At 64.1% G+C, this 55101-nt stretch carries 56 protein-coding genes and 1 tRNA gene (1 of these 57 only partly in view); 34 read left to right on the top strand and 23 right to left on the bottom strand.

Annotation, left to right across the window (positions count from 1 at the left end; translation table 11 throughout):
* From thpR to IEY49_RS08500, 4 genes are all read right to left on the bottom strand, one after another.
* A protein-coding gene (gene thpR, locus IEY49_RS08515) for an RNA 2',3'-cyclic phosphodiesterase (protein ID WP_229780709.1) crosses the window boundary here: on the bottom strand, nt 1–29 show its beginning. The gene continues 706 nt to the left of window position 1, outside the view; only the first 29 of its 735 coding nucleotides appear in the window; the start codon lies at nt 27–29; its stop codon lies beyond the left edge, outside the window.
* On the bottom strand, nt 26–1231 hold the full coding sequence (locus IEY49_RS08510; RefSeq protein ID WP_189006768.1) for a CinA family nicotinamide mononucleotide deamidase-related protein: 1206 nt from the start codon (nt 1229–1231) through the stop codon (nt 26–28). The genes thpR and IEY49_RS08510 overlap by 4 nt, the downstream gene beginning before the upstream one ends.
* Before the next feature lie 167 nt (nt 1232–1398).
* Nucleotides 1399–1743: a four-helix bundle copper-binding protein gene (locus IEY49_RS08505; RefSeq protein ID WP_229780708.1), complete on the bottom strand. Its 345-nt coding sequence runs from the start codon at nt 1741–1743 to the stop codon at nt 1399–1401.
* Between the two features lie 282 nt (nt 1744–2025).
* Complete coding sequence (locus IEY49_RS08500) at nt 2026–2607, bottom strand: hypothetical protein (protein WP_189006765.1); 582 nt, start codon at nt 2605–2607, stop codon at nt 2026–2028.
* A gap of 204 nt (nt 2608–2811) precedes the next feature.
* Here IEY49_RS08500 and rraA point away from each other — a divergent pair, with 204 nt between their 5' ends.
* The 5 genes from rraA (at nt 2812) to rdgB (ending at nt 6966) form a co-directional block, all read left to right on the top strand.
* Nucleotides 2812–3279 carry a ribonuclease E activity regulator RraA gene (rraA, locus tag IEY49_RS08495; protein WP_229780707.1) on the top strand — a complete coding sequence of 156 codons (468 nt, stop codon included), beginning with the start codon at nt 2812–2814 and terminating at the stop codon, nt 3277–3279.
* A gap of 47 nt (nt 3280–3326) precedes the next feature.
* Nucleotides 3327–3740: a YbaN family protein gene (locus tag IEY49_RS08490; RefSeq protein WP_229780706.1), complete on the top strand. Its 414-nt coding sequence runs from the start codon at nt 3327–3329 to the stop codon at nt 3738–3740.
* A 10-nt stretch (nt 3741–3750) separates the two neighbouring features.
* The gene (locus IEY49_RS08485) at nt 3751–4776 is read left to right on the top strand and encodes an ATP-binding protein (RefSeq protein WP_189006762.1); all 1026 of its coding nucleotides are present in this window, start codon (nt 3751–3753) and stop codon (nt 4774–4776) included.
* A 57-nt stretch (nt 4777–4833) separates the two neighbouring features.
* Complete coding sequence (locus tag IEY49_RS08480; RefSeq protein WP_189006759.1) at nt 4834–6264, top strand: D-alanyl-D-alanine carboxypeptidase/D-alanyl-D-alanine-endopeptidase; 1431 nt, start codon at nt 4834–4836, stop codon at nt 6262–6264.
* 75 nt (nt 6265–6339) lie between these two features.
* Nucleotides 6340–6966: an RdgB/HAM1 family non-canonical purine NTP pyrophosphatase gene (rdgB, locus tag IEY49_RS08475; RefSeq protein WP_189006757.1), complete on the top strand. Its 627-nt coding sequence runs from the start codon at nt 6340–6342 to the stop codon at nt 6964–6966.
* A gap of 142 nt (nt 6967–7108) precedes the next feature.
* Here the strand turns inward: rdgB and IEY49_RS08470 are convergent, their stop codons facing one another.
* Nucleotides 7109–7558: a SufE family protein gene (locus tag IEY49_RS08470; RefSeq protein ID WP_189006755.1), complete on the bottom strand. Its 450-nt coding sequence runs from the start codon at nt 7556–7558 to the stop codon at nt 7109–7111.
* Nucleotides 7559–7691: 133 nt separating this feature from the next.
* On the opposite strand from IEY49_RS08470, the gene IEY49_RS08465 reads away from it, so the two are divergent.
* From IEY49_RS08465 to IEY49_RS21410, 3 genes are all read left to right on the top strand, one after another.
* On the top strand, nt 7692–8552 hold the full coding sequence (locus IEY49_RS08465; RefSeq protein ID WP_189006753.1) for a sulfurtransferase: 861 nt from the start codon (nt 7692–7694) through the stop codon (nt 8550–8552).
* Between the two features lie 91 nt (nt 8553–8643).
* Nucleotides 8644–8913, top strand: a complete 270-nt coding sequence (locus tag IEY49_RS08460) for a hypothetical protein (RefSeq protein WP_189006751.1) — start codon at nt 8644–8646, stop codon at nt 8911–8913.
* A gap of 191 nt (nt 8914–9104) precedes the next feature.
* Nucleotides 9105–9758, top strand: a complete 654-nt coding sequence (locus tag IEY49_RS21410) for a hypothetical protein (RefSeq protein ID WP_229780705.1) — start codon at nt 9105–9107, stop codon at nt 9756–9758.
* An 18-nt stretch (nt 9759–9776) separates the two neighbouring features.
* Here the strand turns inward: IEY49_RS21410 and IEY49_RS08450 are convergent, their stop codons facing one another.
* On the bottom strand, nt 9777–10733 hold the full coding sequence (locus IEY49_RS08450; protein WP_189006749.1) for a metallophosphoesterase family protein: 957 nt from the start codon (nt 10731–10733) through the stop codon (nt 9777–9779).
* Nucleotides 10734–10803: 70 nt separating this feature from the next.
* Here IEY49_RS08450 and IEY49_RS08445 point away from each other — a divergent pair, with 70 nt between their 5' ends.
* From IEY49_RS08445 to IEY49_RS08435, 3 genes are all read left to right on the top strand, one after another.
* The gene (locus IEY49_RS08445; protein ID WP_189006747.1) at nt 10804–11085 is read left to right on the top strand and encodes a hypothetical protein; all 282 of its coding nucleotides are present in this window, start codon (nt 10804–10806) and stop codon (nt 11083–11085) included.
* A 29-nt stretch (nt 11086–11114) separates the two neighbouring features.
* Complete coding sequence (locus IEY49_RS08440; RefSeq protein WP_189006745.1) at nt 11115–11471, top strand: MmcQ/YjbR family DNA-binding protein; 357 nt, start codon at nt 11115–11117, stop codon at nt 11469–11471.
* A gap of 388 nt (nt 11472–11859) precedes the next feature.
* On the top strand, nt 11860–12426 hold the full coding sequence (locus tag IEY49_RS08435) for a hypothetical protein (protein ID WP_189006742.1): 567 nt from the start codon (nt 11860–11862) through the stop codon (nt 12424–12426).
* A 40-nt stretch (nt 12427–12466) separates the two neighbouring features.
* Here IEY49_RS08435 and alaS read toward each other — a convergent pair whose 3' ends face one another.
* The 4 genes from alaS to IEY49_RS08415 all read right to left on the bottom strand — a co-directional run bounded on the left by alaS (nt 12467) and on the right by IEY49_RS08415 (nt 18822).
* The gene (gene alaS, locus IEY49_RS08430) at nt 12467–15142 is read right to left on the bottom strand and encodes an alanine--tRNA ligase (protein WP_189006739.1); all 2676 of its coding nucleotides are present in this window, start codon (nt 15140–15142) and stop codon (nt 12467–12469) included.
* 149 nt (nt 15143–15291) lie between these two features.
* On the bottom strand, nt 15292–15900 hold the full coding sequence (locus IEY49_RS08425; RefSeq protein ID WP_189006736.1) for a hypothetical protein: 609 nt from the start codon (nt 15898–15900) through the stop codon (nt 15292–15294).
* On the bottom strand, nt 15882–17672 hold the full coding sequence (locus IEY49_RS08420; protein ID WP_189006733.1) for a CHAP domain-containing protein: 1791 nt from the start codon (nt 17670–17672) through the stop codon (nt 15882–15884). The genes IEY49_RS08425 and IEY49_RS08420 overlap by 19 nt, the downstream gene beginning before the upstream one ends.
* A 115-nt stretch (nt 17673–17787) precedes the next feature.
* Nucleotides 17788–18822, bottom strand: coding sequence for an AfsR/SARP family transcriptional regulator (locus tag IEY49_RS08415; protein ID WP_189006717.1), 1035 nt, complete (start codon nt 18820–18822; stop codon nt 17788–17790).
* A 66-nt stretch (nt 18823–18888) separates the two neighbouring features.
* Between IEY49_RS08415 and IEY49_RS08410 the strand changes: the two genes are divergently transcribed.
* Nucleotides 18889–20388 (top strand): amidohydrolase, encoded by a 1500-nt coding sequence (locus IEY49_RS08410; protein WP_189006714.1) that lies wholly within the window; start codon nt 18889–18891, stop codon nt 20386–20388.
* A gap of 136 nt (nt 20389–20524) precedes the next feature.
* On the opposite strand, the gene IEY49_RS08405 is transcribed toward IEY49_RS08410, so the two are convergent.
* The 4 genes from IEY49_RS08405 to IEY49_RS08390 form a co-directional block, all read right to left on the bottom strand.
* Nucleotides 20525–21253 (bottom strand): YebC/PmpR family DNA-binding transcriptional regulator, encoded by a 729-nt coding sequence (locus IEY49_RS08405; RefSeq protein ID WP_189006712.1) that lies wholly within the window; start codon nt 21251–21253, stop codon nt 20525–20527.
* Nucleotides 21254–21366: 113 nt separating this feature from the next.
* Complete coding sequence (locus IEY49_RS08400; RefSeq protein WP_189006710.1) at nt 21367–21531, bottom strand: hypothetical protein; 165 nt, start codon at nt 21529–21531, stop codon at nt 21367–21369.
* A gap of 85 nt (nt 21532–21616) precedes the next feature.
* Nucleotides 21617–22654: a sugar phosphate nucleotidyltransferase gene (locus tag IEY49_RS08395; protein WP_189006707.1), complete on the bottom strand. Its 1038-nt coding sequence runs from the start codon at nt 22652–22654 to the stop codon at nt 21617–21619.
* 70 nt (nt 22655–22724) lie between these two features.
* Nucleotides 22725–23681, bottom strand: a complete 957-nt coding sequence (locus tag IEY49_RS08390) for an alpha/beta fold hydrolase (RefSeq protein ID WP_373291877.1) — start codon at nt 23679–23681, stop codon at nt 22725–22727.
* A 221-nt stretch (nt 23682–23902) separates the two neighbouring features.
* Here IEY49_RS08390 and IEY49_RS08385 point away from each other — a divergent pair, with 221 nt between their 5' ends.
* Together IEY49_RS08385 and IEY49_RS08380 are read left to right on the top strand one after the other, a co-directional pair.
* Nucleotides 23903–24571, top strand: a complete 669-nt coding sequence (locus tag IEY49_RS08385; protein ID WP_012694036.1) for a response regulator transcription factor — start codon at nt 23903–23905, stop codon at nt 24569–24571.
* A gap of 71 nt (nt 24572–24642) precedes the next feature.
* On the top strand, nt 24643–25560 hold the full coding sequence (locus IEY49_RS08380; protein ID WP_189006704.1) for a P1 family peptidase: 918 nt from the start codon (nt 24643–24645) through the stop codon (nt 25558–25560).
* A 151-nt stretch (nt 25561–25711) separates the two neighbouring features.
* Here the strand turns inward: IEY49_RS08380 and IEY49_RS08375 are convergent, their stop codons facing one another.
* On the bottom strand, nt 25712–26443 hold the full coding sequence (locus IEY49_RS08375; RefSeq protein WP_189006701.1) for a GNAT family N-acetyltransferase: 732 nt from the start codon (nt 26441–26443) through the stop codon (nt 25712–25714).
* Between the two features lie 49 nt (nt 26444–26492).
* Here IEY49_RS08375 and cobA point away from each other — a divergent pair, with 49 nt between their 5' ends.
* From cobA to IEY49_RS08345, 6 genes are all read left to right on the top strand, one after another.
* On the top strand, nt 26493–27995 hold the full coding sequence (gene cobA, locus IEY49_RS08370) for a uroporphyrinogen-III C-methyltransferase (protein ID WP_189006696.1): 1503 nt from the start codon (nt 26493–26495) through the stop codon (nt 27993–27995).
* A 95-nt stretch (nt 27996–28090) separates the two neighbouring features.
* Nucleotides 28091–29185: an HD-GYP domain-containing protein gene (locus IEY49_RS08365; RefSeq protein WP_189006693.1), complete on the top strand. Its 1095-nt coding sequence runs from the start codon at nt 28091–28093 to the stop codon at nt 29183–29185.
* Between the two features lie 101 nt (nt 29186–29286).
* The gene (locus IEY49_RS08360) at nt 29287–29847 is read left to right on the top strand and encodes a precorrin-2 dehydrogenase/sirohydrochlorin ferrochelatase family protein (RefSeq protein WP_229780704.1); all 561 of its coding nucleotides are present in this window, start codon (nt 29287–29289) and stop codon (nt 29845–29847) included.
* Nucleotides 29844–30941, top strand: a complete 1098-nt coding sequence (hemA, locus tag IEY49_RS08355; protein WP_189006661.1) for a glutamyl-tRNA reductase — start codon at nt 29844–29846, stop codon at nt 30939–30941. The genes IEY49_RS08360 and hemA overlap by 4 nt, the downstream gene beginning before the upstream one ends.
* A gap of 238 nt (nt 30942–31179) precedes the next feature.
* Nucleotides 31180–32052 (top strand): CAF17-like 4Fe-4S cluster assembly/insertion protein YgfZ, encoded by an 873-nt coding sequence (ygfZ, locus tag IEY49_RS08350; protein ID WP_189006658.1) that lies wholly within the window; start codon nt 31180–31182, stop codon nt 32050–32052.
* 8 nt (nt 32053–32060) lie between these two features.
* The gene (locus tag IEY49_RS08345; RefSeq protein ID WP_189006655.1) at nt 32061–32519 is read left to right on the top strand and encodes a hypothetical protein; all 459 of its coding nucleotides are present in this window, start codon (nt 32061–32063) and stop codon (nt 32517–32519) included.
* Between the two features lie 71 nt (nt 32520–32590).
* Here the strand turns inward: IEY49_RS08345 and IEY49_RS08340 are convergent, their stop codons facing one another.
* The 3 genes from IEY49_RS08340 to IEY49_RS08330 all read right to left on the bottom strand — a co-directional run bounded on the left by IEY49_RS08340 (nt 32591) and on the right by IEY49_RS08330 (nt 36502).
* Nucleotides 32591–33616 (bottom strand): ABC transporter permease, encoded by a 1026-nt coding sequence (locus IEY49_RS08340; RefSeq protein ID WP_189006652.1) that lies wholly within the window; start codon nt 33614–33616, stop codon nt 32591–32593.
* Between the two features lie 43 nt (nt 33617–33659).
* A complete protein-coding gene (locus IEY49_RS08335) occupies nt 33660–34682 on the bottom strand; it encodes an ABC transporter permease (protein WP_189006649.1) in 1023 nt (340 codons plus the stop codon).
* A 110-nt stretch (nt 34683–34792) separates the two neighbouring features.
* Nucleotides 34793–36502, bottom strand: a complete 1710-nt coding sequence (locus IEY49_RS08330; RefSeq protein ID WP_189006646.1) for an ABC transporter substrate-binding protein — start codon at nt 36500–36502, stop codon at nt 34793–34795.
* Nucleotides 36503–36753: 251 nt separating this feature from the next.
* Between IEY49_RS08330 and IEY49_RS08325 the strand changes: the two genes are divergently transcribed.
* The 6 genes from IEY49_RS08325 to IEY49_RS08300 all read left to right on the top strand — a co-directional run bounded on the left by IEY49_RS08325 (nt 36754) and on the right by IEY49_RS08300 (nt 43522).
* Complete coding sequence (locus IEY49_RS08325) at nt 36754–37773, top strand: D-alanine--D-alanine ligase family protein (protein WP_189006644.1); 1020 nt, start codon at nt 36754–36756, stop codon at nt 37771–37773.
* A gap of 78 nt (nt 37774–37851) precedes the next feature.
* Nucleotides 37852–38850, top strand: coding sequence for an extracellular solute-binding protein (locus tag IEY49_RS08320; RefSeq protein ID WP_189006641.1), 999 nt, complete (start codon nt 37852–37854; stop codon nt 38848–38850).
* Nucleotides 38851–38973: 123 nt separating this feature from the next.
* Nucleotides 38974–40578, top strand: coding sequence for an ABC transporter permease (locus tag IEY49_RS08315; protein ID WP_189006630.1), 1605 nt, complete (start codon nt 38974–38976; stop codon nt 40576–40578).
* Entirely contained in the window at nt 40575–41684 is a 1110-nt protein-coding gene (locus IEY49_RS08310) for an ABC transporter ATP-binding protein (protein WP_229780703.1), read from the top strand. The genes IEY49_RS08315 and IEY49_RS08310 overlap by 4 nt, the downstream gene beginning before the upstream one ends.
* A gap of 184 nt (nt 41685–41868) precedes the next feature.
* Nucleotides 41869–42774 carry a KPN_02809 family neutral zinc metallopeptidase gene (gene ypfJ / locus IEY49_RS08305; protein ID WP_189006629.1) on the top strand — a complete coding sequence of 302 codons (906 nt, stop codon included), beginning with the start codon at nt 41869–41871 and terminating at the stop codon, nt 42772–42774.
* 76 nt (nt 42775–42850) lie between these two features.
* Complete coding sequence (locus IEY49_RS08300; protein WP_189006627.1) at nt 42851–43522, top strand: M48 family metallopeptidase; 672 nt, start codon at nt 42851–42853, stop codon at nt 43520–43522.
* Nucleotides 43523–43590: 68 nt separating this feature from the next.
* Here the strand turns inward: IEY49_RS08300 and IEY49_RS21405 are convergent, their stop codons facing one another.
* The 3 genes from IEY49_RS21405 to hflX all read right to left on the bottom strand — a co-directional run bounded on the left by IEY49_RS21405 (nt 43591) and on the right by hflX (nt 46638).
* The gene (locus tag IEY49_RS21405; RefSeq protein WP_229780702.1) at nt 43591–43803 is read right to left on the bottom strand and encodes a hypothetical protein; all 213 of its coding nucleotides are present in this window, start codon (nt 43801–43803) and stop codon (nt 43591–43593) included.
* A gap of 93 nt (nt 43804–43896) precedes the next feature.
* A complete protein-coding gene (locus IEY49_RS08295) occupies nt 43897–44853 on the bottom strand; it encodes an endonuclease/exonuclease/phosphatase family protein (RefSeq protein WP_229780701.1) in 957 nt (318 codons plus the stop codon).
* A 75-nt stretch (nt 44854–44928) separates the two neighbouring features.
* Complete coding sequence (hflX, locus tag IEY49_RS08290) at nt 44929–46638, bottom strand: GTPase HflX (RefSeq protein ID WP_189006625.1); 1710 nt, start codon at nt 46636–46638, stop codon at nt 44929–44931.
* Between the two features lie 374 nt (nt 46639–47012).
* On the opposite strand from hflX, the gene queF reads away from it, so the two are divergent.
* Both queF and IEY49_RS08280 read left to right on the top strand, forming a co-directional pair.
* The gene (queF, locus tag IEY49_RS08285; protein ID WP_189006622.1) at nt 47013–47480 is read left to right on the top strand and encodes a preQ(1) synthase; all 468 of its coding nucleotides are present in this window, start codon (nt 47013–47015) and stop codon (nt 47478–47480) included.
* Entirely contained in the window at nt 47477–48016 is a 540-nt protein-coding gene (locus tag IEY49_RS08280; RefSeq protein WP_229780700.1) for a VUT family protein, read from the top strand. The genes queF and IEY49_RS08280 overlap by 4 nt, the downstream gene beginning before the upstream one ends.
* A gap of 72 nt (nt 48017–48088) precedes the next feature.
* Here the strand turns inward: IEY49_RS08280 and IEY49_RS08275 are convergent, their stop codons facing one another.
* Entirely contained in the window at nt 48089–49015 is a 927-nt protein-coding gene (locus tag IEY49_RS08275) for an aminoglycoside phosphotransferase family protein (RefSeq protein ID WP_189006619.1), read from the bottom strand.
* A gap of 61 nt (nt 49016–49076) precedes the next feature.
* Here IEY49_RS08275 and IEY49_RS08270 point away from each other — a divergent pair, with 61 nt between their 5' ends.
* Together IEY49_RS08270 and IEY49_RS08265 are read left to right on the top strand one after the other, a co-directional pair.
* Nucleotides 49077–49547: a hypothetical protein gene (locus tag IEY49_RS08270; protein ID WP_189006616.1), complete on the top strand. Its 471-nt coding sequence runs from the start codon at nt 49077–49079 to the stop codon at nt 49545–49547.
* Entirely contained in the window at nt 49547–50311 is a 765-nt protein-coding gene (locus tag IEY49_RS08265; protein WP_189006613.1) for an NUDIX hydrolase N-terminal domain-containing protein, read from the top strand. Before IEY49_RS08270 ends, IEY49_RS08265 begins: the two co-directional genes overlap by 1 nt.
* Nucleotides 50312–50374: 63 nt before the next feature.
* Here IEY49_RS08265 and IEY49_RS08260 read toward each other — a convergent pair.
* Nucleotides 50375–50464, bottom strand: a tRNA-Ser gene (locus IEY49_RS08260).
* A gap of 592 nt (nt 50465–51056) precedes the next feature.
* On the opposite strand from IEY49_RS08260, the gene rpsL reads away from it, so the two are divergent.
* The 4 genes from rpsL to IEY49_RS08240 all read left to right on the top strand — a co-directional run bounded on the left by rpsL (nt 51057) and on the right by IEY49_RS08240 (nt 54841).
* Complete coding sequence (rpsL, locus tag IEY49_RS08255; protein ID WP_041221741.1) at nt 51057–51461, top strand: 30S ribosomal protein S12; 405 nt, start codon at nt 51057–51059, stop codon at nt 51459–51461.
* 158 nt (nt 51462–51619) lie between these two features.
* Complete coding sequence (gene rpsG, locus IEY49_RS08250; protein WP_189006610.1) at nt 51620–52090, top strand: 30S ribosomal protein S7; 471 nt, start codon at nt 51620–51622, stop codon at nt 52088–52090.
* Between the two features lie 128 nt (nt 52091–52218).
* Nucleotides 52219–54312, top strand: a complete 2094-nt coding sequence (gene fusA / locus IEY49_RS08245) for an elongation factor G (protein ID WP_189006594.1) — start codon at nt 52219–52221, stop codon at nt 54310–54312.
* Nucleotides 54313–54406: 94 nt separating this feature from the next.
* Complete coding sequence (locus IEY49_RS08240) at nt 54407–54841, top strand: hypothetical protein (protein ID WP_189006592.1); 435 nt, start codon at nt 54407–54409, stop codon at nt 54839–54841.
* Nucleotides 54842–55101 lie beyond the last annotated feature (260 nt).

The raw sequence follows: 55101 nt of genomic DNA, 5'->3' as shown, positions 1-55101 counted from the left end.
GGCCTGGGGGTGCGGCGGATCCGGGTCATGCCGGGACCTCCTGGCCACGCAGGCTGCGCTGGGCCAATGCCAGCGCCAGAACAGCTGCCCGCTCACGGATCTGTTCGGCATTTCCAGGCCAGTTCAGCGTGGCGGCGTGCTGGGCGTGGCCGGTGTCCAGTGCGACATAAGCCTGGCCCATCCGCTCGCCTTGAACTGCTGTGACCACCGCCAGCCCGACCTCGGCTCCCAGGTGCTCGCGCGCTCCGGCTGCCAGTTCACGCGCGGCCTGCTCGCTGACCAGTCCCTGCGCATGCAGGGTGACCGGTGTCAGGCCCAGGGTAATCAGGCGGCGGTGGTCCTGGGTTACGGCCGCGTCCAGGAAGGTCGGTTCATCGGCCAGCAGGGTGCACAGCGCTCCGGCGCTGCCGGCCTCGATGACCCCCAGACTGCGGCCCGCCAGGACATGGGTAACGGCGCCGGCCAGGGTATCGGCGCCCTCGCCCCAGATCCAGCGCGCCAGAATCTGGCGAACCTGCTCCAGAACAGGGGCGGCCAGCTCACGGGCTGCCTCAGGGGTGTCGGCACTGGCGGCCACACGGACATCCACCCCTGTTTTGCGGGCGTAGGTAGCCACGCTGGGATTGGCCTGCCGGGTCAGGTCGCCCAGCAGTTCAGCCAGCTGGCTTTCCCCGATGCCCTGCGTATGCACGGTGGTGGCCTGCAGGGCCCGCACCGGCAGCGGCAGGCGCGGCAGCACCTGTTTACGCCACATGGTGTGCATCTCGCGCGGCGGTCCCGGCAGGGCCACGATCACCTTTCCAGCAGTCCGCACATACCATCCTGGCGCGGTCCCGACCGGATTGGGCAGGGCCTCGGCGCTGGGAATCAGCCAGGCCTGCTTGCGGTTGATCTGCGGCATGACCCGGCCACGCGCGCTGTACAGTCCCTCCAGCCAGGCGATCAGGTCCGGGTCTTCGGCGGGTGTTTCATTCAGGGCCGCCGCGATGGCTTCCCGGGTCAAGTCATCATCGGTGGGTCCCAGGCCACCGCCCAGAATGACCAGGTCGGCGCGCGACAGGGCCAGCCGGACAGCGTCGGTGACACGTTCCAGGTTGTCGCCCAGCACCGTCTTCCGGTGCAGGGTCAGGCCCCTGGCCCCCAGTTCGCGGGCCAGGAAGGCAGCATTGCTGTCGACGATCTCGCCGAACAGCAACTCTGTCCCCACACTGATGATTTCTGCTAGCAGCATAACAACCTCACTGAACTATAGGTTAAAACGAAACGCACGTCCACCCCGAATAAGCCTCAGACATGGCCCAAGTGTAGGTCCCGGACCAGTCGTTCCCTCACCCAGGTTCAGGTTGCGGTTCCGTGGTGGGTGCGGCAGATGCCCGCCCAGCAGGAACCTGACAGAATTCAGGCCGCCACTGCGCGGCAGGCCGCCTCGCAGGCACGGCAGGCTTCAGCACACACCTGACAGTGCTGGTGGTGGCGTCCGTGCTGCTCGCATTCCTCAGCGCAGCGGGCGCAGGCCTCAGCACACAGCCGGGCAGCGTGCGCATACAGCTCACTGCCGCGCATCAGGAGCTGGGCAGTCAGGGCACAGACATCCGCACAGTCACGGTCCAGGCGAATACATTCGCGCAGCATGTCGATTTCCGGCTCGGTCAGGCAGGCCGACGCACAGGTTTCACAGGCCTTCAGACACCTCAGGCAGGCATCAAGGCATTCCTGCATCCGCTGAGCAATCAGTGCAGTCATGCCTCACCTTGGCACCGGTAGGTGGCAGCCAGATGGTCTGCTATTAAAGGAAGGTTCAGATGGCAGAACCTCGAAAAGCGAGGGTGCAGTGCAGCGTTTTCTGCAGCCTCTCGTGCCGCTGACAGGCGACACGAGGGCGGATTCTTCCACAGCTCAGACCTCTGACCGGCCCTGAACGCTGTGGGTCTTCAGAAGACGGGGTGCAGTTGCAAACCGGTCTTTCCATGGCCCGCTTTCAGCTCAAACCTGATAGCGGCGGGAAGTCTCAGGCCTGCTGCATGATTAACCCTGCCGGTCGTTGCCGTCGTGGGTGGGGCGGGGCATGGCGTCAGGAATGGTCGGCTCGGTGGACGCCGCCGGGATACCGGTGGTCATGCTGCCGGTGGTGGAGTTGCCCGTGACCGGATTGCCGGCCACTGGATTGCCAGCTGACGGGTTGCTCACGGCGCTGGGGGAGACGCCCGGTCCGGTAAAGGGGGTCGTGGGCTGACTGGTGAAGTCCGGGCGGTTGCCCGTCATGGTGGCCTCTGCTGCTCCGGGCACGATGCTCTGCTGGGCAGGTTGAGGCGCGCCAGAAGCGGTCTGGCCGTTCTGGGGACGGGTGTCGCCGCCCAGTTCGGTGATCAGGCGTTCGCGGGCGCTGATGTCCTCTTCAATGCGGCGGATCTCGGCGCGCACGCCCTGCAGCACTTCCATATCACTGCCGGCATGATAGGCGCGGCCCAGCCGGGCATAGGCGCTGTCCAGTTCACGTCCCAGCTGAAACGCCTCCACACGCAGCCGCGTGACCTGCGCGACTTCCTCACCCCGGCGCTGCGCGCGCTCGGCTCCGCGACGGACACTGTTCAGAATATTATCCAGCATAGGGGCAGTCTGCGCGTCCTGAACGGGGGACAGGTGAGGGCTGGCTTAGGAAACACTGGCGACCGGTGCGGCACTTTTCGAAGTGGTTCAGGACTGCTCGTGCTGTTGTTCCCGCAGGAGTACTGATGTTGCCCAATCGTGCGTGGCTGAAGATACAAGGTATGTGCGCCGCACCTTCTGCCCTGGCTGCGACCAGTGATCTCAGTGACGCCTTTCCAGACGCAAGCGGTGCTGCCTCCAGTATTCCGTGATTACGGAGCGGACGTCCGTTTCGGCGGAGCCGTGCAGACGCTGCGGGTCAGCGAGAATAACCCTCTTCTCCGCCAGCTGCTGGAAACCCCGGGCGAGGGCCGGGTGCTAGTGGTCGATGGAGACGGCAGTCTCAACTGTGCGCTGCTGGGTAGGCTGCTGGGCCAGCTCGCCGTTGACCACGGCTGGGCCGGTGTGACTATTCACGGTTGCATCCGTGACGTGGCCGAACTGCGCACCCTCCCCTTGGGTATCCGGGCCCTGGCCAGTCATCCCCGCAGGAGTGGCAAGGCGCCCCTGGGAGAGATCGGGGTACCGCTTGACTTCATGGGTGTCAGGGTGCAGCCGGGCATGACTTTGTATGCCGACGAGGACGGCATCCTGCTTCTGCCAGACACAGGAAGCATGGCGGCAGCCAATTGAGAGTTCAGGACTGGCAGACCACCCCGCCGGCCGCTAGCCTGTGCCGCGTGACGCCTTCTGTCTCCACTCCCAACCTGCCGGACCCAGGTCACGTGCCGCGGGTCCGCCCGCTGTGGGTGGCGCTGGGGCTCGTGCTGAGCAGCCTGGGAGTGGTGGGGCTGCTGGTGCCGGGATTTCCGGGAACGGTGTGGTTTGTGCTGGCGGCCGCAGCGTTCGCCAGGGGTGATCCGCGCTGGGAGGCCTGGCTGCTGTCGCGGCCCGTGGTGGGCCGGCTGATCGGCGACTACCGCGCTGGGCGTGGCATGCCACTGCGTGCAAAATGGATCGCCTGCAGCTCTATTGCGCTGGCGGTGGGATTCAGTATGGGCCGGCTGCCGGGGCTGGCCGCGCAACTCGTGTGGGTGCTGGTGGGGCTGGCGGGCGTGGGGTTCATCACGCTGCGCGTGCCCACCGGCCGTTAAGGGAACAGGCATGCTGCGGGATTTTCTGGACCGCCTGGGCGAGGCCGACAACCTGTTGCCGCGTTACACCGCGCCGCGCTGTCTGCTGGAAAGGCAGTCGGTGGGAGGATGCGATGCGTGCCACACCACCTGCCCCCACCAGGCCGTGCAGTTCGGGCCGCTGGGCGCCAGTATCCAGATCGACCCGGATCTGTGTACCGGCTGCGGCCTGTGCGTGCAGGTCTGTCCCAGTGGAGCGCTGGAATACGGCCTGCAGCCGGCATTGCAGAGCGTACATGACCAGCGGGTGGGCACTGAGAATGCTGGCGGTACGCCAGACGCCGGAGCGACACTGGCCTGCACACCCAGTGGAGCCGGTGGGCCGACCCTGCCGTGCCTGGGCAGGGTGACGCCGGCGCTGGTGGCCGCCGCCGGCGCCTGGGACACGCCACTGACGCTCATTCATGGGGACTGTGCGGCCTGTCCGGTAGGCGCGCCTGACGTGCCAGAACGTGTGACACGTGTCGTGGACGAGGCGCAGCAGCTGCGGGCCTCGACCGGCCGTCCGGCGCAGGTCATGGTGCGCCGGGCCACCGACGAGGACCGCAGCCGCAGACATGGCATCAGCCGACGCGGTGCCTTCAAGGCCCTGCTGCGGTCAGGCCAGCAACAGCTGGCCCAGGCCCTGCCCGACCAGCCGCTGCCGTTTGTGGACTGGAGCGTGCCAGAAGAGCGCACGCCTCAGGAATGGAAATGGCGTTTGCGGGCCCTGTCGCCTGCCCCGCCGGAAACCACAGGGGTACACTGGCCTGCCCCGCTGGTGGACGAAAAGTGTATCGACTGCCCGGTATGTGCCAACGTCTGCCCGACCGAAGCGATCACCCGCGACCTTCAACCAGGGGGCGGCGTGCAGCTGCTGCTGGACCTGAATGCCTGCACCGGCTGTATGGCCTGCCTGCATTCGTGTCCGCCGGGCGCGATCTATGCCCAGGATGAGTGGCTGCCAGCGGCTTTCCGCGCACCGATCCTGCTACGTGAAAGTGACAGCGTGATGTAACTGTCTGGTGACGGACCTGGGGCCTGGATCCCCGGTGGCGTCCGCTATCCTGCCGCGATGCGTCGCGCGCTGGTTCTGATTCTGCTGTTCGGCGGCCTGGGGGGCGCACAGCCATCTGGGCGTGCTCCAGCCGACGTGACACTGCGCGAAGAGGTGAAGCCGCAACCGGCTCCGGGCTTAAGCTCTGGCGTGCGCGCGGCCCTAAGCGCGGTGCCCCCGGGCGTACGCGTGGGGCTGCTGGTGCGCGACGCCGCGAGCGGTCAGGTCCTGGAGGCCCTCCAGCCCGACCAGTCTTTTATTCCTGCCAGCACCGTTAAACTCGTGACCGCCGCTGCGGTCCTGGCCGAGCGTGGCGGCGCTCAGGGCCACTGGAGCACTGAGCTGACCGTTCCTGCCGTTCAGGCTGGTCGCAGCCGCGTCAAGGCGGTGACCCTGCGGGGCAGCGGCGATCCCACCCTGAGCATTCGGAATGGTTCCTACAGCCTGCGCTCCCTGGCGCAGCAGGCCTATGCCCGGGGCCTGCGTGAAGTCGGAGAGGTCCGGGTGGCCGATCAGACCCTCGACCCCCACACCTGGCAGGACGTTGCCATTGGTGTCCCCATGACCGGGTTGCGTCTGGCCGACTGGCGTGACGGTCCCCCTGCGGTGGCGGATCAGGCCCGGGTCCGTCTGGCCGCTGCCCTGATCGCCCAGCTGCGGGAGGCTGGAGTGCGCGTCACCTCAGATCGGGTGAGTCAGGCGGCCCGTTACCGCCCCTACGTGCCGCCCCCACGCGTGGATGACCGGGGCCGCACCCTGCCACCAGACCCATACGTGCCGGTCTTCCGCCGTCCCGAGCAGGGCATAGCTAGCGTACGCAGCACCTCAGTGCTTGGGGAGCTGGCCCGCACCCTGCGCCCCAGCGACAACCTGCGGGCCGAGGAACTGCTCGCGACCCTGGCCATCCGGCCACGCGGCAACGGAACGCTGCGGGGTGCCCTGGCCCGTGAGCGGGACCTGCTGCGCCGCCTGGGCGCCGACCTGAGCGGCGTGGTGCTTGCCGACGGCAGCGGCCTGAGCCGCGAGAACCGGCTGACCCCCCGCGCGCTGGCCCAGCTGCTGAAGGTCATGTATGACCTACCCTACCCCAGCCGGACGGGACTCCGTCACATCCGGTTTTTTGCTCAGCGCGCTCTGCCTGAACGCCTGTACCGCAAACGGCAAAACGCTTTTATCGAGGCCCTGCCACAGGCGGGGACCGGCGAGGATCTTCCGCGGCATGACGGGCGGGGCGGCACCCTGGCCCTGCGCCTGCAAGGCAGTGGCCTTGACGTGCGGGCCAAGACGGGCACCCTGCCCGGCGTCAGCGCCCTGGCAGGGTACCTGACGGCCAGCAGCGGCCGGCCCCTGGTGTTTGTGGTGCTGATGAATGGCCCGGAGTCAGCCCCGATTCTGACCCTGCGCGACGCTCAGGACCGCGTGGTGCAGGTGCTGGCAGACGCTTACTGAGATGGCTGTTGCCGCAACCATCCAGCCGGGACAGTTCACGTCCCTGCCCATTGCCTGGCCTACACTCGGGCCGTGATGACTCAGGGAGCTGGATTGAAGGGCAAACAGGTGGTCGTGGCAACCGGAAACGCCGGCAAGGTCCGCGAGATCGAGCAGGCGCTTGCCGGGCTGGGCTGGCAGCTCACGGCGCTGGGGGCGGTGACGCTGCCCGAGGAAACCGGCGCCACCTATGAGGAAAACGCCGCCCTGAAGGCGTGTGCCGCCGCAGTGGCCAGCGGGCTTCCGGCACTGGCCGACGACTCCGGCCTGGAAGTTGAGGCGCTTGACGGTCAGCCCGGCGTGTACAGTGCCCGTTTCGGCAACCGCCCCAATGACCAGGAGCGCAATCTGTACCTGCTGGAAAAACTGCGGGGCGCGACCAACCGCCGGGCCAGATTCGTGTCAGTGGTCATTCTGGCCTATCCCGACGGGCACCTGGAGACCTACCGGGGTGAGATGTCCGGCCAGCTGCTGGAAGGGCCCCGTGGTGAGAATGGTTTCGGCTACGATCCGCTGTTCGTCCCGGACGGCGAGACGCGCAGCCTGGCCGAGATGACGGTCGAGGAAAAGCGCGCCATCAGTCACCGGGGCCGGGCCCTCGCGGCATTGCAGGCGGCCCACCAGCATGGCCTGCCCTCCCGTCAGGTCAGCGTGATGGAGTAACTGGATGATGAAACGAATGGGCACCGCCAGGCGCCTGTGGCGGCAGGGCCGCTGAAACGCACCCGCCCAGACAGACTTCGTCAGACCGAGGCAAAAGAAAGAGCCGACCGGCACACGGTCGGCCCTTTCTTTTGCAGCGGGTTCAGGCCTGGGCGTGTTCCTGCACGTCGCTCTTGAGGCGTTTGAGGATGGCGCCCATGCCGCGAAGGCGCATGGGGGTGATCAGTTCGGTCAGGCCCATGTCCAGATAGAAGGAGTCGGGGACGCTAAGGATGGTGTCCGGGTCCTCGCCGCTGAGAGCCTCGTGCAGAATGCCGGCGTAGCCGCGCACGGTGGGGGCTTCCTCAGGCACCTTGAAGAAGAGGTTCATGCCGCCCTGGTCGTCACGTTCAGTGACCAGGAAAAACGGGCTGGTGCACTCGGGAACTGGCTGCAGAAACTCGGGGTGCTCAACATATTTTTCAGGCAGGGCCGGCAGCTTGCGGCTGTATTCCAACAGGGCCTGAAGGCGCAGGGCCTTGGGGGCGCTGCGAAACATCGTTACGATGCTCTGGAGCTTTTCGGGCAGGGGAGCGGCGTCGGGTTGGGTCATGTATCCACTGTACCCCCGCCCCCCGAGGGGGTATGGTAAGCCCTGTACAGTTGAGTGGTTTTGTAAACTATTGGAGACGGATTACAATTCGTTCACCGGCTCCGTACGCCTCTCGCCTCTTAAGGAGAACGCCATGAACTACGCCAAAGACGTCCTGGTCAGTACCGACTGGGTTGCCCAGAACCTCGGTCAGGAAGGCATCCGCCTCATCGAAGTCGACGAAGACATCCTGCTGTACGACACCGGCCATATCCCCGGCGCGGTCAAACTCGACTGGCAGACTGACCTGTGGCACCCCGTTCAGCGCGACTTCATCACCCCCGAGGAAGTCAGCGCGCTTCTGGGCCGCCTGGGCATCAAGCCCACTGATCAGGTCATCCTGTACGGCGACAAGAGCAACTGGTGGTCCGCCTACGCCTACTGGTTCCTGACCTACAGCGGGGTGCAGAACCTCAAGCTGATGAACGGTGGCCGCCAGAAGTGGATCGCCGAGAACCGTGAAGTCACCACTGATGCTCCCAGCTTCCCTGCCACCGAGTACCCCGCCCTTCAGCGCGACGACAGCCTGCGGGCCTACCGCGACGAAGTCAAGGCTCACCTGGAAAGCGTCCAGGCTGGTCAGGGTGCCCTGGTGGACGTCCGCAGCCCCGACGAGTTCTCGGGCAAGGTCACCCACATGGCCAACTACCCGCAGGAAGGTGTACTGCGCGGCGGTCATATCCCCGGCGCGCGCTCCATTCCCTGGGCCAAGGCGACCAATGAGGACGGCACCTTCAAATCCGCCGAGGAACTCAAGGCCCTGTACGAGGGCGAAGGCGTGACGGCAGACAAGGACGTCATCGCCTACTGCCGCATCGCCGAGCGCAGCTCCCACAGCTGGTTCGTGCTGCGTGAGCTGCTGGGTTACTCCAAGGTGCGCAACTACGACGGCAGCTGGACGGAGTGGGGCAACGCGGTCGGCATGCCCATCGAGAAAACCTACAGCGAAGCCTGAGCGTCCATGAAGTGAAGGGGGAGGTGGGGTCAAACCCACCTCCCTGCTTTTTTCTGGCACGGACAACTGGAAAGCCGTGCCAGCATGACCCATGAGCGAAACGGTCCGGCGGTCGTTGCTGCGCCTTCTAAGCGAGGACGGCCAGCAGCAGGCCAGTGTGGTGGTGCTGGTGGACGGGAGTGTCCGATTGCGCATTCAGTCGGGTGAGGTCAGCCATGACCTTCATGCAGCCACCCTGGAAGACCTCACTCTGCTGGCGGCGATGGAGCCGATCCTGGGTGCCGAACTGTATCACCTGCTGACCTGGGAGCTGGACCTTCTGGCGTTGCGCGGGGCTCACAGTTGGGATCCGACCGGCTGAAGCCATCTTCATTCGCCTGGCTCAGGTCCTGCAGGGAGGAAGGTGGCTGGGCCTGACTTCGAAATGCCCGCACGTACATGGGAATTCTCTGACCCAGGTCAACAACCGGGGTCAAAAGAGGAGCAGGCTCATCTGCATTCACCAGATAAGCAGGAAGAAAAGTGTCATGTCGCGCGATTTAAGGTGATTCCATGATGCGACTTCTCGTCGCCCTGGCAATTCTGGCCCTGCTGGTGTTCCTGTGGCCAAGGATTCAAAGCTGGGGACGCCAGACCTTCCGCCGATCCGACTCCGCCCCGACCCGTTCGCAGGAGGCGGCGCCCTTACCCTCTAACCGTCCTTCCGGCGTGCGGGTGGTGCCGGCTACCCCCCGTGAGGAGACCATCCCGGCTCCACGGAGTACCCCAGCCCCTGTGGCTCCACCGGCAGCGGCGCCTCCCGTCGTCCCGGCGCCGCCCGTAACGCCTGCCCCGGTTCCGGTGATGGCCGCCCCGGTCGCGGCCGCTTCGGTTGTGGCGGTTGCCGCACCGGTGGGCACAGCTACACTGGACGATCCCGACGCCATCCGCCCGGAAGTCAGCGCCGATGTGCTGGCTTCCGCACGGGCTTCGGTGCAGCCGGAAGTTCCCGACGAGGTCCTGTCCGATGCCCTGCTGGACGTGACCCCCGCACAGCTGCAGCAACTCTTTGCCACCGTTCCGACCGAGGTGATGGCCCATGCCATCGGCCGCACCGATGACGTGAGCAGAACGCCGGTGCAGGCTGGGGAACTCGCGCAGCTTCAGGGCCTGGGAAGCGCGGTGGATGAGCTGGATATCTGGAGCTTCGGAGACGACAAGACCTGAAGCGGCAGACACGCCAACTCAGCGGAAGTCATCGACTCGGTTAAGGGGCCCGCCCAGGCCGCTCAGACGCGCCGGCAGGCGCGCACTGGGCACCTGGGCGCCCGTATCGGCATCAAAGGTCTCGAAGGTCGCACGTCCGGCCGACGGATACACATTCAGCAGGTTCACGGTGCTGCGGGCCGTACCCGGATACCCCACATAATCACGCCCGCCGATGCCGCCACTGGACAGCACATTCAGTGGCCCCAGCCGTCCCGGGTAAAACGCCGCGTGGTGCCCGTGGATATAGGCCAGGACCTTGCCCTTTCCCATCACGGTCCGCAGGGCCAGTGCGTCCCGCAGGACCTCGCCGGGGCGGTTCTTGCCCTGGCTGACTCCGGCCAGCGGCAGATGACCCAGCACGAGCCTGACGCCCGCCCGTCGCGCCTGGGGCGTGGCCAGCTGAGCCGCCAGCCAGGACTGAGCCGCGGCCCCTACCTGAGAACCGCTGGCATCCAGAGACGCCACGAAGACCCGTCCTTCTCCCAGCGTGAAGCTGTATTGGAAGGGAAAAGAAGAGCGCTCGACAAACTCCAGGGCCGGGGGACGTGCTTTCCAGTACCGGGCTGCCTCCCGGCGGTCGCGTGCCAGGCTGGCATCGTGATTGCCCAGGGTAAAGCCGAACGGAATGCCCGCGCGCTGCAGTGGGCCATAAACGTCACGGTCGAAGCTGGCCCACATGGCGCGCATGGTGGAGTCGCTGAGGCTGGCTTTCTGCCCGGCGATCAGGTCACCGGCAGACAGCACGGCGTCTGGCTTCCATTCCTCCACCGTTCGCTGGACGGCCCGGGTCAGGGCGGCGGGATAGGTCAGGCTGCCATAGGAGCCGTTGAAATCACTCAGGATGACGAGCCGCAAAGGAGTCTCAGCGGCAGGTGGGGCAGCCGCACTCAGCAGGGGCCAGGACAGCAGCAGGGAAAGAAGCACTCGGCGCACCCCCGCAGTTCATCATGGTTTCTTGAGCCGAAGATCAGCCGGACCTGACCTGGGAGCCGCATGCTGAGGTATGTCGCAGGATGATTACCAGCCAGACCGTACCGACCCCTTGCCAGTCAACCCCACGCTGCGTCCACATCAGAGCCCGCCTGCTGTTCACACCCCGGCCGAGCAGGGACCAGCCCCGGCCGACGCGGCCACCCGGCCAGCTTCTGGAATCGTGACCCAAACCGGCGAAGGCCTCAGCACGGACGAGGTCACGGCCCTGATCGGCGGCGCTGATGCCTCGGCCACCGAGACCATCCTGTCGCTGGAAACAGCAGAGGGCCTCGATCCCCAGACCGAAAGCTGAGTGCCGAGGCCGTCCTCTATCCTGGCGTCATGCAATCCATCGCCGAACTGCGCTCAGCGTGCGCGGCGCTGCCCCAGACGCAGGAAACATTTCCCTTCGACGCATCCACGCTGGTGTTCAAGGTGGCGGGCAAGATGTATGCCCTGACTGATATTCATGGCGATCCGCTGACCCTGTCCCTGAAGGTGCGGCCTGACCGTGGCCAGGAACTGCGTGTCACCTATCCGTCGATCCAGCCCGGGTACCACCTGAACAAGCGTCACTGGGTAACCCTGACCCTGGATGGATCGGTTCCGGACATGGTCGTGACTGAGCTGCTGGCGGGGAGTTACGCGCTTGTCGTTCGGGGCCTGACCCGTGCTGCCCGCACAGACCTGGGGCTGTGAATAGTTGCGTTTGCCAGGCAGTCCCAAAGACGGTGACAGTGGCCGGCAGGCTGAACGTCGTACTGGCCGTACCTGCTGCAGGGGGTCCAGACCGTCGTGTCCGCTGCTTCAGCCCTGACCAGACTGACCCATCAGACCGGGGTGATCCCGGGATGGCTGAAGGCGACCCCGTGTCGGTCACCCTGACGACGTGGGGCCCAGTGATCGGACTGACCCGGCTGCGACCCTACCAGCACACATGCCAGGACGCGGCCGGCCCGCGCACCACCAGGCCTTCGGTCGCCGTGGTGTTCTGCTGGCACACTCTTCTACGCCAGCGGAAACGACCTTTGTGGCAGGGGAGAGGGCCGCGGGACCTGACCCACCGGCTCGTGGACGTGGCCGCGTCATGAAGCGACCACGTGCAACAGGTCTGAGGCTGGCCCGGACACTGGGCATCACTGGGTTAGGGCTCTCGGTGACCGTCACGGTGGCCACCTGGCTGGGCCTGCTGATGACACTGGCACCAGCCCAGAAGAGCCTTGACCTGGCACTCGCCCAGCTTGAGCGCCTGGAAAGTCAGCTGGCAACCGTTCAGCGAACCCTTGCCCCACTTGAGCAGCTGGGACGGCCCCAGACCGTCGCAGCCGTACGGACACTGGCTGACCTGACGCAGACGGCGCAGCGGACGCCACTGGCAGGAGCTTTGCTGGGCCAGGAAATGCTGGGCAACGCCGTGGCCCTGACCCGCGCCTGGGAGGAAGCACTGTCGCAGGGTCCGGGCCTGACGGGGCTGACCGAGGCGCGCCAGACGGTACGTCACTGGCAGGAACAGGTCCGCAGCGCCCGTCGTACCCTGGACTGGATGGCTGTGGCCCTGGGGCTGCTCGTGACGTTGCTGTGCGCCTGGTTTGCTGCGGGCCAGTGGATGCTGTACCGCCATGCCCGAGAGCAGCTTGGCAGGACAAAGGGCTGAAGCACGCGCTCCAGCCCTGACAGCTTTGTGCTGCCTGACCTCAGAAAGCCGTGTCGAGTGCAGCCAGGGCAGCCACCGGGTCCGTGATGCCCGCCTGCGCCATGTCAGGCCGGCCGCCTCCCTTACCTCCAGCGGCGGCAGCCAGCTTGCCTGCCAGCTGTCCGGCGTGCGCGCCACGGGTCACGGCGGCCTTGCTGGCCTTGACCACCAGGCCCTTGTCCGAGGCCAGCACCACCAGATCGGCTCCGCTCTGGTCCAGCAGCTTGTCGGCGGCGCCGCGCAGTTCGTTGCCCTCGATGCCACTGAGTTTCAGGGCGGCAACCTGGAAGCCGCCCAGTTCACGGGTCTGGGCTGTGCTGCCGCTGCCCCCTCCCATCTGAGCCTCAGCCAGCTGACGTTTGACGGCAGCGACGTCCTTCTCGGCAGCCTTGAGCTGAGCCTGCAGCCCGGTGACACGGGTCTCAAGGCCATCAGGCGAGGTGTTCAGCAGGGCGGCGACCCGGGCTGCTCCGTTCAGACGCTCGCGCACCCAGGTCGTTGCGGCTTCACCGGCCAGAGCCTCGATCCGGCGCACACCAGCTGCCACATTCTCATCGCTCAGCAGGACAAAGGCGCCAATGTCCCCCGTCCGGGGGACATGCGCCCCGCCGCAGAGTTCCTTGCTGCTGACCGGCTGCCCGCCATATTCGACATTGCCTTCCACCGAGACGACCCGTACCTTCTCGCCGTATTTCTCGCCGAACAGTGCGGTGGCGCCGGCCGCTTTTGCCTCGGCAATAGGCATCTCCTGCCAGGTCACCGGGAAGTTCGCACTGATCCAGCGGCTGACCAGGGTTTCCACGCGGGACAGCTCCTCAGTGCTCAGCGCAGCTCCGTGCGAGAAGTCGAAGCGCAGGCGGTCAGCGGCCACCAGTGAGCCAGCCTGGCGCACGCCGGAGCCCAGCACGGCGCGCAGGGCCGCATGCAGCAGGTGGGTCGCGGTGTGGTGGCGCTGGATGGCCTGCCGCTCCACCCCCACCACACCGCGCACGGTGACGCCCTCGGTCAGTTCGCCCTGCTCGACCAGAACGTCGTGCAGGAAAACGCCCGCAGGAGTCTTGCGGGTGTCGCGGACCACACCGGCGCCGCCCTCCCACTCCAGACGGCCCGTGTCGCCAACTTCGCCACCACCCTCGCCGTAAAACGGGGTGCGCGACAGCACCACGGTGGCCTCACTGCCCGCCGACAGGTGGCTCAGTCGCTCGCCCGCTCCCACTAGGGCCAGGACCTGCCCTTCCGCTTCCAGGTGGTCGAAGCCCACGAACTCGGTGGCGCTCAGGCCCTCCAGGGCTTCCTGGTTGCCGCCGAACAGTTCGGACTTGCCGTATTTGCTGCCTGCTCTGGCAATGTTCTGGGCGTTTTCCAGGCTCTCGGCATATCGGGCCTCATCCACCGTGATGCCGTACTCCTCGGCGATTTCCTTGGTCAGGTCCAATGGAAAGCCATAGGTGTCGTACAGGATGAAGGCTTCCTCGCCGCTCAGGGTGCCGCCCTGCTGCATGCCACCCAGCAGGCCGCCAAGACGCTGAATCCCGCCTTCCAGTGTTTTCAGGAAACGTTCCTCCTCGGCCCGGATGGCGGCCTCGACCCTTGCCTGCTCGGTGCGAAGCTCGGGGTAAGCGTCGCCCATGCTGGCTGCCACAACCGGCGCGATCTGATACAGCGCGGGCTCACGCATGCCCAGGAGGTAGGCGTGTCGCGACGCACGGCGCAGAATCTTGCGCAAGGTATATCCACGGCCGGTGTTGCTAAGGGCCGTGCCGTCCGCCAGGATCATGCATACGCTGCGCATGTGTTCGGCCACAACCCGGTGAGAAACACTGACCTCTCCCTCGTAGGGCTTCCCAGACAGTTCCACTACCCTGTCCACGATGGGCCGGAACACGTCATTGCTGTAGAAGTCCGGGACATCCTGAACCACGCTGGCCACGCGCTCCAGACCCATACCAGTATCGATGTTCTTGAACGGCAGGTCTTTCAGGACCGGGGTGCCATCTGCGGCCAGATCCTGCCGATCGTACTGGGGAAACACCAGATTCCAGACTTCCAGAAAGCGAGCACTTTCGCGTGTCTGCGCGTAGTCAGCCCAGGTGTCGTCACCGTACTTGGGGCCACGGTCGTAATAAATTTCGCTGCACGGTCCGCAGGGACCGTTAGGACCTTCTAGTGGAGCGTTGGCTGGCCAGAAGTTCTCATCGGCGTCAAAACGATGAATATGGCTGGCGTCCAGGCCCACTTCCTTCGTCCAGTATCCGAAGGCTTCCTCGTCGTCCTTGTAAATGGTGACGTACATCTTGTCCGGATCCATACCCATCCATTCGGGGCCGGTCAAAAATTCCCAGGCCCACAGAATGGCGTCCCGCTTGAAATAGTCACCGAACGAAAAGTTGCCCATCATTTCGAACAGCGTCAGGTGGCGGCGCGTCCGACCTACGTTTTCGATGTCCGGTACACGCACACATTTCTGCGCTGTGGTGACACGCTTGTTGGCCACCCCGTCAAATACCGCCGGCGCACCCATGAACTGCTCTTTAAAGGGCTGCATGCCGGCCACGGTAAACAGCGTGGTGGGGTCCGGAGCAACTGTGGAATGCGAGGGCAGGCGCAGGTGCCCCTTGGACTCGAAGAATTGCAAGAACTTCTCGCGGATGTGGGATGTACTGAGCGGAGCGGTCATGCGGAGCAGTCTAGCGTTGGAGTTGGCTAAGGCTGCGGGACGCGAGGTAAGGGGCAGGTCACAAGTTGCAACTGTAACCTGCAGGGATTTTTTTCGATTTCATCAGCATGAATGCTACTACTGAATTCTGACACTCTGACGAATCCAGTTTATTTGATCTGTATCATCATCCATCGATTTACCTGCTTTATGTCACGGCTCCCTAGTTGTAAACAAGAGGCAATAAAAGTATCTTTGGTTGGTAGTATGTTGTTAAGAAATGATCGAGACGTTATAGACTTCCCGGCACGCTGTGCTTTTCCTAATGAAGAAAGGCATGTAGTTATTGCCCCACCGTTGGCATATTCGTGTTCTTGCATCATTTTTTTTCCAGTCATTATCATGTAAAAATCATTGGCCAACTCTGCGTATTCAGGCCTCAGTCGGTTGATTGCATAATCAGTACCAAAGAAGACTGAGGCATTAATAATAAGAGTAGAGTTTTTTGAAAATTTGAATTCTAGTGAAGAAACCGCATCTCGTGGGTCAAGGGTCCCTGAATACTTATTTCCAGGCACAGTTATGCCAATCGCCAATCTGTCGCCTGTTTCTGTAGAATCTGTAATTTCACATTTATATTTTTTGCAGAAGGTGCTTTTTAAAAAGCTAGGAGAGAGTTTCTGACCTATCATGGGTGGGCCGGCACTGGCAGTGCAACCCGTTGCGAAGAGGATCACCAGACAGGCCACAATACGCATTGTTAATGTCTTAGCCAGCATTGTGTTTTCCCTCCTATGATCCAGCGATTTCCATTTTTCGTAAGAGGCAGCTCTTCCTTAAAATTTGTCAACACATTTTGCTGGGCAACAACAATATAATCATTGCCGACTTCAGAGATGATCGCCACATGACCATATGTATTTGTGGAGAAGACAATGATATCTCCGGGCTTAGGCTTGATATGGCTGCCTATTTTTGTGCCTGTCTTCGGATCTGTATTCCGACATTGAATAAAACCATCAAAGGTGTTCCCGCCGTCGGGGATCGAATTTTTATAGAATGTAGAGGCATTACCACGGTGGGAAATATATTTGCCGGTGTTTATGCTGGTGTATCTTCTAATAAATTCTACACACTGCCATTTAAATCCGTAATATACAGCCCCATCCTTAGAGTAACTGTTGCCCCAGGTCTGGCTTTCATCGGAACCATTAAAATATGCAGGGATGCCGTTAAGTGAACCGATCACTATGCCGGCGCGCATCTTCTTGAGCTCTTCTAAGTCATAGCCTCCCGCTGGGACTTTTAATATGGCCTGCTCCTCAGCTGTCGTTATTTCTGTCAATGCGGGACTGGCTATTGGATCGCCGTCCTGGCTGTCTGGTGTGCCATTGCTCAACGCCGACGCAAATGCTTCCGCACCGGTCGCTATTCGAGCGGCCTCATCTCGACCGTTGATTATCTTTCGTGCGCCAATAAAATCTGTTTTTTGCGAATCGATATAATCTCCAAGGGACTTACTGGTGAAAGAGCCAGTTGCCATACCTTTGGCTAGAATAATGGCTGCAATTTCACTGTCTGAGGCGGCAAGGTCTGGGTCGGCTAACAAACTTGGAATCTTGCCATTTCGCCTGATGCCACTTGGAACGACAGCATACTGCTGCGCTTTGGCATAGTTTGCCCGTCCAGTCAGGTGGACATAGCCTCGACCTCTAAATTTGTAGCCATCACCAGCTTCCGTATTTCCTAACTCTTCAAGGTTCCTGCGTTTCCTGGTTTCTAATATTTTTGCGGCACTGAATCCTAAGGCGAGGCGCTTTGCGTCCTTAGGCAGAACGCGAGTGGGATTTGGACCGTATGCCTGTTCGAAATACTCCTTTGCTGTCCACCCTGGCATATATTTTTCGGAAAATGCAGTGAACCCGGAGGACTCCCAGACGGCCGTCGCAAAGACATATGCCAGTTGATTGGCATCTCGGACGCCGGCCGACGAGCAAGCTGAAATAATTTGCGCAACATGTTTGCATGCCTGTGCTTTATCAAATGGTTTACCTAGCTGCTTGGCAAGAGCCTGCACTGCTGAAAGGACCGTATCCATATCGAGTGTACTATCTGTCTTCTGCCGATCGGATACTGGTCTAACTTTGTTGGGAAGGCGGAGCGGTGCCTGCGTGAGTTGCAGACTACTAACAGCCTGGTCTCCCTTATTAAAACTGGCAGAGGCAGATACTGCATTGGGTGAGAATTTCCCCGAGAAAGAAGCGCTGTTTTCTATACCTCTGAGAATAAATGTATTATCTTGGTGTACGTTTCCGATGAGTTGCCAGCCCTTTGGGCTGCCAGGATTTACCCAATAACGCGCATGTAGGCTGCCATCTGGCTTGCGTTCAATGTTCAAAAAGAATTCTATGCCATTCTTTTTACCCCGAAAACCTTTCCGCCATTCCTGCTGATTGGCTTTCTTAGGTACTGCCGGCTTGTAAGGTTCAATAGTTGGTTGAGGCGGTTTGGGCTTTGGTTTGGGACCGGTAACTTGTGGTGGAGCGATCATGGGGACCTCCGTGAATTGTGGAGGCATGGTACGTGCCGTCATCGACAGCCGGGAGAAGATTTGACCAACAGAAAAGAGCCTGTACGATTGCACAGGCTCCTGTTGTCCTTCTTATTCAGTCCAGATCGACGGCCCACCAGGCCTCGCGCTGGGCCGCCAGTCGGGCACGCGGATCTCCAATGGTTGCCAGGGCGCGGGCCAGGCCCTGCCAGTCAGCTTCGCTCATGGGATCGATGGCCAGGGCACGCTGATGGAACTGCGCGGCGTCACGGTCCTTACCTGCTGCTGTGGCGGCCTTGGCGCACAGGCTCAGCAGGCTCAGCTGCTTTTGCTCCAGCCGTGAGCGCACGTCGTCCACCCAGGGGCTGTCGGCGCCAGGCAGAAACAGGCCGTACTGGCTGACCAGTTCCCGCATCTCTTCCAGGCCTAGGCTGCCCTGCTCAGCCTGCTGCGCCAGCAGTTCAAAACGCTGGACGTCATAGGTGGGATTCAGGTCTGGCGCCAGGGCGTAGCGGCGGTTGGCACTGATCACGGCCTCGTTGCTCAGGCTCTTGCGCAGGCGGTGCAGGGTGGTATGAAACAGACTGCTGGCCCGCCCCTCGTCCTTCTCGGGCCACAGGGCCTCAGCGGCTTCCCAGCTGGTGACTTCCTTGTGTTCCAGCAGATAGAAGAACAGTTCCAGGGCCTTGCGGCTGACCCAGGCAACAGGTGTGCCCTTCCAGACCACCTGGGCGGTTCCCAGACCCTTGGCCTGCATGCTGTCTTCACCCTGCACGTTCAACCCGGCGCGGCGCAGCCGGGCGTCGATGGCAATATTGAGTTCCTGTGGTGTAAAAGGCTTGGGCAGGTAGTCGTCTGCACCCAGGTTCATGCCACGCCGCACGTCGCCCCGTTCCGCGTGGCTGGAAAGCAGCATGAATGGCAGGGCCGAGAGTTTCTCGTCTTCGCGCACCTTCTCCAGAAATTCGAGGCCAGTCATATAAGGCATAACGACGTCACTGATAATAAGGTCAGGCGTGAACACCTTGAGCAGGTCAAGCGCTTCCACGGGATGGCTGCTGGTGCGGACCTCATGCCCGGAGCGGGACAGGATCACGCTGACGAGTTTGAGGATGGCGGCGTCGTCATCCACCACGAGAATGCGCGGCATGCCACGAAGTCTAACAGCACCGCACGCCGGGGCAGATGAGGTCTGGCCGTGCTCTACCCTTAGGGTATGAGCGAGCCGTTGACGATTCTTCACACCCGTACCCTGACGCTCGACGATGCCCGGCCCGAAGTTCAGGCAGTGCTGGTTGGCGCTGGACGTGTTCTGGCCACCGGTTCGCGTGAGGAGCTGCGTGCTCTGGCCCCAGGCGCAGCGGTGCAGGACCACCGCGACCTGCTGCTGACCCCTGGGCTTGCCGATGCCCATATTCACCTTGTCTCGTACGGCTTTTCGCTCTCGCAACTGGGGCTGCACGGAGTTCAGAGCCTGCAGGAAGTGCTCGCTCGTGTCGGGGCTCGTGCTGCTGCGTTGCCGGCCAGCAGCTGGATTCGGGGAGGCGGCTTTCTGATGGCCGAACTCGGCATGACTGAATACCCCACGGCCGCCATGCTTGACGAGGTCAGCCCACATCATCCGGTGCTGCTGTACTCGCGGGATCTGCATATGGCCTGGGCGAACACGGCGGCGCTGCGTGCTGCCGGCGTAGGGGAGAGCACCCCCGACCCCGAAGGCGGCCGGGTCGTGCGTCCGCTGGGAACCCTGCTGGAAACCGCGATCGAGTTGGTGGCGCGCGCTCTTCCTGCCCCCAGCGAGGCAGAATATCTGGCCGCCGCGAAAGCAGGGGCCGATGATCTGGCCGCTCGCGGATACGTCAGTGCACACACTATGGGGTTCGAGGCGCCCCAGGCCCCCCGGGCCCTGCAGACCCTGGCGGCGCGGGGCGAATTGCCACTGCGTGTGTGGGCCTGTCTGCCCCATGAACGGTTGGGGCCTGCCCGTGATCTGGGCCTGGCCCTGAATCCGGGTGGTCTGTTTCAGTGGGGCGGCGTGAAATTCTTCGCCGACGGTGCGCTGGGCAGCCGCACGGCGTGGCTGCACGCTCCTGGCTTTGCCGATGGGTCGGGCACGGGAATTCCGCTGGACCCGCCCGAACTGATCCGTGAGCGGGGCCTGGAAGCCATCGCGCTGGGCCTGACCCCGGTCACCCACGCCATTGGAGACCGGGCCAACACCGAAGTCCTGAATGTGTACGACGACCTGCGCGCCGCTGCCCACTCGCGTGGGGTCCGGCTGCGGATCGAGCACACCCAGCACCTGCGGGACGAGGATATTTCACGCTTCCGGGGCCTCACCGCCAGCGTCCAGCCCATTCACCTGCTGGCCGACGCGCCCATGATCCGGGACCTGATGCCGCATCTGGAGGCCAGAAGTTATGCGTTTCGTTCCCTGCAGGAAGCAGGAGCCATCCTGGCCTTCGGCAGCGACGCGCCGGTTGCTCCGCCTGTTCCTCAGGCCAACTTCGCGGCGGCGGTAACGCGTACAGGCGACGACGGCCGGCCTCTGGCCCCCTCGGAAGCCATGACCGAGCTGGAAGTATTGAGGGCGCATACACGCGGTCCCGCGCTGGCCGCCGGCTGGGACGATGAGGGCATCATCCGGCCCGGGGCACGCGCCGCGTTTACCCTGTGGGACCGGCTGGGCGGACAGGCACAGGCGCTGGTGCTGTAGGCCGGATTTCCTGGCTGCAGCCGTTCGGGACCTGAGCACAGGGGTGCAGGGGCGCCTTGGGAGACAGGCACAGAGGACGGCAGCAGAAAGCAGGGCGCCCGACCAGAATGGTCTGCGCCCTGCTTCGTTCTATGGTTTACTCCTCGTCAGGCAGGTCGGCGTTGCTGTACACGTTCTGGACGTCGTCCAGGTCTTCAAGTGCCTCTAGCAGCACCATCAGCTTTTTAGCGTCGTCGCCGGCGATGGCCACGGTATTGCTGGGAACCATGGTGATCTGCCCACTTTCAATGCCGAAGCCGGCGCTGGTCAGGGCGTCCTGCACGGCGTACAGTTCGGTGGGCGGAGTGCTGATTTCCAGGCCTTCCTCGGATTCCTGGATGTCTTCCGCGCCGTGCTCGATGGCCACTTCCTGGGCCTGTTCGCTGCGGTCGGTCAGCAGGATCACGCCTTTTTTCTCGAACTGCCAGGCGACGCTGCCGTTGGTGCCCAGCGAGCCGCCGCGCTTGTTGAATACGGCGCGGATATCGGCCACGGTGCGGTTGACATTGTCGGTCAGTGTCTCGATGAAGATGGCCGTGCCGCCGGGGCCATAGCCCTCGTACGTCACGTCCTTGTAGTCGGCGGCGCCCTCACCCGCACCCACTGCACGTTTGATGGCATTGTCGATGTTGTCCACCGGCACGGTGTCGGCTTTGGCCGCGGCAATGGCATTTTTCAGGCTGAGGTTTCCGCCCGGGTCACCGCTGCCGCCCGAACGGACAGCGGCCTGAATGGCGCGGATGTGCTTCGAGTACATCGCGCTGCGTCTCTTGTCGTTGGCACCTTTTTTGCGTTTGATCTGCGACCATTTGCTGTGACCGGCCATGATTTGAAGGTTCTCCTGTCCGTAAAATTGCGCCCACACAGTCAAGGGGGCGCGAGACGCCGGGCATTCTAGCGCGGCGTCAGGACAGAGCGGCCCTGTGCAGGCAGCGGGCCTCAGCCGTCCTCGTCCTCAGGTTCCTGCGAGGGGTGGGCGGTCGGCACCAGGCGCGCGACATCCTCTGTCGGTGACCGGTTTTCCCGTTCCGCGTCGCAGGGACCGGTATCCAGGCCGCTGATCAGCACTTCTCCGCCGCTCCGCTCGCCTTCAGGTTGCGTCATACGCCCAGGGTATTGGCAACAGGACCCAAACGGGTGTGCGTCTGCTCAAGACGGGAGCAACCACTCCAGGGCCGGTTCGTTGTGCCTACAGCCGCACGACGCTGCGGTCGCCGATCACAAGTTGCAGGCCGGCGTCGCTGGGGGCGCTGATGACCGCGTGCCGGCCAACGACCGCATTGCGCAGCGGCCGCGACGGATGCAGGATATGCGCGAACTCGTCAATCAGCGAGGCACTGACGGTTGCCCCACTGACGCGGGCGTGGGGACCCACGCTGACGTGCGGCCCCAGCGTGCTGCCCCGCACGGTCGCGTGTGGACCGATCCACACCGGGCCGCGCAGGGTACAGTCCTCGACCACCGCGCCGGCTTCCACCACGACCGTGCCGGACACTGTGGTGCCCTGAACACGGCCGTCCACCCGTGACGGCAGGCGCGACAGAAAGTGGGCATTGGCGGTCAGCAGGTCTGCCGGGGCTCCGGCATCCGACCAGAAGCCCTTGAATTCCACCGCCCGGACGCGCCCCCCAGCGGCCAGAACCGAGGTCAGGGCCTGTGGGAACTCGATTTCACCGCGTTCACTGGGCGCCAGTTCTGCCAGATGGTCAAGCACCTGCGGCTGGAAGGCGAACACCCCGCAGGCCGCCAGGTTGCTTTCCGGCTGGCGCGGCTTTTCCACCAGCCTCCTCAGCTGGCCCTTGTCCACCACAGCCACACCGTAAGCCTGGGGATTGGCCACCTGTTTGACCCCGATCACGGCGTCTGTGCCGGGCAGGCCCAGCGCGACCGGCCGCAGCGAGTCCTCAAACAGGTTGTCGCCCAGGTACAGCAGCGTGGGCTGCCCGTCAAGGAAATCACGCGCGCACAGCACCGCGTCTCCGGTCCCCAGGGCTTCGGGCTGGAGAATGAAGGTCAGGTGTCCGCCGCCCTGGGTGGCGTCGCGCAGGTCCGTCTCACTCGAGCGGCTGGTCACGATGCCGATGTCCTGAATACCAGCCTCATGCAGCGCCCGCACCGCGCGCCGGATGATCGGCACGCCCGCAATAGGTAGCGCATGTTTGGGCCGGGTGGCGCTGATGGGAAGAAGACGGCTGCCGCGACCCGCGGCCAGAATCAGACCTTTCATGAGCTCGCCCGGAAGTATAGCCGGGCCCCATGAAGCGCCGTGAGAGGCCGTCTGGATGGGCCCGGGACGCTCAACGTGATAGGGACTCCTCCAGGGCCTCGGCAAACGCATCCTCGTCATCCAGCCAGGGGTAATGGCCGGCGTCCAGCACAGTGACGTCGGCCCCGCCCAGGTCTGCCACCCACTGCACCTGCGTGGGATAGCTGCTGCGGTCATGGGCTCCAGCAATCAGAAAGACCGGCCGACGGATCTCCTGCAGGAAGGGAGCGTACTCGAATTCCCACAGACCCTGATTCACCAGGGCCTCCTGCACCTCACCGCCGCCGGCAAGCTGACCCTCAGCGTCCACGAACTCCAGCCGCATGCGGGTGGCCGCGTCACGGAACTGCATGGCGTTGAGCAGGTCACGGGCGTTGAGCAGGTCGAACGCCGCTTCCACCCGCGCACTGCCGATCTGGGGGTGCTGGCCTTCGGGTGTACCTGCACGCACCTGTTCGGCGGGATCTTCCAGGTCCTGGCCGCGCAGCGCACTGGCTTCTTCCAGCAGGGTCAGGGCCAGGTCCGGGAAGTGCACCCAGGGGTTGACCAGCACGACCCGTTCGGTGCGCGTGGGATGACGCCGGGCATATTCCAGGGCCACCAGGGCACCGAAAGCGTGGCCCAGCGGCACGATCCTTTCCACTCCCAGATGGTCGCGCAGGGCTTCGACGTCCGCGACCAGCGTATCGAGGTCCAGGGTGTCCGCGCCCTGCTCAGTGTCTTCCAGAGGGCCGCTGCGCCCGGAGCCGCGCTGGTCCAGGTACACCATGCTGCGGCCTTCAAGGCGTTCGCCGAACAGGGTCCGGAACGAGTAGCTGTTGTAGCCGGGTCCACCATGCAGGTAAACCACAGGAGCGCTGCCTTCCTGGCCCTCGCCCGTGACCTCGAAGTACAGGTCCGCACCGTTGAGCCGTTCAAACTGTCCCTCGCCCTCCAGGGCAAAAGCGTCATAGGCCATGTCGTCAAAATCGTGAGGGCCGCCAGTCATCCCCGCATTGTAGGCACCGGGCAGGATCCGGAAGCGCAGGAAGAAACCTGACGCCTGTTAAGCGAACATAAACCGCGTTAGCGCCACTGGAATGCACCCCTGACCCTACGATGACCACAATCACGATTCGCCCTCGATCCACCGAGGGGGAAATCCGCAGAGGCGCCGAGAAGACGTCTGTGCGGGACACACTCACGGACTTCAGGAGTTAAAGGGCAGCCATGGACCAACGCATCCTTCTTATCGAAGACAATCCGGACATCACCCGCGTCGTCCAGTACGAACTGGAGCAGGCCGGCTACCGTGTCCTGACAGCCGCTGACGGCATTACCGGGCTGACGTCGGCCCGCGAGCACGCCCCGGATCTGGTGGTGCTTGACCTTGGCCTGCCAGACTTCGACGGTGCCGAGGTGGCCCGTCGCCTGCGCAAGACCAGCAGCGTGCCGATCATCATCCTGACCGCCATGGACGCGGTGGACCGCAAGGTCAACCTGCTTGAAGCGGGCGCCGACGACTACATGACCAAGCCCTTCCATCCGGAGGAACTGGTCGCTCGGGTCAAGGTGCAGCTTCGTCACCAGCAGCACGGCGAGGTGATCTCGATTGGCGCGCTGGAAATTCATCCCCAGAAACGCCTGTGCCACTACAACGGCCATGAGGTGCGCCTCTCGCCCAAAGAATTCGATCTGCTGACCTTCCTGGCCCGGCAGCCTGGGCGGGTCTACTCGCGCCAGGAAATCGAGCGCGAGGTCTGGAACGGGGAACTGCCCAGCAACAGCAACGTGGTGGACGTGCACATGGCCAACATGCGGGCCAAGCTGCGTGACCTCGACGGCTACGGCATCATCCGAACCGTACGCGGCATCGGGTACGCACTCAAGACGCCCTGAGCTGATCTTTGTTTAGGTCCCCGCCCTTGTGGGCGGGTTTTTTATGCCCTGAACCTGCCAGACTGCTGGACATGAGAGAAGGAAACACCACCCTGACCGCAGTTCCCGGCTTTCAGGTGGGCCACTGGACCGACCCGGTAGGTCAGACCGGCTGCACCGTGCTGCTGTGCCCAGCGGGGGGTGCGGTGGCCTCGGCCTCGTTCCTGGGACCCAGCCCCGGAACCCGCGAAGGGGTGCTTCTGGGGCCGGAAAAGAAGGTCGAGCGTGTGCATGCACTGCTCCTCACCGGAGGCAGTGCCTTCGGTCTCGCAGCTGCCAGTGGCGTGGTGCGGGTCCTGGAGGACCGTGGGATCGGGCATGAGACGCCCTGGGCGCGTGTGCCCCTCGTGCCGGCCGCCGTGATCTATGACCTGGGTGTCGGAGATCCACAGGCCCGGCCCGGCGACCCCGAGGGCGAATATGCCGCCCGCGCCGCCTCGTCCGCTCCGGTGCAGCGTGGGCGGGTCGGTGCAGGCACAGGAGCCACAGCCGGCAAATACCTGGGAGTGGGCGCGGTTCCCGGTGGCCTGGGCAGCGTGTCTCTGGAGCGCCATGGCGTCAGGGTAGGCGCCCTGGCTGTCGTGAATCCCATCGGCGACGTACTGGACGAAAGGGGCGAGGTTCTTGCCGGTCCCGGGACTGGACCTGGGGCCCTGGCCTTCACACCGGGGGACGTGGAAAGCACCACCCTGGTCGCGGTGGTCACCGAACATACCCTGACCAAAAGTGAATGCCGGCGTCTGGCCGACGCCGCCCAGACGGCACTGGGGCGAGTCATTCACCCGAGCCATACCTTCTGGGACGGAGACAGCGCCTTCATGCTCAGCAGTGCCGCCCGGCCGCCGGCCGATCCGATGTTGCTGGGAGCGTTGGTGCAGGAAACCGTGTGTGCGGCGGTGCGTGACGCGGTCCGGCAGGCCCAGGGGAGCCGGTCAGAGGTACAGCTGTAAGGCGATGGCTGCGACAGGATACAGGCACCGACCTGAAAATCCTGTGCACCACCGTCCCTGCACCCTTCTGCCGCGCTGATCCCGGTGCACACCCTGGTGTGCCGTCACCGAGACGCTAGACAGTGCGCCCCGGGCAGAAGCGGGCCTGTTGTCAACTTTGCCTGAAGGTCAGCCGCAGGCCGGTCAGGGCAAAGCCTGCCCGGGCAACATTGCGCTCGCTGGGCGAGCCTGGAGTCACAAACACGCTGGCCAGGTCGGCGCCTGCTTCTACGGCTTGATGCAGACGCCAGGCCAGCAGCGCGGTCTGGACCCCCCGGCCGCGGAAAGCTGGGAGCGTGGAGGTGCCGTGCAGGGCCGCCACGCCGCCTGTCACACTCATGGCTGCGGTCGCAGCCGGCTGACCGTCCAGCCACGCCGTGTACAGCTGAGTGTCCGGAGCCCGCGCTACCGCCTGCATGATGTCCAGCCCCCCGCCAAAACCCTGTGCGGACCACTGCGCCCATTGTTCCGGGTCGTTTTCCTCAAGGATGGCGAAGTCCCCCACGGGAGGCAGGTCGCGCAGGTGCCGCGTGTACAGGTGCGGCATGGAGGTCAGGACATAGCCGCGTCTTTCCAGTTCAGGCAGGAGGGTAGGGGCGGCGTGGGACAGCAGATGCAGGGTCGGTGCCTGTCCGTACTGCCCGCTGAAGGCTTCAAAGGCGTTCAGGTCCTCACTGGAGGGCAGCCCGGAGCCCCCATGCCACGCGGTATTCAGGACCAGCCCGGGTGCGGCATACACCGCGGTCAGTGGCCCGAAGTAGCCCACGGCGCCCGTCAGACCGTAGCGGGCATGGGCCTGGGCTTCTACCAGTGCCACACGTTCAAGCAGTTCAGTGACGTGCATGCCTGAGCTTATCTGCATTGTCCGGCGTGCCTGACGTAGCCTGTAGCCCATGACGGATGCCGGACCCAGTCGAGCTTTTGTTTCCCTGATCGGGGCTGGCCCGGGCGACCCGGGGTTGCTGACCCTACGCGGCCAGCAGGCCCTGCGGGAGGCGGACGTGGTGCTGTTCGACTACCTCGCCAATCCTGAGCTGCTGCGCTACTGCTCGCAGGCGCGCACCATCTATGTCGGGAAAAAGGGATTTTCCGAGTACATCTCGCAGGAGCAGATCAATGTCCTGATCGTGCAGAAGGCCCTTGAGAACGGCGGGCAGCGGGTGGCGCGGCTCAAGGGTGGGGACGTGTTCGTGTTCGGCCGCGGGGGCGAGGAAGCCGAGGCCTGCGTCCAGGCTGGGGTGCCTTTCGAGGTCGTGCCGGGCGTAAGCAGCGCGATCGCCGCGCCCGCGTATGCCGGGATTCCCGTGACCCACCGCAACGCTGCGCGTAACTTCGCGGTGCTGACCGGCCACACGCACGATGGTGGCATGCCCCACGAGACCCTGGCCGGCGTCGATACCCTGGTGTTGCTGATGGGCGTGCGCAACCTGGAACGGATTGCCGCCCAGCTCATCGAGGGCGGCCGCGATCCGGGCACGCCGGCAGCCACGGTGCAGTGGGCCAGCACGCCAAGGCAGCGCGAGGTTGCCGGGACGCTGGCGACCATTGCCCAGGCCGTTAAGGAGGCTGGCCTGGGAGCCCCCGCCGTGACGGTGGTGGGTGAGGTGGTGCGTCTGCGCCAGACGCTGCAGTGGTTCAACCCGGCCTCCCGGCCCCTTTCAGGCCGCACCGTCGCGGTGACCCGCACACGCGGCGGTGCCAGTGCCCTGGGCGACGTGTTGCGTGAGCGCGGCGCCGAGGTCCTGGAGGTGCCGCTGATCTGTTTTGCGCCGACTAGCGACCCGGCGGCCCTGTATGCCCAGCTGCGTGATTTGAGTGGCGTGTCGTGGCTGCTGCTGACCAGCAATCAGGCGGTGGCCGCATTGCTGGAGCACCTGCACGCGCTTGGCCTGGATACCCGGCACCTCTCAGGAGTCCGGCTGGCCGCAGTCGGCCCCAGCACAGCTGCCAGCCTGCAGCAGCGCGGGCTCCGCGCCGATTTCGTGCCTTCCACGCCCGGAGCGCGCCACCTCGCCGGTGAGTTGCTGTCAGGCCCGGGGGAGGTGGCTCTTCACCTCACCTCCCAGCTGGCCGAGGACGGCCTGCAGCGTCATCTGGAAGCCCGCGGTGTGGTGTACCAGCGTGCCGAGCTGTACCGCACCGAGGCGGCGGTGCTGGACCCGGTGTTGCGCAACCGTCTGCGGTCGGTTGATGCGGTGACCCTGGCTTCAGGCAGCGCGGCGCGGCACCTCGCGGCCCTGGCTGGTCCGGAGTTCGACCCTCTGGCGCTGCGGGTCGTCGCCATGGGGCCGCAGACCGCTGAAGCGGCCCGTCAGGCCGGTTTCCGGCATCTTCAGGTGGCCAGGATGGCCAGTCTGGAAGCTCTGGCAGACGCCGTCGAGCGCTGCTTTGGCTGACGGATCTCGCGACAGGGGGTCCATCGAGGACGCCCGGCCAAGTGTTCATGGTGAACATTCTCATCCGTGGTCTCACGGCTCAGGTAGGGTGAGGCATGCACGCCAGGGACACCGAGCGTGAGAACGCGGGCCTCCGCGCACTGCTGGACCTCAGTGCCCAGCTGCTCGGTGCCCATACCCTGCGCGAGGTTGAGGCTGTACTGACCAGCGTCACCCTGCGGCTGATGCACAGCCGCTACGTGTATTTCCTGAGTCTCGACGCGGCGCAGGATGCGCTGCTGGTCAGTCACTCGGCCGGGGAGGCTGACCCACCGCTGGGACTGCGGTTGCCCCGTGGGCAGGGCCTTGCCTGGCAGGCTGCTCTGAGTGGCCCAGAAGTGCTGATGGTCAGTAAGGACGAGATCCCTCAGACGGCAGTCCGGACCGCCGGGGCGCCAGACCAGCATCTGCTGTTTGCTCCGCTGCGCACCTCGCACGAGGAGCTGCTGGGCGTGCTGGCCCTTGGCCGGGTGGAGCCTCCTTTCAGCACGCAGGAGCGCAAACTGCTGCTGGCGTTTGCGCACGCCGGGACCGTGGCCCTCGAACGCGCCCGCGAGGCCCAGAAGGCCACCCAGGCGCGGGAAAATACCCTGCTGGTGCTGGGTCTGGCCATGGAAGCGCGAGATTACGAGACCCAGGGACACACCCGGCGGACCGTGACGCTCTCCCAGCAACTGGGCCGAGCCCTGGGCCTGCCCACGGCGGACCTGGATGATCTGCGCCAGGGAGCGTATCTGCATGATCTGGGCAAGCTGAATATCCCCGACCGCGTGCTGCTCAAGCCTGGGCCACTCGACGAAAGTGAATGGGCGTTGATGCGTCAGCACACCGTGACCGGCGAGAACATGGCCCGGCGGGTGCCCGGGGTGACCCCTGGAGCCCTGGGTGTCATCCGCTCGCACCATGAGCGCTGGGATGGACGGGGCTATCCGGACGGGCTGCGGGGAGAGGCCATTCCATTGCTGGCCCGGTTATTTGCCCTGGTCGACGTGTTCGACGCCCTGACCCATGACCGGCCGTACCACTCGGCAATTACGGTTCCTGAAGCCCTGGGCATGCTGCGCGACGCGGCGGGCACCCAGTTTGATCCGGCACTGCTGGAGGTCTTCCTGTCGGTGCTGACAGGAGACAGTCCCAGTCCTCAGCCCTGAGCGTGTGGGCCGCTGCCCTGCAATGAAAAAGCGTGCTGGACAGCCTTCTTACCGTTCGGTCCGGGACGCGAGCCCCGTCATCAGGCGCTATGCTGCGCCTGATGAGACTGCTTGCTGCCTTCCTCGACCTCAGCGGTCAACCGGCCGTGGTGGCGGGTGGTGGCCCGGTGGCCCTGCGGCGCACCCGGACGCTGCTAGAGGCCGGGCTGCAGGTAACGGTGGTGGCTCCGCAGATTCATGCGGAATTCTCGACACTGCCCGTGACCGTGGTTCATCGGCACTGTAAGCCTGATGATTTGAGGGGCGCGCGGGTCGTCGTGGCCGCCACGAATGACCCGGCCGTCAACGAGCGGCTGTGTGAGGCTGCCCAGAAGCAGGGGGCCCTGGTAAACCATGCTGGAGACGCCGCGCGGGGGACGCTGCGCTTCCCGGCGGTCGTCTCACGGGGCGGGCTCCAGGTGGCCGTCAGCACCGGGCGCGAGTTGCCTGTGCTGGCCCAGGCCCTGGGCGACAGAATCACTACGTTGCTTCCCGACGAGCCCACCCTGGATCAGTGGTCCAGGCAGCGAGAGGAGGCATTGCGCGAGGCAGAGCCTGCGCGTGAGCTGGCCCTGCAGGCTCTGCGCGAAGACATCCGGACCACCTTGGGAGTTCCAGCATGACCCTTTCCTGCCCAACAGCGCGGCAGTTTCTTGATCTATCCGGCACCCCGGCGCCCGCTCCACTGGATTTTACGGTGGTGGGCCTCAACCACCACACCGCCCCCGTCGAGGTCCGCGAGCGCGCCGCCGTGCGGGCTGGCGAAGAAGAAGCGTTGTACTCGCACCTGTCGCGACATGCTCAGGAAGTGATGCTGCTGGCCACCTGCAACCGGACCGAGGTCTATCTGGCTGGTCTGGCAGGCGATCCAGTCTCGGCTTTCGAGGGTGCCTGGGGCCACGCCCTGGCCGATCACCTGTACGTCTACCGGGGCGAGGCCGCCGTGGCCCACCTCTACCGGGTGGCGGCGGGCCTGGACAGCCTGGTGATCGGAGAGACCCAGATTCAGGGTCAGGTCAAGCGGGCCTGGCAGGGCGCCCACGACCGCGGGCTGAGCAGCAAGGTGCTGAACAAGGTCGCGCAGGGAGCACTCGCCGCCGGCAAGCGCGTGCGCTTCGAAACCGGCATGAGTGACAAGGTCGTGAGTGTTTCCAGCGCCGCCGTGGAACTGGCGCAGGCAGCGCTGGGCACCCTGGAAGGACGCACCGCCCTGATCCTGGGCGCTGGTGAGACCGCCGAGCTGACCCTGACCCACCTGCGCGCAGCCGGTGTGGAGGACGTGATCGTGGTCAACCGGACGGTGGAGCGCGCCCGTCAGCTGGCAGAGAAACTTGGCGGTCAGGCCTGTGCCCACGAGTACCTGCACGAAGTTCTGCCGCAGGCGGACGTGGTGATTGCCTCCAGCGCCGCGCCGCATTACGTCCTGCATGGAGAAGGGGTTCGTGCTGCCCTGGCCGCCCGTCCGGACCGCGAGATGTTCCTGATTGACATCAGTGTGCCGCGCATCCTGGACCCGGACATCGCCCTGGTCGCAGGTGCCCATCTGCTGAACCTGGATGACCTGACCGGCATCGTCAGCCGCAACCTGCAAAGCCGGCGTGACGCCCTGCCGCACGCACAGGCCATCATCCGGGAGTCGGCCGCCGACCTGCAGCGCTGGCACCTGACCCGCGAAGCACAGCTGGGCCGCCGCGCCCTGGCTACTGCCTGCGACTGAATTCAAGCCGTTCGAGAAATAGTTAACCCGGCAACTGAAGTCCCTGGAAGAGAAGGCTACCGGTAGCCTTCATTCTGATCGCGTGAGCTGGGCGGCCGCTGGAGCAGAGACGTTGTAGGCGGCAGGAGGGCGGCACCGGGCAAACTTCTCTGGAGCGTAGAATCCTGCTTCAGTTGTCGTAAGCACTTCGGGGCGAGCATCGCACATGGTGGTTGGTGTATCCCGTACCCTGACAGACATGTGGACCTCCCTGCCTTCTTCCAGCCTGCGTGTGACTGGTGCAGACCGTGTGGATTTCGTCCACGGCCAGATGACCGGTGACCTGCGCGGCGCGCCGACACCCAGTATGGTTCCCTGTGCCTTTTTGAACGTGCGGGGTCAGATTGAACAGTTTGCCCGCGCCTACCGCCGCGAACAGGACATCTACCTTCACCTGGATGCTGGTCAGGCAGCGATGCTGGCCGCCCGGCTCCGACGCTACATCATCTTCGATCAGGTGGAACTTGAGGACACCAGTGACACCCTGCGTACCGTGCACGTCTGGGAGCAGGCTGTCCCGGGCTGGCAGCCCGAGGGCCCGGCAGCTCAAAGCTTCGATCTTGGCGCCGCTGCCGTGCTGGCTGGACGCGTTAACCGCAGCGGCACGCCCGGCGTGGACCTGCATTATCTGGCGCGGCAGGAGGAAGATGTGCTGAATGCGCTGGGCGGCCAGAAAACCTCGCCGGACGAACTGGACGCAGCGCGGGTCCGGGCCGGCATTCCGGACATTGTCGGGGACGGCTTTACCGGCGTCCTCCCGCAGGAGGTGGGGCTGGACCTGGGCGGGCCGCTGCCTGCCATCAGCTACCGCAAGGGCTGCTACGTGGGTCAGGAGATCATGGCCCGTCTGGAAGCTCGTGGAAACACGCGGTATCACCTGGTCCGCCTGGCGGGGACGGACCTCCCCGACCACACTGAGGTGAGTGCCGGAGGCAAGGTCGTTGGACAATCGGGTCGTCATGCCATGGGTCTGAGCCTCGCCCGGCTGCGCAAGGAACTGCCTGACGGCGCAGAAGTGCAGGTGGGGGAGCGCCCGGCCACCGTTCAGCTGCTGACCCTGACGGCACCTTGAATCTCCGTGTGCTGCAGTCCATTTCGCGCGACCTGCACCTGGGGACCCGCGACGCCATGATCTGTGCTTCCCGCCGCGCCTATACCCTGGCCTTTCTCGCCCTGGCCGTTCCGGGTCTGCCGCTTGGCGGCCTGTACCTGCTGACCCGTCCCAACGTCCTGCCCGTCGGCGCCTTGCTGGGACTGGCGGGCTTGGGCGTCGTGTTTGCCGGGACCGTGTTCTGGCTCGCGGGCCGTGTGGCGCGTGATCCGGCACTGCCTCCTACCCGCGCAGCGCTGACGGCCGCTATGCAGGGGGCCTCGGCACCGGGCATCGCTTTCTTGCTGGGGTGCGCGCTGCTGCATGATTTGCGCGGACTTCTGTTGCTGTGGGGGCTGGCCCTGGCGGCCTATCTGCTGGGTTACGGACAGGTGCCTGGCTGGGTGCGGGGGCCACAGAACGCCGGGGCTTCCGAAAGCGGAACATAACCAGACAGCGCAGCGCCTGCCATGTCCTCAGGACCGGCGGGCGCTCGCAGTTGAAGGGCGAACTGGGCGGCTTAGCGGCTCTTGGGGTCCATCGCGTCGCGCAGGCCGTCACCGAACAGGTTGAAGGCCAGGCTGAACGTGATGATGAAGGCGGCCGGGTAAGCCAGGGCATACCAGTACTCAGGCTTCAGCCACGCACGCGAGAAGTCCACCAGCTGGCCCCACTCCGAGGATCCGGGCTCGAAGCCCAGACCCAGGAAGGACAGCGCGGCCACGCTGAGCGGAACCGTGGCCAGATCCAGCACGGCGATGGTAAAGACAGCCGCAACACTGTTGGGAACTACGTGCTTCAGGATCAGACGGGGGTCGCGGGCGCCCAGGCCACGCGCTGCGTCCACGTATTCCAGCTGCCGGGTGCGCAGAACGTCACCACGGATAATCTTGGCGTAGCTTGCCCAGCCGGCCACACTGAACGCCAGAATGATGGGTCCGGTCGGGTCACCGCCGGGATTCTTGGCGCGTAGGATGGTCAGCAGTACCACGGTCAGAATCAGTGGCGGCAGCGCGAACAGGACATCAATGAAGCGCTGGATCAGGTTGTCGATCCACCCGCCGTAATAGCCGCTGATGGCGCCGATAATCACGCCGATGGTCAGGGTGATGGCCACGATGATGAACGACATTTTCAGGGCGGTACGGGTCCCCCAGATCAGGCCGTAAAAGATGTTGTAGCCGTTCACCGTGCCGAACGGAGCAAACGTGCCGGTAATTTCGCTGGCGGGTTTGGGCTCCTGTGCAAAGCTGACCCGTTCCATCTTGTAGCAGCTTGCGGGAGGAGCCAGAATCGCGCGCCAGAAAGCACCATTTGCCGGGTTCGTGACCTGACTCGCACTGGTGAGGTTCAGGTCTCGCAGGCAGTCACCGGTAGGCTTGGCAATCAGCGGCGCAAACAGCGCCATAAGTCCAAACAGTAGGGTGATCAGCAGGCCGGTGATGGCCAGTGGGTTGCGGCGCAGCTTGCGCATGGCGGGGCTGGTCCAGAACAGCTGCCAACGGCTTTTCTTGCGCAGGGTCAGAGGAGCGGAGGTGGTGGTCATACGTCTCTCCTGGGTGCAGTCCCGCAGGTATCAGGGGCCAACATCAGTCGAACCTCACGCGGGGGTCGATCACGCCATACAGGATATCCACCAGGGTGCTGACAACCACCACGATCAGAGCCGAAAGCAGGGCAAAGCCCAGCACCGCTGCCAGGTCAATCTGCAGCGCCGCCTGAACGACCCACTGGCCAATGCCTGGGAACGCAAAGATGGTCTCGGTAATCAATGAGCCGCCCAGCAGACCGATGATCAGGAAGCCGCCCAGCGTCACGATGCTCAGCAGGGCGTTGCGGCGCGCGTGTTTGTTGTTCACGATGCGCGGTGCCAGACCCTTTGCCCGCGCAGTACGCACGTAATCGCTGGTCAGGGCTTCGAGCATGTTGTTGCGCATGACCTTGATAATGCTGGCGCTCGACACGATGGTCAGGGTAGCCGCAGGCAGCAACATGTGCCGGATAACGTCCCAGGCCACGTCCCAGCGCCCGTTCAGAGCGGCGTCCACGGACAGCATGCCGGTGTAGCGCCGCAGGTCACCCACCGCGAACTGGTTGACGACACTCAGCTGCCCCGCCCCCGGGAGCCATCCCAGATACGCATAAAAAATGGCCAGCATCAGGATGCCCAGCACGAAGGTGGGCAGGCTGTACGCAATGATGGTCAGGACACGCAGCACCTGGTCAATCATCTTGTCCTTGTGCAGAGCGCTGAGGGTCCCCAGCCAGATGCTGAGCAGCAGAATGGGAATAGCGGTGATAATGGTCAGCTCGATGGTCGCTGGCAGCCGTTCCCGGATCGTGTCGAGAACATCCTTCCCACTCGCCTTGGAAAAACCAAGGTCGCCGCTAATGGTCTTGGAAAACCAGCGGCCATATTGCACCGGAAAAGGATCACGCAGTCCGCGCTCCTCGATAATCTGTTCGAGGCGCGCGGCCTGCTGTTCACTGCGGATGTATGGTGCGGCCCGCTGCTCTGGTGTGAGCATCTGAGTCAGCCCTACCACCATGAGGGAGAGGACGAGCATGACCACCGGAATCTGGATCAGTCGCCTGACGATGAAATTGAGCATATGGGCCTCTTGTCTTACCTGACGTCTGAATTCATGTAACACGGCGAAAGCGGGGGAGTGGCTGTAAGGCCACCCCGCCCGCTCAGGCGGGACTCCGGAAGGGTATCAGCTCAGTTCTTGCTGAGGTCAGCCCAACGCGTGGAGATCATAGGATTGTAGGTCTGGGTGCTGATGCCCTTGATGTTGCTGCGGAAGTACATGAAATCGATGCCGCCGGGAACCAGGATGAACGGAGCCTGCTCGTAGGCACGGTTCCCAACCAAGCTGTACAGGCGGTTGCGCTGCGCGGTGTTGACCGTGCTGCGGGCCTGCTTGAGCCACTTGTCCACGCTGGCGTCCTTCCAGTTGGCGCGGGGGCTGTAGTAGCCGTCGGACGCGTAGAAGGTGTACATGAAGTTGTCAGGGTCGGCGTAGTCAGGCGCCCAGCCCATCAGCATCATGGCTTCCTCGCCCTTCTTGGACGCGGCGAGCATTTCGCTCCATTGCTTCGGCTGCAGATTTACCTTGAATTTGGGGTTAAGGGCTTCAACGTTACGCTTCAGAATTTCCATCGCGGTCTGTGAAGGCACACTGCCAGCGCGGTAGTTGGCTGTCAGGGTAAAGCCGTTCTTCCAGACCTCGCCACCAAAGGCCCTCTTAAAGGCTGCCGTTGCTTTTGCAGGAGCGTAGGTGTAGGTCTTCACCTTTGTGTCATAGCCCGGGAAGATGTCCGGCAGAAGCATGGTGCGCTGCTTGCCCTTGCCCTTCTGGACATCCTGGATGAACTGCTGGTAGTTGAAGGCGTAGCTGAAGCCGCGGCGGACGTTCACGTCAGTGAAGAAGTTGGAAGGAATGCCCTTGCCGTCCAGCTTGCCGCTTCCCAGCAGGCCACCGCTGGGATTGATCTTCTCGTTCATGAAGATGGCGCTGGCGACGGTGTTGGGGAGGTTGTCGATCCAGGTAACGCCGGGCTTGCCCTTGATCTGGGCTTCGTCCACGCTACGGCCGCCACCTTCGATGAAGTCGGCGTCGCCACGCAGGAAAGCCTGCTGACGGGCTGCCAGCTCGGGTACCTTCTGCCTGATGACATTCTTGATGGCCGGCTTCTTGCCCCAGTAGCCTTCGAACGCGGTGGCCAGGAAGGTGTTGGCATCAGCACGCACGAACTTGTAGGGGCCGGTACCGTTGGGCTTCTTGCTGAGGTTGCTGCCGGTCAGGTCCTTGCCCACCCAGGTTTTCCAGTCCTTCTCGGTGCCGCTCCACTCGCCCAGGCCGGCAGCGTACTTCTTCTCCACGATGGCCTGGCCGGTGTAAGCCAGCTTGGCCAGGAACGCGGGGTCAACCTTGGGCAGGTTGAAGACCAGCTGACCGTTGTTGTTGCACTCCACGGCCTTGTCGATCACGGCCCAGGTCACGCTCTTCTCGTCGTTGGCATTGCCCTGGACGCCGGTGAGGCTCTCGGCGATAAACCAGTTGCCGGACTCGGCGCTGTTGGTCACCAGGTTGCGCTCGAAGGTGTACTCAGCGTCGGCGCAGGTCATGGTGGCGCCGCTGTGGAACTTGACGTTCTTGCGCAGGTCGAAGGTGTAGGTCTTGCCACCGTTGCTGATAGCCCACTTGGTGGCCAGCAGGGGCTCAAGCTTGGTCAGGCTGCTGCCGCTGTAGGTCAGCAGGGTCTCGTACATCTGGTCGACGACCTCAGAAGAGGCAGTATCGTACACCACGCCAGGATCCATGGTGGGGATGTCCGCGCTGCGCTGGATCACCAGGGTGTCCTTGGGCGCCACGGCGAATGCCATGCTGGTCACGAGCAGAGTACTGAGGATTGCAATTTTCTTCATAGGCCTCCTGGTAGTGCTGAAGTGCGGATCTGGTGGGCTGTTGACAGCGTCACGAGACCGGCACCTGTTGTGGATAACGTTAAGCATAATAGCTCACATATCTGGACAGGATGTGAACCGTCTCCCCTTTATGGCCGCTGGGCGCAGCAGGAGCGTGATCCGCACGATCCGCAACTGAGCCTTATGCGGCTCTTGTGTAAAGGCTGTGCATTGCTGTGACGTGAGCCTCAGGGCATGGAATACTGCGCCGCGTGAAGAAGCGCATCCTGCTGCTGGCGGGCGGTCAGTCCGGTGAACACGAAGTCAGTCTCATGAGCGCCAGGAGTGTGCTGGCCGCGCTCCCCCGCGATCAGTTCGACGTTACCCCAGTAGTGATCAGCAAGCAGGGTCGCTGGCTGCCCCCCACCGGCACCCAGCGGGCCCTGGAAACCGGTGAGGCCGCAGGGGGCGGGGACCTGGTACTGCATCGGGTGGCCAGCGCCGAGGGCTATGACGCGGTCTTTCCCTTGCTGCACGGCCCGATGGGGGAGGACGGCACCATCCAGGGGCTGCTGACCCTGGCGGGCATTCCCTTTGTCGGCAGTGGTGTGCTGGGCTCGGCCGTCAGCATGGACAAGGTCATGACCAAACAGGTCCTGGCATCTGCCGGTATTGCGCAGGTGGAGTGGCGTCTGGCCCTGCGCCGCGAGTGGCGCGATCATCCAGAGGGCGTGACCGCGCGGGCGGCCGAACTTGGCTTTCCCCTATTCGTCAAGCCGGCCAACCTGGGCTCCAGCGTGGGGATCAGCAAGGTTTCGCACGCCCGCGACCTGCAGGCCGCCCTGGACCTGGCCTTCAGCCTGGACCGCCGGGTCATTCTGGAAGCCATGACCTCGCACAAGCCCCGCGAGGTTGAGGTCGGCATTCTGGGGAACGATGCGCCCATGGCCAGTCCGGTAGGAGAACTGAGCTTCGACTCGGAGTTCTACGATTACGAAACCAAGTACACCGAGGGACGTGCACAGATGCATATCCCGGCCCGCATGCCGCGCGAGATGAGCGAGCGCGTGCGCGAGATGGCCCTGCATGCCTTCCGGGCGCTGGACTGTGCGGGTCTGGCCCGGGTGGATTTCTTTTACGTGGAAGAGACCGGCGAACTGTTCCTGAACGAGGTCAACACCATGCCAGGATTCACTACCACCAGCATGTATCCCAAGCTGTTTGAGGCCGCTGGCATCGGCTACAGCGAACTGGTGACCCGCTTGGTGACCCTGGCGCTTGAGGAACGCTGAAAGACGGGTCATATGGTTCTAAATCCACGGGGGACGTTTGACCCTTATTAATCTGAGCGGTTTACTTAGGATTACCGCATGATTCGGACCGTGACCGCACTGACCGCTCTTCTTCTCGCAGGCACCTCCTTGGCCCAGACCAAGGGCTCGCTGACCATCTACACAGGCCGTGCCAAGACTTTTGTCGATCCTATCGTTCAGCAGTTCGAGCGCCAGACTGGCATCAAGGTTAATGTCCGCTACGGCACCGACGCTCAGCTGGTTGCTGCCCTGCGCGAAGAAGGCAGCCGCAGCCCAGCCGATATCTACTGGGGGAACGGTGTGGGTGCACTGGGCGAACTGGCTGCCGAGGGCCGCTTCAGCAAGCTCGGCACCGCCCTGACCCGCACCGTGAGTGACGACTACCTGCCCGACACCCGCAGCTGGCTGCCCACCACCGTGCGCTTCCGGGTACTGGCGTACAACACCGGCAAGATCAAGCCTGACCAGCTGCCGGACAGCGTGCTGGACCTGCCCAAGATGACCAGCCTGAAAGGCCGCATCGGCTGGACGGTCAGCTACTCCAGCTTCCAGGATTTCCTGGCCGCCATGATCGCCAAGCACGGCGAGGCCACCACCCGCCAGTGGATCGAGGGCATGAAGGCCCTGCAACCCAAGGACTACAAGTCCAGCAATGTGGGCATGCTCGAAGCCATGCGTGCCGGCGAGATCGACGTGGCGCTGACCAACCACTACTACATCCAGCGTGTCAACCGCCTGAGCTACCCTATCGACACCTACTTCTTCAAAAATGGGGATATCGGCAACCTGGGCAATGCGACCGGCGCCGGGGTGCTCAAGACGGCCAAGAACCGCTCGAACGCCAACCGCTTCCTGACCACCCTGACTGGCAAGGACGCCCAGAACTTCTTCCTGAGCGTGAACTTCGAGTACCCGGTGATCGCCTCGACCCTGCAGCCCACCACCATGCTGCCCTACAGCGACGTGGTCAAGCGCAGCCCCCGCATCGATCCTACCGTGCTGCCCAAGAACATCGAAAAAGCGCAGAAGTTGCTGCGTGATGCCGGCCTGCTCTGACGCCTTTCCATTCTGGTCGCCCCCGGTTCTCCGGGGGTTTTCTCATGGCATCTGTCCCTTCAATCCTGAGTAATTCGCTGTGATAACTTTCCAGGGTTCCGGGCCCCGGTGCCCGTACCTTCTATGACTTATCGCCGTCCCCCTCTGGCTCTGCTGCTGCCTGCCGTGCTGACCGTGCTGGGCGTCCTGCTGCCGCTGTCCTATCTGGCCCTGCGGGCCCTGGGCGCCGAATGGACCGAACTGCGTGAGATCGTCTTTCGCTGGCGCAATCTGCAGTTGCTTGGCAACACGGTGCTGCTGACGGCTGCCGTGCTGGTCACCACCACACTGGTGGCGCTACCCCTGGCTTTCCTGAGCGCCCGCAGTGATTTCCGCCCCCGGTCGGTGCTGTTGCTGCTGGGTGTGCTGCCGCTGGCTATTCCCGGTTATGTGGGAGCCTACGCCCTGATCGCTGCGAGTGGGCCGGGTGGCGCCCTGGATACCCTGCTGGGTCTGGCCTGGCCCGGGCCCAGTGGCTTCTGGGGCGCCCTGGGGGTGCTGACGCTGTTTACCTTTCCCTACCTGTTTCTCAACCTGCACGCTGCCCTGCGCGCCCAGGACCCTGCTCTGGAAGACGCGGCCCGGCTGCTGGGACGGACGTCCACACAGACCTTCCGGATGGTGACTCTGCCCTACCTGCGGCCGGCGTGGCTGTCGGGGGCCCTGTTGATTGCCCTGCATGTCCTGGGAGACTTCGGCGTGGTGAGCCTGATGCGGTATCCGACCTTCAGCGCCGCTATCTATCAGCAATACACCGCAGCTTATGACCGGGTGTACTCCGCGTGGCTGGCCCTGCTGCTGCTGCTGGTGACGGCGGCGGCGCTTTGGCTGGAAGCCAGGCTGATGCGCAATCTGCATGTGTCACGGGTATCTCCAGGCGGTGCCAGGGAACCCCGCCGGGTCCGGCTGGGACGCATGACGCCGCTGGCATGGATTTTTGCCGGCACGCTGGCCGGCGCGGCGCTGGTCGTGCCGCTGGGCACCATCCTGTACTGGATGCGCCTGGAAACGAGTCCGTTTGCCTGGGCCGGCTTGTGGGAAGCGGCGCGCACGGCTCTGGGTGCGGCGGCGGTGGCCGCGCTGACCACCACCGTTCTGGCCTTTCCACTGGCCTATATCGGCAGCCGCTACCGGGGGCGCTGGGCGCGCGTGACCGAACGGGCCGCTTACCTGGGCTACGCGACTCCGCCGCTGGCCTTCGCGCTGGCGCTGGTGTTCTTTTCCCTCCAGGTTGCCCCCCCGCTTTACCAGACGCTTCCTCTTCTGATTGCCGCCTATACCCTGCATTTCGTGGCCGAGGCCGTGGGGCCTCTGCGCAGCAGTCTGAACACGGCGACACCCCGGCTGGAGGAAGCGGCCCGTGTCCTGGGGCTCAGTGCCGGGCGTACCCTGACCCGCGTGACGCTGCCGCTGATCCGTCCGGGCCTGCTGGTCAGCGCTGCGTTCGTGTTTCTCAGCGTGCTCAAGGAGCTGCCGCTGACCCTGCTGCTCAGCCCCATTGGCTTTGAGACGCTGGCCCGCAACGTCTGGACCTATACCGAAGAGGCGCAGTATGCCAGCGCTGCGCCCTACGCCCTGGCTCTGGCGGTCAGTGGGGCACTGCTGACCCTGCTGATCCTGCGCCGTGACCATCCTCGCCGCCCGGGTTCCAGCGCCGGGCCCGCCGATTCCCCCCGAGGCCGCCCATGACTGTCCAGCCCCTTCCAGCAAGCCCCCGTTCTGTCAAGGAGCCTGGCTCGATGCTGGCCCGCACCCCCACGCCAGCTGCTGTCCCCCTGGACCTTCAGCATCTCACCAAACGCTATGCACCGGGCCTTCCGCCAGTGGTGGACCAGCTGTCGCTGACCGCACGGCCGGGGGAACTGCTGACCCTGCTGGGTCCGTCAGGATGTGGCAAAACCACGACCCTGCGTCTGATCGCAGGGCTGGAACGCCCGGATAGCGGAACCATCAGCATCGGGGGGCGGGACATGAGCGTCCCCTTCGTACCGCCCGAGCGGCGTGGGGTGGGGTTGGTTTTTCAGGACTACGCGCTGTTTCCTCACCTGAGTGTGCTGGGCAATGTGCTGTTCGGGTTGCAGCATCTGCCGCGGGCGCAGCGCCTGCCCCGCGCCCGCGAGACGCTGGCGCTGGTGGGCCTCACGGTGTTCGAAACACGTATGCCGCATCAGCTGTCCGGTGGGCAGCAGCAGCGGGTGGCACTGGCCCGCGCGCTGGCGCCTCGCCCAGCTCTGCTGCTGCTGGACGAACCCTTTTCCAATCTGGACGCCCAACTCCGCCATTCCACCCGCCAGGAAGTGCGGGGCATCCTGCGCCAGAGCGGCACCACCGCGATTCTGGTCACGCATGATCAGGAAGAGGCCCTGGCCTTCAGTGACCGCCTGGTGCTGATGCGCAGCGGAAAGGCCGAGCAGATCGGCACACCGGCCGAGGTCTATACCCGTCCGGCCACGGCTTTCGTGGCCAACTTCCTGGGGCGCAGCAATCTGCTCAGTGGGACGGCCGACCGCTTCATGGCGCGCACCGCCCTGGGCATCGTGCCGCTGGTCGAGGCCGCCAGCGGACCGGTGCTGGTCAGCGTGCGCCCTGAGCATCTGGCTTTTACCGAAGACCTGGCCGGGGCCGAAGTCACGGTCGTGGCCCGCGAGTTCCGTGGCCGGGATGCCACCTATACCGTGCGGCTTGCCGCTGCTGGTACCCAGGAACTACTGGTGCACGACACCACTGGTCTGATCCGCGCCGAAGGCGAGCGGGCCCGGATTCAGGTGACCCAGCCTGCGCGTCCGGTCTCCTGAAGCCGGCCCACAGTTCTGTAACTACAGACGCGAGCAGGTTCGCCCTGCGGAACAGACCCTAAAGAAATGCGTCAGGGCCGCTTTCAGGCTCCAGTTCTAGAATGCCTGCAGATCAAGCGTGATGTAGCCGGCCACCCGCAGTACTGCGCACGGGCCGAGCATGAACGAAGGAGACAGGCAACCTATGGATTGGAGAAATCTTCCTGGCAGTGGGGGCGGAATCGAGGATCGCCGTGGTGCGGGCGGTCTACCCGGCGGGGGGATGGCGGTCGGTGGCATCGGCGGCCTCATCATCACGCTCATCGCCATGTTCTTTGGCATCGACCCCAGCGTGATTCTGGGGGGCGGTTCCACGTCTCCCCAGACCCAGCAAACCCAGACCCAGCAAACCCAGACTCAGGGAACCCCGACTCAGGCTGGAAGTCAGGGCCAGCCGGCCACCGATGAAGACTACGAGTTCGTAGACCGCATTCTGGGCAGCACCAACCAGGTGTGGGGAGGCATATTTCAGCAGGCCGGCCGGGCGTATACGCGCCCGACCCTGCAACTCTTCACCCAGGGGACCCGGTCCGGCTGCGGGCAGGCCAGCAGCGCGGTGGGTCCCTTTTATTGCCCACTGGACAACAAGATCTACATCGATACCAGTTTCTTTCAGACCATGCAGCGTCGGCTGGGTGGCGGCGGTGATTTTGCCTATGCCTATGTGATTGCCCACGAGGTCGGGCACCATATCCAGAATGAACTGGGAATCGCAGATCAGGTCGAGCGCCAGCAGCGCTCTGCCCGCAGCGAGGCGGAGCAGAACAGCTACGGAGTGCGTCTGGAGTTGCAGGCCGACTGTTTCGCGGGGGTGTGGGGCAACCGCGTGCAGTCGCAGGCCAACATCACCACCGAGGACGTGCAGGAAGCGGTCCGGACGGCCGAGGCGATCGGCGACGACAATCTGCAGAGGCAGTCGCAGGGTTACGTGGTCCCGGACTCCTTCACCCACGGATCAAGCCAGCAGCGCGTCAACTGGTTCATGCGCGGCTATGAATCGGGTGACGCCAACAAGTGTGACACCTTCAATATTGATTTCCGGCAGCTGTAAGCGTCACCAGCTCAGGAACGCGGGAGTGCAGGCCGCGTTCCTTTCCTGCGCCGCCTTTCGCGCTTAGCTGGGTGTCATGCACGACCCCTGGGTCATCTCCGGCATTCCTGTCACCCTGAAGCGCAGTGCCCGGCGCCGTACCGTCGGTCTCCAGGTCCGCCCGGGTGAAGTGACGTTGTATGCCCCGGTCCGGGTGCCGGCCGAGCGTCTGCAGCTGTTTCTGGTGGACCGGCGCAGTTGGGTTGAAGGGCATCTTCAGCGTTATGCGGCCCAGCCGGCGGCTCCCGGACCATTGACCGAGGGCAGTGCGGTGCAATTTCTGGGCGAAGAACTGACCCTCCGCCTGACAGACATGAGGCAGGCACGGCGCGAGGGTGACCTTCTGTGGCTGCCGGACGAGGACCCCGAGCAGCATCTGGAGGCCTGGACCCGGCGAGCTGCCGCTGAACCCTACTGCGATCTGGTGGAGGAGTATGCCGCAGTGCTGGGGGCCCGGCCCCGGCTGGGACGGGTCGTGGTCAGTGGCGCACGCACGCGCTGGGGCAGCTGTACTCAGGGCGGCGATATCCGCCTGCACTGGAAGCTGACCAGGGCTCCACTGGAGGTGCTGAGATACGTAGCGCTGCATGAGGCCGCGCATCTGCTGGAGCTCAACCATTCCCCCCGCTACTGGGCCCACGTGGCCCGCATCATGCCGGAGTATCCGAGGTGGCGGAACTGGTTGCGCGATCAGGGCCACACCCTGTAAATCGCGCCGTGTCCTATATAGAAAAGCGCCAGGGAAGCGTTGGTTTCCCTGGCGGTCTTTACCGGCGGTTACATCGCAGGCATGGGGGTTGGAATAGGCAGTCCGGGAGTATCGGGATTCTCCGTCGGAGTAGGCTCAGGCATGCCCGGAAGGTCAGGATTTACGGGCGGGTCCATCATAGGGCCTGACTCACTGCCTCCTGGCAGGCGTTCGGGCATAGGTGCAGGCATGTCAGTCGGTTCGGACGCGGGGGAAGGCGGACGGTCATAGGGTCCAGTCATGCGAAAACCTCCTGTGGGGACTGCCCCGAGTATGTCGGCTCTTCCTGCGCGGCGGCCAAGAAGGGCGTGAAGAAGGATTCACTCCCACGACCGCTACGGCATGCCGGAAACCGCCTGCCATCTTGTCAGGAGTGGCCGGTGATCGCTGCCCCGCGCTGCTTCCACGACACAGAGGGCCGCGCTCAGTTCCCGGCCCATCACATGATCGATGCGTAGTTTCAGACTGGGAAAGGTCCAGCCTGGGCCCCATCCGGCAACGTCATGTGCCGAGGGCCCAAACGTGGTCCGCAGGAGCCGGAAGGCCTGACCTCTGGGCGGCGTGTTCAGGTCACCGCCCAGGAGCAGGCGCCCCTGGGTCTGTGCCGCGACTTCGGTCAGTACACGAATCTGATCGGTGCGTGCATCACGCGTCCGCCTGATTCGTGCCAGGTCACCCTCCAGGGCGCTGGACAGCATAACAGTGCCTAGATGGGCGTTGACCACGGTCAGTGGCTGGCCGTTCCAGCGCAGCCGGGTCACCAGCACTTCCCGATGCTTGCGCGGCAGCTTCAGACGCCGAAAGTCCAGCAGGGGCAGGCGGGTGAAGGTGGTCACCTCGTGTGCCTGCGCCACCCTGTAGCCGGGCAGGGCAGCCTTGATCACTGTTATGTCGCTGGCCCGCACGAAGTTTGACTCCTGCAACAGAATGATGTCGGCGTCTGCAGCTTTCAGCGTCTGGGCCAGCATATCTGGGGCCCCCAGGGTTCCACGGGCCACGTTGTAGGTCAGGACACGCAGCGACGGGCCTACGGTGACAGGCTGACGCAACGGCACGTTCAGCAGGCCCGCACCCCAGGCTGCCAGCAGGGTGCTGGCCAGCGCGACACCTATGCCGCGCCGCCGTCCAAAGGTCCACAGCAAGACCACAGGTGCGGGCAGCAGCCACAGGACGGGTGGTGCGTAGGCCAGCAGCAGGGTCGGAATGGTCCGCTCGGCCACCAGTTCACCCAGCAGCATGACCAGGGCCACGAAACCTAAGTAAGCCCAGGCGACGCGTGAACTGCTCAACATGACAAAAAGCCTCCCACCCGCAGGTGAGAGGCGCGTCCACCCAATGAGGGATCGGGACGGAATGTGGTGCTGAGGCTAGCGGTACTGCGCCGAGCGTTCCCGCGCTTCCTCGCGCTGGGCCAGTTCGGCACGCTGCACCTGTCCAATGGCATCGGCCAGGGCTTCCTTCAGCTCCGCCAGCCCGATGTTGCGCAGCGCACTGACCGCAATGCCATCGGTCCGCTCGACTTCACGGGCCAGCTGTTCGGGATCGGCCGCGTCAGCCTTGTTCAGGGCCACCACCGTCGGCATATCCCGGAACCCCAGCTCTTCCAGAATCCGGTTCACAGCGTCCAGACGGGTGTCGGCCCCAGGGCTGGCCGCATCCACCACGTGCAGCAGGACGTCCGCGTCCCCGATTTCTTCCAGGGTGGAGCGGAAGGCGCGCGTCAGGTCCTTGGGCAGGTCCCGGATGAATCCCACTGTGTCAGTCAACACCACCGGACCGACCCCAGCAATAAAGCCCTGACGGCTGGTAGGACGCAGCGTGGCAAACAGCTTGTTCTCGGCGAGCACGCGCCGCGGTTCCTCGGCGGCATGCGTGAAGGCGTTGAGCAGCGTGCTTTTGCCCGCGTTGGTGTATCCCACGATGGACACCACCGGCACGTCGTTGCGCTCACGGCTCTTGCGGCGTTCCTCGCGGCGCTGCGAGACACTTTCGAGCTGCTTTTCCAGAAAGCTCAAGCGGTCGTTGATGCGCCGGCGGTCCAGCTCCAGTTTCGTTTCCCCCGGCCCACGGGTTCCGATGGCGCCGCCCGCCGCGCTACCGGCCGAGCCCCCGATGCGCGAAAGCGCTGCGCCGGCTCCCAGCAGGCGCGGCTTCATGTACCGCAGCTGGGCGAGCTCCACCTGCAGGCGCGACTCGACCCCCTGGGCATGCAGCGCGAAGATATCCAGGATCAGCTGAGTGCGGTCCAGAATCTTCAGACCGGTGGCCGCCTCGATCTCGCGCGCCTGGGCGGGGCCCAGTTCCTGACCGAAAATCAGCAGGTCCGCATCCAGGTGGTAGGCCCGGCTGGTCAGTTCTTCCAGCTTGCCGGCCCCGACCAGGGTCCCGGGCTTGAGATTGCGCCGGTAGACCAGTTCCTTGTGGACCACTTCCGCGCCGGCCGTACGGGCCAGCTCGGCCAGTTCATCGAGCCGTTCCTCGGCATCGAATTCACCCTGATCGATCTGAACCAGGATGGCGCGCTCGCGGTCTTTCTTCGCCTCGCGGCCCACGGCAGCGCGGGCAATTTCCTCTTCCAGCGCCGAGACCTGGGCCCCCAGGTCAAATTCGTCGATCTGATGAGACGAGACCGGCGGCAGAATGCGCCAGTCCTCTTCCTCGCCGACCGTGCCAGGAGGTGTGAGGTGCGCGGTGTGAACCAGACCGGGTTGCCCTTCCTGACGCACCTCCACGGCGCTCACCGCATCCAGACGCTTGAGGAACAGCGTGGACAGGTCGCCCTTGCTCAGCGGCCCGCCCTTGGGATGGGCATGCAGCAGGTGAAAACCAGCCAAGCGGTTTTCGCCCATGCGCAGATCCGGGAATTCTGTGGCCTTGGCATCAGCTACTGACACACTGATCACACGCCCGCGGCGGTCAATCAGGACCCCGACCTCGCGCCGCACGTCGTGCGACAGCTCCGCCAGATTGCGGGCCAATTCCAGTGAGCCGATCCGGCCCGGTTCGATGCGGCGGCGGTACAGGTTGCTCAGGGCCTTGAGTTGTGACGGGCGCAGGCCCGATGTATTGCCATGCACTTTATCTATAGTGATTCACTTCCTTTAAAGGGAAAAGAAAACGGATTGAGGCGGAGGAGTGTTCTCGACTCGCGCCAGGGCGGTTGCATCAGGATTGACGGTGGGATCGCATGACCAGCAGGCCGGCACAGGTGCTGCCCCAGGAAGTGCGGGGGCGGCCCTGAAAAGAAGACACGTCCGGTCATTGCCCCCAGGGTACTCCCGGGGTCCTGACATCAAGGTGTGCATTCACAGGAAATTCTTGATCATCGTGGACCTACGGTAGAGGAGAGTGAGCGGCCCCCGCATCGGCTGTGTGGCGTATGCGCTAGCCTCCCGCCTGGACCGGCCTGTGCTGCTGGTCTGGCCGCCGATGGCGGTCTAAGGAGGACCGTATGACGACCACCCCCCCGTGCCAGCCGGGCTTTGACCGGCGCTATGACGTCCAGGGCCTCGACGCCATCGACGTGGCCGTGCTCGACACCTTTCCCTATGTCCGTGAGGATGACGCGGCCCGCTACCCCGGCGAGCCGATGGACATCGAGATCATCACCGACGAGTTCAGCCCGGTGTGCCCCTGGAGTGGCCTGCCGGACTTCGGCCGACTGGAGATCCGCTACCAGCCGCGCGAGAAGTGCGTGGAACTCAAGAGCCTGAAGTACTACCTGACCAGCTACCGCTTTGTGGGCATCTACCACGAGCACGCCACCCGGCGGCTGCTCGCGGACCTGACCCGGCTGCTAGATCCGCTGAGCATGACCATCCGCTGTGATTACGGCATGCGTGGTGGCCTCAATACCGTCTGCACCGTTCGCTACGTCGCGCCGGATCAGGCGTCCCCGACTGGTGGAACGGCCAAATGACGCGTCTGGCCGGCGCATCCTCGGGTAGGTCCTCACTACTGTTCACCGGGCTGTACCTGGGGGCCATTGTGGCGGCCAATCTGATCATCGCCCGCTTTGGACCCAGTATGGCCCCGGTGGTGGCGTTCGTCTTTATTGGACTGAATCTGGCTGTACGTGACCGTCTGCACGACCTGTGGGGTCGCCACGTTGCCCGGAACATGCTTCTGCTGATCATGGCCGGAGGTGTGCTGTCCTGGCTGCTGAATGCCGGAGCGGGCCGCATTGCGCTGGCCAGCGTTCTGGCGTTTGCCATCAGCGAGGCAGGTGACGCCCTGCTGTACCACGCCCGGCGCCACCGCCCCTACCTGGAGCGCAGCAACACCAGCAATGTGCTGGGCGCTGCGCTCGACAGCCTGATCTTTCCGGTGGTGGCCTTTGGCGGCTTTCCGGTGGCGATCATTGCGCTGCAGTTCGTGGCCAAGGTGCTGGGCGGATTCGTATGGAGTCTGCTGCTGAATGCCCGGAACGGACGCACGCTGCCTACACCCGTCTGAGCGCCAGGAGACGCCATCTACCGCCCAGACCGCCCTCAATGTCACCCGAGGGCGGTGTTTACTTGTGCTGACTTACGTGTGCTCACTCAGGACCTGCGACACCGCGTACCGCGAACGTTCCACCATTGTGGGATTGGTATGCAGGTAGTAGGGGATTTCCGCTACGGCGATGGACAGCGCCCAGCCGCGTCCGCGTGCCCATGTGTCGGGGTCTACGTCCAGGGCTTCCCGGAACACGGCTCGGGAAGGGGCATCCAGCCAGTTCCATGCCACAGCCAGGTCACAGGCGGGATCACCCTGCCGCAGCGAGCCGAAGTCAATAACAGCACTTAACCGTCCCTCCCCGGCCAGCAGATTGCCGGATTGCAGGTCACCGTGCAGCCACACCGGTGCCCCACTCCAGGCAGGCGCCTGCACTGCTGCCTCCCAGGCAGCCACCAGGGCTCCGCGGTCCAGGTCGTCAGGGAGCCGGCTGATGTTCTCGCGGGTCCATGCATCACGGTTGCGCAGCGGCGCCCCCCTTTCCAGTGATTCCGGATCTGCCAACGGGCCGTCTGTGGGATCGGCAACCTGAAGCGCGCGGATAAATCCGGCCAGGTCCCCTGCGGCCTGCGACAGGCTGCTTATCCTTTCCCTGAATGCGGGTTCGCCCGGAAGCCAGCGGTATACGCCCCAGGTCCAGGGGTAGCCCTCGCCCGGCTGACCCACAGCCAGCGGCTCCGGCACGCTCAGCGGCAGCTGAGGCGCCAGCCGGGGCAGCCAGTGCAGGTCCTTTTCCGTTTGCCCGGCGGCGCTGGCCAGCCGTGGAAGTCTCGCTGCCAGGTCGGTGCCCAGCCGGTAAAGCACGTGATCGCTGCCGGATGACAGGAACACCCGCACAGGCAGGGGCGCCCACTGGGGGAACTGGGTTGCCAGCAGCCGCTGCACCAGGGAAGTGTCGGTGTGGACCTCATCAGGGTGCAGTCTGGCTGGGGCATGAGATTCTGTATCGGTGGACATCGTGTTCAGGGTACGTGCACTGTCCCGAAAGGGCATCCGCCGCGTGACGTACCCTGACCCTATGACGCCCGATCTGCTCCGTGAGACGCTGCGTGAAGTTCTGTACGGCCCGAATCTGAGTTTCGGTCTGGGCACAGGGCTGTTCAGCGAGAAGGAGGCGGGGCTTCTGCGGACGGCGCATGCTTTCACCTACATGCAGGCGGCTGCACCCGCCGCGCCGCACCGCCCCAGTCCGGCGCAGGTGGTGGTGCACCTGCGTCAGTATCTGGAGCATGCGGCGGCAGAACTCCAGGATCCGCTCGCGCTGCGTCCTGATGAGCCCGAAGCGTGGGAGATGCAGGTCACCCCTGCGCTGTGGCGTGACGAGCTGGTGCGTTTAGCCTGGGCCGGTCAGGCACTCTACGAAGCCCTGTATCTGCCTCTAAACCCCGAGCAGACGCGTGTGGCACACGCTGCGGTTATCCACGCGGCGTACCACACGGGTGCGCTGCGCTTTCACCTGGGGAACCTGAAGGCCACCGGGCCAGCCTGATGGCTGCTGAGCCGACGCCACAGCTGATCGCCCAGGAACTGCGCGCTCTGGCGCTGTCCGGACTCATGTATGGCCAGAATCCCTACGATGTGGACCGCTTCCGGCGTGTGTTGCAGCTCAGTGCGGAGCTGGCTGCCCTGGATTCACCTGCCAGCCTGCCGGAGGTTCGCAGTGCCTACCTGAGTCATCTGGGCCATGTCACGCCGCTGCTTGCGGTAGAGACTGTGGTACTCCGCGAGGGCCGCATATTGCTGATCCGACGAACCGACACCGGTCGCTGGGCCTTGCCGGGCGGTATGGCAGAAGTAGGGGAGACGCCGGCTGAAGGAGCCGAACGCGAACTGTTCGAGGAAACCGGCCTGCGGGGCATCGCTACCCGGCTGCTTGGGGTTCTCGACTCGCGGTATGCACCTAACCTGCACGGCCTGCACCTTGTCGTGCCTGTCTTCCTAGTCGAGGCAGAAGGCGAACCCAATCCCACCCTAGAGGCCAGCGCGGTCGGCTGGTTTTCCTGGGATGATCTTCCGCCCTTGCATCCAGGGCACGACCGCTCACTGGCTGTGGCCAGGCAGGCCCTTCTAACGGGTGCTGCTTTCTTTGACCCGGCGCTGACCCAGAACTGGAATTCACAGGCATCGCCGGTCACCTCAACGTACAGAGGGGCGGGCTCCTGGAAGGTCCGCCTTGTACGTGCACTTGTCCGGGTAGGCGCCGGGGTGTTGCTCAAGCGCAGGCCGCTGGTCGAGGCGGCACCTGAACGCTGACATAACCGCGCCGGCCAACAAGACAAAACGCCGGATGCTGTATGCATTCCGGCGTTCTGCTTCTGGCGAAGAGGGTGGGATTCGAACCCACGGTACAGTTGCCCGTACTTCGGTTTTCGAGACCGACCCATTCAACCACTCTGGCACCTCTCCGCACAGCCTTGAACGGGCGACCGGGAGTGTAGCACACAGGAGCAGGTATGCCTATATCACCACAATCAAGAAAGGCGAGGGACCGTCCCTGAGCCTGGGGCCCGTACCAGCACAGATCCTCCGAACAGCCTTCCTGAAGGGGTAAGGTGCCGGCCAATGAGTTTCATCGCGCCCCAGAACACTACGAAACCGAACCGAAACCGTCCTTTCCTGTCCTCTTTAAGACCTGTTGAGCCATCTGAAATACGATCACTTAAACCACCCTCATAACGCCCACGCGGCGCAGGTGCCGACCTGGAGAGCCTGATGGGCGTTGGCAGCTGCATCTTGCAGCCACCCCGGTAACCGCGTATGCTGTCAAGGTTGGAAAACGGCCCCGGTACTGGGTTGCACCTCGGGCGTTTCTCGGCATGCGCCGCTTCCAGGTCCTGATGCTGACAGTGGCCGGCAAGTGCGTTGATCACCTCAAGCACAACCGCCAACCCAACCCTGCCCCCCTCAGTCTCTGTTGTGTGGGCGGGTACTTCCCAAGCACGGGCGTGTGTCTGTTCGCCGCCCACTCACCGCAAGACAGCACGAGGAGTGATTTACTCTGCCTACCACCCAGCAGCTGCTCCGTAAGGGGCGCACCACGCTCCAGAAAAAGAGCAAAGTCCCGGCCCTGAAGGGCAGCCCCTTCCGCCGTGGCGTATGCACGGTCGTCAAGACCACCACCCCCAAGAAGCCCAACTCCGCGCTGCGCAAGATTGCCCGTGTGCGTCTGTCCAGTGGCTTTGAAGTCACTGCCTACATCCCCGGCGAAGGCCACAACCTGCAGGAGCACAGCGTCGTGCTGATCCGCGGCGGTCGTGTGAAGGACCTCCCCGGCGTGCGCTACCACATTGTTCGTGGCAGCCTCGACACCCAGGGCGTCAAGGACCGCAACAAGAGCCGCAGCAAGTACGGCACCAAGAAGCCCAAGGCCGGCGCTGCCGCCGCGGGCGCCAAGAAAAAGTAAGGCCGCGTCCGGGCGTCGCAGCCCCTGGCTTTCTGGTCCGCTCGACTCAGACGCCGTGCTCCGCCCTGACCTCCTTACACGCGGCTTGAGTGCCGTATCCCGGTCTCTGTCCCCTCACGCACCCCGCGCGCCCCTTGAGGCGCCCCTAAGGAGTCAACATGGCACGTCGCCGCCAAGCAGAAGTGCGCCCACTCCAGCCGGACCTGGTTTACCAGGACGTGCTGGTCAGCGCAATGATCAACCGCATCATGGAAGATGGCAAGAAGAACCTGGCCAGCCGTATCTTCTACGGCGCCTGCCGTCTGGTGCAGGAGCGCACCGGTCAGGAGCCCCTCAAGGTTTTCAAGCAGGCCTATGACAACGTCAAGCCCCGCGTGGAAGTTCGCAGCCGCCGCGTGGGCGGCAGCACCTACCAGGTGCCCGTCGAGGTTAGCGCCCGCCGTCAGCAGAGCCTGACCCTGCGCTGGATGATGTCCGCCGTGGACGGCCGCCCCGAGCGCACCGCCATCGAGCGTCTGGCCGGCGAGATCATGGACGCCGCCCAGGGCCGTGGCGGCGCCATCAAGAAGAAAGACGACGTGGAGCGCATGGCGGAAGCCAACCGCGCCTACGCGCACTACCGCTGGTAAACCACTTCAGGGTGCTGAAGTGCATTCCCGGACGCGGTAGGGCTCGCCCTGCCTGTCCGGGTTTCCTGCGAAGTACGTGATTTCATCACGGTGACCGGAGCGGTCGCCCCTTCAACCTAGGGAGTCTTATGACCACCAAAGCCCAGAGCTACCTGACCCACTTCCGCAATATCGGTATTGCTGCGCACATCGACGCCGGCAAGACCACCACCACCGAGCGCATCCTGTACTACACCGGCCGGACCCACAACATCGGCGAAGTGCACGACGGCGCCGCCACCATGGACTGGATGGAGCAGGAGCGCGAGCGCGGCATCACCATCACCGCCGCCGCCACCACTGCCAAGTGGAAGCGTTCAGGCACCGACCAGGAATACGTCGTCAACATCATCGACACCCCTGGCCACGTGGACTTCACCATCGAAGTCGAGCGTTCCATGCGCGTGCTCGACGGTGCGGTCGCCGTGTTCGACTCCAGCCAGGGCGTGGAGCCCCAGAGTGAAACCGTGTGGCGTCAGGCTGACCGTTACGGCGTGCCGCGCATCGCGTTCTCCAACAAGATGGACAAGACCGGTGCAAGCTTCGAGCTCGTGCTAAACGACATCAAGGAGCGCCTCGGCGCCATTCCTGCCCCGATACAGTACCCCATGGGTCAGGAAAACGACTTCAAGGGCATCATCGACATCGTTCGTCAGCGCGCCCACGTCTACACGAACGATCTCGGCACCGACATTGTGGAAAGTGACGTGCCTGCCGAGTTCGCCGACAAGGTGACCGAGATGCGCGCCCAGCTGATCGAAGCGGCTGCTGAAGTCGACGAAGACCTGATGATGATGTACCTGGAAGGCGAGGAGCCCAGCGTGGAGCAGCTGGTCGCCGCCATCCGCAAGGGCACCATCGAGAAGAAGATCTTCCCCGTGCTGTGCGGCAGTGCCCTGAAGAACAAGGGTGTGCAGCTGCTGCTCGACGCCGTGGTGGATTACCTGCCCAGCCCGCTGGAAGTCCCGGCCATCCGCGGCAAGGTCGAAGACAGCGAGGACACTGTCGACTTCCCCGCCGACCCCGAAGGCAAGCTGGCCGCGCTGGCGTTCAAGATCATGGCCGACCCCTACGTGGGCCGCCTGACCTTCGTGCGTATCTACTCAGGCACCCTGCAGTCCGGCAGCTACGTGTACAACGCCTCCAAGGACAAGCGTGACCGTGTGGGCCGCCTGCTGAAGATGCACGCCAACAGCCGCGAGGAAGTCACCGAGCTGCGCGCCGGCGAACTCGGCGCCGTGATCGGCCTCAAGGACGCCGGCACCGGCAACACCCTGATCGCCGACGGTGAGGACCGCGTGCTGCTGGAAAGCATCGACGTGCCCGAGCCTGTGATCAAGCTGGCCATCGAACCCAAGACCAAGGCCGACCAGGAAAAGATGGGCATTGGTCTGCAGAAGCTGGCCGAAGAAGATCCCACCTTCCGCGTGGAGTCCGACCAGGAAAGTGGCCAGACCACCATCTCCGGCATGGGCGAACTGCACCTGGAGATCCTGGTGGACCGCCTGAAGCGCGAGTACAAGGTCGACGCCAACGTGGGCGCCCCTCAGGTGGCCTACCGCGAGACCATCACCAAGGCCGTGGACGTCGAAGGTAAGTTCGTCCGTCAGTCCGGTGGTCGTGGTCAGTTCGGTCACGTCAAGATCAAGGCTGAGCCCCTCGAGCCCGGCGCTGGCTTTGTGTTCGAGAACATCGTGGTGGGCGGTACCGTGCCCCGCGAGTTCGTCGGACCTGCCCAGAAGGGTATCGAAGAGGCGCTGCAGAGCGGCCCCATGCTCGGCTTCCCGGTCGTGGACATGAAGGTCAGCCTGTACGACGGCTCGTACCACGAAGTGGACTCCTCGGAAATGGCCTTTAAGATAGCCGGCAGCATGGCGCTCAAGGAAGCCGTCCAGAAGGGTGCCCCCGCCATCCTGGAGCCGATCATGCGCGTCGAGGTGACGGTGCCTGAAGACTACATGGGCGACATCATCGGCGACTTGAACAGCCGCCGTGGCCAGATCCAGGGCATGGAAGCCCGCGGCAATGCCCAGATCGTCAAGGCCTTCGTGCCCCTGAGCGAGATGTTCGGTTACGCCACCGACATGCGCTCCATGACCCAAGGCCGCGCCAGCTACAGCATGTTCTTCGATCACTACAGCCAGGTCCCCAACAACCTCGCCCAGCAGCTGATGAAGAAGTAAATCCCCACAAGGGAAAAGAGGGCTCGCCGTCAGGCGGGCCTTTTTCTTGAGATTCAGGCACGGGGAAGTGCGAGCACAGTAGGCTGAAAGACCCATGACCCACCCGTCTGCTCCCAATTCGTCACCCCAGCCTACCGGCCCTAAGCCCAAAAGGCTGTCGTTTCTGACCGTGCCGCTGCTGATCAGCCTGATCTACAATGCCATTTCGTTGCTGACACTGCCCTTCTCGACGGGCACGATCAACGACCTTCTGGCGCAGTTCAGTGCCCAGTCCAGGATGCCCCCCATGCAGCTCACGCCGGAGCAGATCACGCTGACCCTGTGGCTGTCCTTTTTTATTACCGTGGGCATTGTGCTGCTGCTGTATTTCACGCGTCGCGCGGTCCTGGAAGGGCGAGCATGGGGCCGGGGAGCCAGCATCGTTATTGCAGTGCTGAGCCTGCTGCTCATTCCGTTCGGGACCATCCTGGGCGTCGTGATGCTGATCGGCGCCTTTGACCGTGAGGTGCAGGCCTACACCCGGCGCTGAGACCACACTTATTTCATACTCCCCTCCGCCTCCACGGCTTGCAGTGTAGGCGGACTTCTTGTACCCTATGAAGTCGGTGCGTGGACGGTCCTGGACCCAACACAGGAAAGGAAGCGCAACGTGCCAGCATGGCGGGACACTGCCCTGGCGAGAACCAACCCAATGTGGGTCACACCATCAAAACCCTGCGGCATGCGCGGGGGAAGCCCGAACAAAGGGGCGGTTTTGCGTGTGAATCCACCGCTTGGAGGGAGTAAGAA

Origin of the sequence: Deinococcus malanensis, assembly GCF_014647655.1 — a bacterium.
GTDB lineage: Bacteria > Deinococcota > Deinococci > Deinococcales > Deinococcaceae > Deinococcus > Deinococcus malanensis.
Note: the sequence above shows the minus strand (reverse complement) of the source record. Positions and strands in the feature narration are given on the sequence as shown.

Coding starts and splice junctions, on each gene's coding strand:
- IEY49_RS08510 (WP_189006768.1), bottom strand. CDS start 1,231: ATGCTGCTAGCAGAAATCATCAGTGTGGGGACAGAGTTGCTGTTCGGC.
- IEY49_RS08505 (WP_229780708.1), bottom strand. CDS start 1,743: ATGACTGCACTGATTGCTCAGCGGATGCAGGAATGCCTTGATGCCTGC.
- IEY49_RS08500 (WP_189006765.1), bottom strand. CDS start 2,607: ATGCTGGATAATATTCTGAACAGTGTCCGTCGCGGAGCCGAGCGCGCG.
- IEY49_RS08485 (WP_189006762.1), top strand. CDS start 3,751: ATGCTGCGGGATTTTCTGGACCGCCTGGGCGAGGCCGACAACCTGTTG.
- IEY49_RS08480 (WP_189006759.1), top strand. CDS start 4,834: ATGCGTCGCGCGCTGGTTCTGATTCTGCTGTTCGGCGGCCTGGGGGGC.
- rdgB (WP_189006757.1), top strand. CDS start 6,340: ATGACTCAGGGAGCTGGATTGAAGGGCAAACAGGTGGTCGTGGCAACC.
- IEY49_RS08470 (WP_189006755.1), bottom strand. CDS start 7,558: ATGACCCAACCCGACGCCGCTCCCCTGCCCGAAAAGCTCCAGAGCATC.
- IEY49_RS08465 (WP_189006753.1), top strand. CDS start 7,692: ATGAACTACGCCAAAGACGTCCTGGTCAGTACCGACTGGGTTGCCCAG.
- IEY49_RS08460 (WP_189006751.1), top strand. CDS start 8,644: ATGAGCGAAACGGTCCGGCGGTCGTTGCTGCGCCTTCTAAGCGAGGAC.
- IEY49_RS21410 (WP_229780705.1), top strand. CDS start 9,105: ATGATGCGACTTCTCGTCGCCCTGGCAATTCTGGCCCTGCTGGTGTTC.
- IEY49_RS08445 (WP_189006747.1), top strand. CDS start 10,804: ATGTCGCAGGATGATTACCAGCCAGACCGTACCGACCCCTTGCCAGTC.
- IEY49_RS08440 (WP_189006745.1), top strand. CDS start 11,115: ATGCAATCCATCGCCGAACTGCGCTCAGCGTGCGCGGCGCTGCCCCAG.
- IEY49_RS08435 (WP_189006742.1), top strand. CDS start 11,860: ATGAAGCGACCACGTGCAACAGGTCTGAGGCTGGCCCGGACACTGGGC.
- alaS (WP_189006739.1), bottom strand. CDS start 15,142: ATGACCGCTCCGCTCAGTACATCCCACATCCGCGAGAAGTTCTTGCAA.
- IEY49_RS08425 (WP_189006736.1), bottom strand. CDS start 15,900: ATGCTGGCTAAGACATTAACAATGCGTATTGTGGCCTGTCTGGTGATC.
- IEY49_RS08420 (WP_189006733.1), bottom strand. CDS start 17,672: ATGATCGCTCCACCACAAGTTACCGGTCCCAAACCAAAGCCCAAACCG.
- IEY49_RS08415 (WP_189006717.1), bottom strand. CDS start 18,822: ATGCCGCGCATTCTCGTGGTGGATGACGACGCCGCCATCCTCAAACTC.
- IEY49_RS08410 (WP_189006714.1), top strand. CDS start 18,889: ATGAGCGAGCCGTTGACGATTCTTCACACCCGTACCCTGACGCTCGAC.
- IEY49_RS08405 (WP_189006712.1), bottom strand. CDS start 21,253: ATGGCCGGTCACAGCAAATGGTCGCAGATCAAACGCAAAAAAGGTGCC.
- IEY49_RS08400 (WP_189006710.1), bottom strand. CDS start 21,531: ATGACGCAACCTGAAGGCGAGCGGAGCGGCGGAGAAGTGCTGATCAGC.
- IEY49_RS08395 (WP_189006707.1), bottom strand. CDS start 22,654: ATGAAAGGTCTGATTCTGGCCGCGGGTCGCGGCAGCCGTCTTCTTCCC.
- IEY49_RS08390 (WP_373291877.1), bottom strand. CDS start 23,681: ATGACTGGCGGCCCTCACGATTTTGACGACATGGCCTATGACGCTTTT.
- IEY49_RS08385 (WP_012694036.1), top strand. CDS start 23,903: ATGGACCAACGCATCCTTCTTATCGAAGACAATCCGGACATCACCCGC.
- IEY49_RS08380 (WP_189006704.1), top strand. CDS start 24,643: ATGAGAGAAGGAAACACCACCCTGACCGCAGTTCCCGGCTTTCAGGTG.
- IEY49_RS08375 (WP_189006701.1), bottom strand. CDS start 26,443: ATGCACGTCACTGAACTGCTTGAACGTGTGGCACTGGTAGAAGCCCAG.
- cobA (WP_189006696.1), top strand. CDS start 26,493: ATGACGGATGCCGGACCCAGTCGAGCTTTTGTTTCCCTGATCGGGGCT.
- IEY49_RS08365 (WP_189006693.1), top strand. CDS start 28,091: ATGCACGCCAGGGACACCGAGCGTGAGAACGCGGGCCTCCGCGCACTG.
- IEY49_RS08360 (WP_229780704.1), top strand. CDS start 29,287: ATGAGACTGCTTGCTGCCTTCCTCGACCTCAGCGGTCAACCGGCCGTG.
- hemA (WP_189006661.1), top strand. CDS start 29,844: ATGACCCTTTCCTGCCCAACAGCGCGGCAGTTTCTTGATCTATCCGGC.
- ygfZ (WP_189006658.1), top strand. CDS start 31,180: ATGTGGACCTCCCTGCCTTCTTCCAGCCTGCGTGTGACTGGTGCAGAC.
- IEY49_RS08340 (WP_189006652.1), bottom strand. CDS start 33,616: ATGACCACCACCTCCGCTCCTCTGACCCTGCGCAAGAAAAGCCGTTGG.
- IEY49_RS08335 (WP_189006649.1), bottom strand. CDS start 34,682: ATGCTCAATTTCATCGTCAGGCGACTGATCCAGATTCCGGTGGTCATG.
- IEY49_RS08330 (WP_189006646.1), bottom strand. CDS start 36,502: ATGAAGAAAATTGCAATCCTCAGTACTCTGCTCGTGACCAGCATGGCA.
- IEY49_RS08320 (WP_189006641.1), top strand. CDS start 37,852: ATGATTCGGACCGTGACCGCACTGACCGCTCTTCTTCTCGCAGGCACC.
- IEY49_RS08315 (WP_189006630.1), top strand. CDS start 38,974: ATGACTTATCGCCGTCCCCCTCTGGCTCTGCTGCTGCCTGCCGTGCTG.
- IEY49_RS08310 (WP_229780703.1), top strand. CDS start 40,575: ATGACTGTCCAGCCCCTTCCAGCAAGCCCCCGTTCTGTCAAGGAGCCT.
- ypfJ (WP_189006629.1), top strand. CDS start 41,869: ATGGATTGGAGAAATCTTCCTGGCAGTGGGGGCGGAATCGAGGATCGC.
- IEY49_RS08300 (WP_189006627.1), top strand. CDS start 42,851: ATGCACGACCCCTGGGTCATCTCCGGCATTCCTGTCACCCTGAAGCGC.
- IEY49_RS21405 (WP_229780702.1), bottom strand. CDS start 43,803: ATGACTGGACCCTATGACCGTCCGCCTTCCCCCGCGTCCGAACCGACT.
- IEY49_RS08295 (WP_229780701.1), bottom strand. CDS start 44,853: ATGTTGAGCAGTTCACGCGTCGCCTGGGCTTACTTAGGTTTCGTGGCC.
- queF (WP_189006622.1), top strand. CDS start 47,013: ATGACGACCACCCCCCCGTGCCAGCCGGGCTTTGACCGGCGCTATGAC.
- IEY49_RS08280 (WP_229780700.1), top strand. CDS start 47,477: ATGACGCGTCTGGCCGGCGCATCCTCGGGTAGGTCCTCACTACTGTTC.
- IEY49_RS08275 (WP_189006619.1), bottom strand. CDS start 49,015: ATGTCCACCGATACAGAATCTCATGCCCCAGCCAGACTGCACCCTGAT.
- IEY49_RS08270 (WP_189006616.1), top strand. CDS start 49,077: ATGACGCCCGATCTGCTCCGTGAGACGCTGCGTGAAGTTCTGTACGGC.
- IEY49_RS08265 (WP_189006613.1), top strand. CDS start 49,547: ATGGCTGCTGAGCCGACGCCACAGCTGATCGCCCAGGAACTGCGCGCT.
- rpsG (WP_189006610.1), top strand. CDS start 51,620: ATGGCACGTCGCCGCCAAGCAGAAGTGCGCCCACTCCAGCCGGACCTG.
- fusA (WP_189006594.1), top strand. CDS start 52,219: ATGACCACCAAAGCCCAGAGCTACCTGACCCACTTCCGCAATATCGGT.
- IEY49_RS08240 (WP_189006592.1), top strand. CDS start 54,407: ATGACCCACCCGTCTGCTCCCAATTCGTCACCCCAGCCTACCGGCCCT.